Source organism: Sphingomonas arenae (genome assembly GCF_016924655.1).
Lineage (GTDB): Bacteria > Pseudomonadota > Alphaproteobacteria > Sphingomonadales > Sphingomonadaceae > Sphingomicrobium > Sphingomicrobium arenae.
The window spans coordinates 1-56,118 of sequence record NZ_JAFFJU010000003.1 but is presented as its reverse complement, the minus strand read 5'-3'; the positions used below and the strand labels follow the sequence as shown (position 1 = coordinate 56,118).

At 66.2% G+C, this 56,118-nt stretch carries 51 protein-coding genes, 2 tRNA genes and 2 pseudogenes (1 of these 55 only partly in view); 19 read left to right on the top strand and 36 right to left on the bottom strand.

Going from position 1 to position 56,118, the window contains the following annotated elements; all coding sequences use genetic code 11:
* Positions 1-584, top strand: the end of a protein-coding gene (locus JT720_RS11685) for an N-succinylarginine dihydrolase (protein WP_205481482.1). The gene continues 670 nt to the left of window position 1, outside the view; 584 of the gene's 1,254 nt are visible here — the last part of the coding sequence; its start codon lies off the left edge, out of view; it ends in the stop codon at positions 582-584.
* A gap of 398 nt (positions 585-982) precedes the next feature.
* Here JT720_RS11685 and JT720_RS11680 read toward each other — a convergent pair whose 3' ends face one another.
* Both JT720_RS11680 and JT720_RS11675 read right to left on the bottom strand, forming a co-directional pair.
* Positions 983-1,315: a hypothetical protein gene (locus JT720_RS11680; RefSeq protein WP_205481481.1), complete on the bottom strand. Its 333-nt coding sequence runs from the start codon at positions 1,313-1,315 to the stop codon at positions 983-985.
* 49 nt (positions 1,316-1,364) lie between these two features.
* Positions 1,365-1,607 (bottom strand): hypothetical protein, encoded by a 243-nt coding sequence (locus JT720_RS11675; RefSeq protein WP_205481672.1) that lies wholly within the window; start codon positions 1,605-1,607, stop codon positions 1,365-1,367.
* A gap of 220 nt (positions 1,608-1,827) precedes the next feature.
* Between JT720_RS11675 and JT720_RS11670 the strand changes: the two genes are divergently transcribed.
* The gene (locus tag JT720_RS11670) at positions 1,828-1,974 is read left to right on the top strand and encodes a hypothetical protein (RefSeq protein ID WP_205481480.1); all 147 of its coding nucleotides are present in this window, start codon (positions 1,828-1,830) and stop codon (positions 1,972-1,974) included.
* A gap of 45 nt (positions 1,975-2,019) precedes the next feature.
* Entirely contained in the window at positions 2,020-2,445 is a 426-nt protein-coding gene (locus JT720_RS11665; protein WP_205481479.1) for an OmpA family protein, read from the top strand.
* On the opposite strand, the gene JT720_RS11660 is transcribed toward JT720_RS11665, so the two are convergent.
* The 7 genes from JT720_RS11660 to JT720_RS11630 all read right to left on the bottom strand — a co-directional run bounded on the left by JT720_RS11660 (position 2,442) and on the right by JT720_RS11630 (position 8,693).
* Entirely contained in the window at positions 2,442-3,287 is an 846-nt protein-coding gene (locus JT720_RS11660; RefSeq protein ID WP_205481478.1) for an RDD family protein, read from the bottom strand. The two genes, JT720_RS11665 and JT720_RS11660, sit on opposite strands and share 4 nt — an antisense overlap.
* Positions 3,284-4,288 (bottom strand): stage II sporulation protein M, encoded by a 1,005-nt coding sequence (locus JT720_RS11655; protein WP_205481477.1) that lies wholly within the window; start codon positions 4,286-4,288, stop codon positions 3,284-3,286. The genes JT720_RS11660 and JT720_RS11655 overlap by 4 nt, the downstream gene beginning before the upstream one ends.
* Positions 4,285-5,595, bottom strand: a complete 1,311-nt coding sequence (locus tag JT720_RS11650; protein WP_205481476.1) for a DUF58 domain-containing protein — start codon at positions 5,593-5,595, stop codon at positions 4,285-4,287. The genes JT720_RS11655 and JT720_RS11650 overlap by 4 nt, the downstream gene beginning before the upstream one ends.
* Positions 5,592-6,548, bottom strand: coding sequence for an AAA family ATPase (locus tag JT720_RS11645; RefSeq protein ID WP_205481475.1), 957 nt, complete (start codon positions 6,546-6,548; stop codon positions 5,592-5,594). The genes JT720_RS11650 and JT720_RS11645 overlap by 4 nt, the downstream gene beginning before the upstream one ends.
* Entirely contained in the window at positions 6,545-7,762 is a 1,218-nt protein-coding gene (locus tag JT720_RS11640) for a DUF4350 domain-containing protein (RefSeq protein WP_205481474.1), read from the bottom strand. The genes JT720_RS11645 and JT720_RS11640 overlap by 4 nt, the downstream gene beginning before the upstream one ends.
* On the bottom strand, positions 7,759-8,292 hold the full coding sequence (locus JT720_RS11635) for a DUF4129 domain-containing protein (RefSeq protein WP_237220050.1): 534 nt from the start codon (positions 8,290-8,292) through the stop codon (positions 7,759-7,761). Before JT720_RS11635 ends, JT720_RS11640 begins: the two co-directional genes overlap by 4 nt.
* Positions 8,293-8,616: 324 nt before the next feature.
* Positions 8,617-8,693 (bottom strand) — tRNA-Arg (locus JT720_RS11630).
* A 167-nt stretch (positions 8,694-8,860) separates the two neighbouring features.
* Between JT720_RS11630 and JT720_RS11625 the strand changes: the two genes are divergently transcribed.
* Positions 8,861-9,295, top strand: a complete 435-nt coding sequence (locus JT720_RS11625; protein WP_205481473.1) for a hypothetical protein — start codon at positions 8,861-8,863, stop codon at positions 9,293-9,295.
* Here the strand turns inward: JT720_RS11625 and JT720_RS11620 are convergent.
* From JT720_RS11620 to hemB, 3 genes are read right to left on the bottom strand one after another with little or no spacing between them, the layout of a single operon-like run.
* Positions 9,292-9,873, bottom strand: a complete 582-nt coding sequence (locus tag JT720_RS11620) for a GNAT family N-acetyltransferase (RefSeq protein WP_205481472.1) — start codon at positions 9,871-9,873, stop codon at positions 9,292-9,294. The genes JT720_RS11625 and JT720_RS11620 overlap by 4 nt on opposite strands.
* Positions 9,870-12,092: a spermidine synthase gene (locus JT720_RS11615; protein WP_237219954.1), complete on the bottom strand. Its 2,223-nt coding sequence runs from the start codon at positions 12,090-12,092 to the stop codon at positions 9,870-9,872. Before JT720_RS11615 ends, JT720_RS11620 begins: the two co-directional genes overlap by 4 nt.
* A 59-nt stretch (positions 12,093-12,151) precedes the next feature.
* On the bottom strand, positions 12,152-13,150 hold the full coding sequence (gene hemB, locus JT720_RS11610) for a porphobilinogen synthase (RefSeq protein ID WP_205481471.1): 999 nt from the start codon (positions 13,148-13,150) through the stop codon (positions 12,152-12,154).
* Between the two features lie 136 nt (positions 13,151-13,286).
* Here hemB and JT720_RS11605 point away from each other — a divergent pair, with 136 nt between their 5' ends.
* On the top strand, positions 13,287-14,186 hold the full coding sequence (locus JT720_RS11605; protein ID WP_205481470.1) for a diacylglycerol/lipid kinase family protein: 900 nt from the start codon (positions 13,287-13,289) through the stop codon (positions 14,184-14,186).
* Here the strand turns inward: JT720_RS11605 and JT720_RS11600 are convergent.
* The 6 genes from JT720_RS11600 to JT720_RS11575 form a co-directional block, all read right to left on the bottom strand.
* Positions 14,171-15,640 (bottom strand): MATE family efflux transporter, encoded by a 1,470-nt coding sequence (locus JT720_RS11600; RefSeq protein ID WP_205481469.1) that lies wholly within the window; start codon positions 15,638-15,640, stop codon positions 14,171-14,173. The genes JT720_RS11605 and JT720_RS11600 overlap by 16 nt on opposite strands.
* Positions 15,641-15,679: 39 nt before the next feature.
* Positions 15,680-18,376: a valine--tRNA ligase gene (locus JT720_RS11595; RefSeq protein ID WP_205481468.1), complete on the bottom strand. Its 2,697-nt coding sequence runs from the start codon at positions 18,374-18,376 to the stop codon at positions 15,680-15,682.
* A gap of 149 nt (positions 18,377-18,525) precedes the next feature.
* Positions 18,526-20,577, bottom strand: coding sequence for a S9 family peptidase (locus tag JT720_RS11590; protein ID WP_205481467.1), 2,052 nt, complete (start codon positions 20,575-20,577; stop codon positions 18,526-18,528).
* Positions 20,578-20,801: 224 nt separating this feature from the next.
* Positions 20,802-21,215, bottom strand: coding sequence for a DUF2497 domain-containing protein (locus JT720_RS11585; RefSeq protein WP_237219953.1), 414 nt, complete (start codon positions 21,213-21,215; stop codon positions 20,802-20,804).
* Between the two features lie 40 nt (positions 21,216-21,255).
* Positions 21,256-22,707 carry a TolC family outer membrane protein gene (locus tag JT720_RS11580; RefSeq protein ID WP_336512004.1) on the bottom strand — a complete coding sequence of 484 codons (1,452 nt, stop codon included), beginning with the start codon at positions 22,705-22,707 and terminating at the stop codon, positions 21,256-21,258.
* Positions 22,708-22,720: 13 nt separating this feature from the next.
* The gene (locus tag JT720_RS11575; RefSeq protein WP_205481464.1) at positions 22,721-23,353 is read right to left on the bottom strand and encodes a protein-L-isoaspartate O-methyltransferase family protein; all 633 of its coding nucleotides are present in this window, start codon (positions 23,351-23,353) and stop codon (positions 22,721-22,723) included.
* A gap of 230 nt (positions 23,354-23,583) precedes the next feature.
* Between JT720_RS11575 and JT720_RS11570 the strand changes: the two genes are divergently transcribed.
* The gene (locus JT720_RS11570; RefSeq protein ID WP_205481463.1) at positions 23,584-26,448 is read left to right on the top strand and encodes a M16 family metallopeptidase; all 2,865 of its coding nucleotides are present in this window, start codon (positions 23,584-23,586) and stop codon (positions 26,446-26,448) included.
* Positions 26,449-26,505: 57 nt separating this feature from the next.
* Positions 26,506-26,877: a YidH family protein gene (locus tag JT720_RS11565; RefSeq protein ID WP_205481462.1), complete on the top strand. Its 372-nt coding sequence runs from the start codon at positions 26,506-26,508 to the stop codon at positions 26,875-26,877.
* On the opposite strand, the gene JT720_RS11560 is transcribed toward JT720_RS11565, so the two are convergent.
* On the bottom strand, positions 26,874-27,671 hold the full coding sequence (locus tag JT720_RS11560; protein ID WP_205481461.1) for a hypothetical protein: 798 nt from the start codon (positions 27,669-27,671) through the stop codon (positions 26,874-26,876). The two genes, JT720_RS11565 and JT720_RS11560, sit on opposite strands and share 4 nt — an antisense overlap.
* Before the next feature lie 111 nt (positions 27,672-27,782).
* Between JT720_RS11560 and JT720_RS11555 the strand changes: the two genes are divergently transcribed.
* Both JT720_RS11555 and JT720_RS11550 read left to right on the top strand, forming a co-directional pair.
* On the top strand, positions 27,783-29,090 hold the full coding sequence (locus JT720_RS11555) for an SLC13 family permease (RefSeq protein ID WP_205481460.1): 1,308 nt from the start codon (positions 27,783-27,785) through the stop codon (positions 29,088-29,090).
* A 60-nt stretch (positions 29,091-29,150) separates the two neighbouring features.
* Positions 29,151-29,224 (top strand) — tRNA-Cys (locus tag JT720_RS11550).
* 315 nt (positions 29,225-29,539) lie between these two features.
* Here JT720_RS11550 and JT720_RS11545 read toward each other — a convergent pair.
* The 6 genes from JT720_RS11545 to JT720_RS14075 form a co-directional block, all read right to left on the bottom strand.
* Positions 29,540-29,713 carry a hypothetical protein gene (locus tag JT720_RS11545; RefSeq protein ID WP_205481459.1) on the bottom strand — a complete coding sequence of 58 codons (174 nt, stop codon included), beginning with the start codon at positions 29,711-29,713 and terminating at the stop codon, positions 29,540-29,542.
* Between the two features lie 145 nt (positions 29,714-29,858).
* A complete protein-coding gene (locus tag JT720_RS11540) occupies positions 29,859-30,680 on the bottom strand; it encodes a cyanophycinase (protein WP_205481458.1) in 822 nt (273 codons plus the stop codon).
* Positions 30,673-31,572: an isoaspartyl peptidase/L-asparaginase family protein gene (locus tag JT720_RS11535; protein WP_205481457.1), complete on the bottom strand. Its 900-nt coding sequence runs from the start codon at positions 31,570-31,572 to the stop codon at positions 30,673-30,675. Before JT720_RS11535 ends, JT720_RS11540 begins: the two co-directional genes overlap by 8 nt.
* A 7-nt stretch (positions 31,573-31,579) precedes the next feature.
* Positions 31,580-34,372 carry a cyanophycin synthetase gene (gene cphA / locus JT720_RS11530; RefSeq protein ID WP_237219952.1) on the bottom strand — a complete coding sequence of 931 codons (2,793 nt, stop codon included), beginning with the start codon at positions 34,370-34,372 and terminating at the stop codon, positions 31,580-31,582.
* Positions 34,373-34,519: 147 nt separating this feature from the next.
* Positions 34,520-35,200, bottom strand: coding sequence for a sensor histidine kinase (locus JT720_RS11525; protein WP_205481456.1), 681 nt, complete (start codon positions 35,198-35,200; stop codon positions 34,520-34,522).
* Positions 35,190-35,942, bottom strand: coding sequence for a helix-turn-helix domain-containing protein (locus JT720_RS14075; protein WP_205481455.1), 753 nt, complete (start codon positions 35,940-35,942; stop codon positions 35,190-35,192). Before JT720_RS14075 ends, JT720_RS11525 begins: the two co-directional genes overlap by 11 nt.
* 155 nt (positions 35,943-36,097) lie before the next feature.
* Here JT720_RS14075 and JT720_RS11515 point away from each other — a divergent pair, with 155 nt between their 5' ends.
* The 3 genes from JT720_RS11515 to JT720_RS11505 are packed head-to-tail and all read left to right on the top strand — an operon-like array spanning position 36,098 to position 37,884.
* Entirely contained in the window at positions 36,098-37,096 is a 999-nt protein-coding gene (locus tag JT720_RS11515) for an HWE histidine kinase domain-containing protein (protein ID WP_205481454.1), read from the top strand.
* 9 nt (positions 37,097-37,105) lie between these two features.
* Positions 37,106-37,462: a response regulator gene (locus tag JT720_RS11510; RefSeq protein ID WP_205481453.1), complete on the top strand. Its 357-nt coding sequence runs from the start codon at positions 37,106-37,108 to the stop codon at positions 37,460-37,462.
* On the top strand, positions 37,459-37,884 hold the full coding sequence (locus JT720_RS11505) for a response regulator (RefSeq protein WP_205481452.1): 426 nt from the start codon (positions 37,459-37,461) through the stop codon (positions 37,882-37,884). Before JT720_RS11510 ends, JT720_RS11505 begins: the two co-directional genes overlap by 4 nt.
* Positions 37,885-37,911: 27 nt before the next feature.
* Here the strand turns inward: JT720_RS11505 and JT720_RS11500 are convergent, their stop codons facing one another.
* Genes JT720_RS11500 through JT720_RS11475 form a run of 6 tightly spaced genes read right to left on the bottom strand, consistent with a single transcriptional unit; the run spans position 37,912 to position 43,759 of the window.
* A complete protein-coding gene (locus JT720_RS11500; protein WP_205481451.1) occupies positions 37,912-38,367 on the bottom strand; it encodes a tRNA (cytidine(34)-2'-O)-methyltransferase in 456 nt (151 codons plus the stop codon).
* A gap of 31 nt (positions 38,368-38,398) precedes the next feature.
* A complete protein-coding gene (locus tag JT720_RS11495) occupies positions 38,399-39,763 on the bottom strand; it encodes a transaminase (RefSeq protein WP_205481450.1) in 1,365 nt (454 codons plus the stop codon).
* Positions 39,760-40,866 carry an ABC transporter ATP-binding protein gene (locus JT720_RS11490; RefSeq protein ID WP_205481449.1) on the bottom strand — a complete coding sequence of 369 codons (1,107 nt, stop codon included), beginning with the start codon at positions 40,864-40,866 and terminating at the stop codon, positions 39,760-39,762. Before JT720_RS11490 ends, JT720_RS11495 begins: the two co-directional genes overlap by 4 nt.
* Positions 40,866-41,705: an ABC transporter permease gene (locus tag JT720_RS11485; protein ID WP_205481448.1), complete on the bottom strand. Its 840-nt coding sequence runs from the start codon at positions 41,703-41,705 to the stop codon at positions 40,866-40,868. Before JT720_RS11485 ends, JT720_RS11490 begins: the two co-directional genes overlap by 1 nt.
* Complete coding sequence (locus tag JT720_RS11480) at positions 41,702-42,601, bottom strand: ABC transporter permease (RefSeq protein ID WP_205481447.1); 900 nt, start codon at positions 42,599-42,601, stop codon at positions 41,702-41,704. Before JT720_RS11480 ends, JT720_RS11485 begins: the two co-directional genes overlap by 4 nt.
* A 6-nt stretch (positions 42,602-42,607) precedes the next feature.
* A complete protein-coding gene (locus JT720_RS11475; RefSeq protein WP_237219951.1) occupies positions 42,608-43,759 on the bottom strand; it encodes an ABC transporter substrate-binding protein in 1,152 nt (383 codons plus the stop codon).
* Positions 43,760-43,942: 183 nt separating this feature from the next.
* Between JT720_RS11475 and JT720_RS11470 the strand changes: the two genes are divergently transcribed.
* From JT720_RS11470 to JT720_RS11465, 3 genes are all read left to right on the top strand, one after another.
* Complete coding sequence (locus JT720_RS11470) at positions 43,943-44,845, top strand: LysR family transcriptional regulator (protein ID WP_205481446.1); 903 nt, start codon at positions 43,943-43,945, stop codon at positions 44,843-44,845.
* Between the two features lie 237 nt (positions 44,846-45,082).
* Entirely contained in the window at positions 45,083-45,340 is a 258-nt protein-coding gene (locus JT720_RS14260) for a DUF6894 family protein (RefSeq protein WP_419555406.1), read from the top strand.
* Between the two features lie 577 nt (positions 45,341-45,917).
* Complete coding sequence (locus tag JT720_RS11465) at positions 45,918-47,096, top strand: GAF domain-containing protein (protein WP_205481445.1); 1,179 nt, start codon at positions 45,918-45,920, stop codon at positions 47,094-47,096.
* A gap of 26 nt (positions 47,097-47,122) precedes the next feature.
* Here the strand turns inward: JT720_RS11465 and JT720_RS11460 are convergent, their stop codons facing one another.
* On the bottom strand, positions 47,123-47,503 hold the full coding sequence (locus tag JT720_RS11460; protein WP_205481444.1) for a response regulator: 381 nt from the start codon (positions 47,501-47,503) through the stop codon (positions 47,123-47,125).
* 577 nt (positions 47,504-48,080) lie between these two features.
* On the opposite strand from JT720_RS11460, the gene JT720_RS11455 reads away from it, so the two are divergent.
* Both JT720_RS11455 and JT720_RS14255 read left to right on the top strand, forming a co-directional pair.
* Positions 48,081-48,611 carry a hypothetical protein gene (locus tag JT720_RS11455; protein ID WP_205481443.1) on the top strand — a complete coding sequence of 177 codons (531 nt, stop codon included), beginning with the start codon at positions 48,081-48,083 and terminating at the stop codon, positions 48,609-48,611.
* A 776-nt stretch (positions 48,612-49,387) separates the two neighbouring features.
* Positions 49,388-49,498, top strand: a pseudogene (locus JT720_RS14255) (PEPxxWA-CTERM sorting domain-containing protein); the annotation flags it as partial.
* Positions 49,499-49,557: 59 nt separating this feature from the next.
* On the opposite strand, the gene JT720_RS11445 reads toward JT720_RS14255, so the two are convergent.
* The 4 genes from JT720_RS11445 to JT720_RS11430 are packed head-to-tail and all read right to left on the bottom strand — an operon-like array spanning position 49,558 to position 54,400.
* Positions 49,558-50,937, bottom strand: a complete 1,380-nt coding sequence (locus JT720_RS11445; RefSeq protein WP_205481442.1) for a glutamine synthetase family protein — start codon at positions 50,935-50,937, stop codon at positions 49,558-49,560.
* Positions 50,934-52,202, bottom strand: coding sequence for an NAD(P)/FAD-dependent oxidoreductase (locus JT720_RS11440; RefSeq protein WP_205481441.1), 1,269 nt, complete (start codon positions 52,200-52,202; stop codon positions 50,934-50,936). Before JT720_RS11440 ends, JT720_RS11445 begins: the two co-directional genes overlap by 4 nt.
* 3 nt (positions 52,203-52,205) lie before the next feature.
* Complete coding sequence (locus tag JT720_RS11435; protein ID WP_205481661.1) at positions 52,206-53,555, bottom strand: glutamine synthetase family protein; 1,350 nt, start codon at positions 53,553-53,555, stop codon at positions 52,206-52,208.
* Between the two features lie 47 nt (positions 53,556-53,602).
* Positions 53,603-54,400: a TorF family putative porin gene (locus JT720_RS11430; RefSeq protein ID WP_205481440.1), complete on the bottom strand. Its 798-nt coding sequence runs from the start codon at positions 54,398-54,400 to the stop codon at positions 53,603-53,605.
* A 203-nt stretch (positions 54,401-54,603) separates the two neighbouring features.
* On the opposite strand from JT720_RS11430, the gene aptA reads away from it, so the two are divergent.
* Both aptA and JT720_RS11420 read left to right on the top strand, forming a co-directional pair.
* On the top strand, positions 54,604-55,917 hold the full coding sequence (aptA, locus tag JT720_RS11425; protein ID WP_237219949.1) for an omega-aminotransferase AptA: 1,314 nt from the start codon (positions 54,604-54,606) through the stop codon (positions 55,915-55,917).
* A 2-nt stretch (positions 55,918-55,919) separates the two neighbouring features.
* Positions 55,920-56,118, top strand: a pseudogene (locus JT720_RS11420) (alanine dehydrogenase); the annotation flags it as partial.

Here is a 56,118-nt window from a genome sequence, read left to right as displayed (position 1 = left end):
CGATCGCCGCCGGCGCGTTCCACAACGACGTGGTCGCGGTGGCGAACGAGCGCGTCCTCTTCGCGCACGAACGGGCCTTTGAGGACAAGGGCGGCTTCCTGGGGGAGCTGTCCTCCCGGTTCCCGTCTCTCGAATATGTCGAAGTCGCCGCGGCGGAGGTGAGCCTCGATGATGCCATCCGCTCCTATCTGTTCAACGCGCAGCTCGTGACACCGCCCGACGGACGGACGACCTTGATTGTGCCGGAAGAAGCGCGCGAGACCCCTTCGGTATGGGCCTGGCTGCAACGGCACCTCGCGGGGAACGGCGCAATCCGCCGGGTCGAAGTCGTGGACGTGCGCCAGTCCATGGCGAACGGGGGCGGCCCGGCGTGCTTGCGCCTCCGGGTCGTCGCCGACCCCGCAACCGTCGATCCGCGCTTCCTCGTGGATGAAGTCAAGCTCGACCGCCTCAAGGACGTCATCAGCCGCGAGTGGCCGGAAAGCATCCATCCGGACGAACTCGCCGACCCGCGGCTCGTTTCGCAAATTGAAGCCGCCCGTACGGCCCTGCTCGGAGCTCTGGATCTCTCCGAGCTTCGCTGAACGCACTTCATAACCCAAGCAGCAGCTCAGCGCGTTTACGCCTGTCGAGTTAATTGACATTTAACCGCCATCGTTAACACGAAAATGGCGGAACTTCGCGGTTGGCACGTGCATTGCTTAACCAATGGCGATGCATACACCGCGTTTTATCCGCAAACTGGGGCGGCTGTTCACGATCAAGACGCGCTGGGAGGCGTGGCTGGTCATCTGGGCCATCGCCTTGGGCGCCGTCGAGCGCGGCAAGTACTACCTGGAGGTCTATCCCGGCACAGTGGGTTGGCTGTTCTTCGCCCTCTGCACAGGCGTGGTGTTCATCGCAGGAGCAAAGCTACTCGACTCCGTGTCGAAGCGACCGGTTGCCGCAAGGCTCGCGCTCGCGTCAGCGCCTGCACGTCGGTTCAGTCGTAGTCGACCCAGGTCGTTCCGTCGGCCCGCCGGTTCAGCGTCACGGCGCTGGTCTCACAAAGGTTGACGCCCGAGTAGACCAGTTCCTTCCCGCTCGAGAGACGGGCACGGATATCGAAGGCGCATTGCGCATCGGTCGACACGTCGATCGAAACACGTGCGCCGTCGGCCTGCGCTCCTGCGAGCGGCTGCCATCCCGCCTTGCCGTCGGTCGGCCGGATGGAGGTTCCGGCAATCGCTTCACCCGTCCGGTTGACCAGCCCCAGAGACGCTGCCCATGCAGGTACTGCAAGCGACAGCGCGGCGACGAACAGGAGTCGTTTCATGCGCGTGACTATAGGCCATTCCGCCCGTAGTCAGAATAAGGGCTGTTCCCTAAGCGGCGCGGGAAACGATTGCCGGACGGCCGCGATGGACGGAGCCGGCACCACGGAAATAGCCATCGCTGAGCGGCAGAGCCGTCCCACAGAAACCGCACTCGGCGAGCATCCGGCCAATCAGCCAGTGGGTCCGGCCGCAGCCCGGGCAGTGGTTCACGGCATCCTCGCGGTACACCGCATGATAGCCCCGAACGGCGGGATCGAACGCTTTGCGGCCAGTCGTGTTCGACGTCAGCATGTTCAGTTCCTTCAACCCGGTTGAAGTGGAGAACGGGCGATGAGTCGTTAGGTTTCAACGATGATCTGATTTGAGCCAGCTGTCACTTCGAAACCTCACTCCTGTGCCGCCTCGGGACAGGGTCGAACAGGGATGTGGATATTAACCATTCTGCAAGGTTCGCTGGAGAGAGTAGCGTCTGGACCTGTGGACCTGGGGAGGTGCGCCCGTGGAGTCGAACATGCGTTACTACCATCGCCGTGCTGCCGAAGAACGGATGGCCGCGCAGCGGGCGATTACGGAGAACGCGCGGGAGTGGCACGCCAAGCTGGCGCAGCAATTCGCAGCTCGCGCCGCCGAATATGAAGGTCGCGCAGCCGTCGTCTGACGGCCTCTGGCGCCTCGGCGCACTGGGCGATAAGGCCCGCGCCCTATGTCCCTCCTCCTCGCCGCGCTGATCGCGCAGGCTCCTCCAATTGCTCCCGGATCTTGTGCCGGCGGACTGATCGCGGTCGCCGCCGGAGAGCCCTGTCCGACGCTTCTCTTTTTCGACAGCAGCAAGGCGGCAATCACACGTGATTCCGCCGCGGCTCTCGAACAGGTGATCTCCGGGTGGAAAACCGGCGCGTTTCGACGCGTGATCCTATCGGGACACGCGGACCTGTCCGGACCTTCCTCGGCCAATCTGCGCGCTTCTCGCCTGCGGTCCATGGCCGTGGGTGACTGGCTGTCGAGCCACGGCATTCCGTCCACGGCCATCACCGTCCAGGCACTCGGCGAGAGCCGCCCGCTCATTCCGACGGCAGACGGGGTTCGCGAACCGCAGAACCGCCGGGTGGAGATCCGCCTGATGCGCTAGGCGACCGGGTCGAACTTGGTTTCCCGCCGACGGCCCACCAGCAGATTCGCCTCCAGTCGAGCGCACAGTGCGGCGTAATAGTCGGTCAGGAACCCGTGGTCGTCGCCATCATCCGGGATGTCCGCCTTGCTGCGGATCATGTTCGCGACGTTGGAAAGCGTAGCCGGATTCTCCTCCCGCAGAACCTGTTCCAGCGTCTGCAATTCGTAGATGCCGTACAGATTAAGCGCGGCATCGCCGAAGGTCCGCCGTTGGGCTGGGGCGGCGCCCACCAGGTCGTAGGACAGGCGGGCCCTGCCGGTCACCACCACCCAGGTCCCCGCCACCAGATCGCCGACCCGCAACCGGTCGCGGTTGAACAACGGGAAGAACAGGAAGATGCCGCTCCACCCCAGGCTGGCAATGGTCAGGGCGGCGTCGGCGGTCCCTTCCACGGTCCTCGACACAAGGAAGGACAGCGGCAGGAACACCTCGATCTCCCGCATGGCGTTGCGGGCCACCACGGCCGCGCCCGTCAGCCGGGCTCCATCTCGGGCGACAACACGCAGCTTCATCAGGCGCTTGCCGGGCGTCGCGCCCCGGCTGCCCATTTCGAACAGCGTGAACCAGCCGTTGCGAAGGACGAAGAAGCCGATCAGCCAGAGCATCATCACGAACTCGCCTGCCGACGCGAACGCCAGCATGAGCGCTCCGATCGTCAGCAGCACCAGCACGACCAGGATCAGGATCGCGTCTATCAGGAAGGCGCCCGCGCGGGCGCCCGCCGACCCGAGCTCCAGCCGAAGGTCGATGCCTTCCGGGGTGACGAACGTCCGGCGAAGGCTGCGCGGGTGGCGGCTCATGCCATCCGCTTCCGTCCGCCGAGGACATAAAGATACAGCACCCAGAAAGTCAGCATCGACCAGCCGATGAGGAAGCGAAACACGTCGCTCGTGATGGTCTGGCGCCCGATCCCCTCCAGCAGTCCGGCGGCGGCGAGCATCACGACCACGCCGATCATCGCCGTCGCAGCCGACCGGCCGGCCTTGACCAGCAAGGCGGCGCGAGTCAGCCGCCCGGGAAAGGCCACGGCTGTGCCGATCCTGAGGCCGGCGGCCCCGGCAATGGCAATGGCCAGCAGCTCGGTAGTCCCGTGGATCATCAGCCATCCGGCAAGGTTCGGCCCCAGTCCCTTCGCCGCGAACACGGCATAGATCGCCCCCAGCATCAGGCCGTTGTAGAGCATCAGGAGGACGGTCGGCACGGCAAAGGCAAAGCCAAGCGCGAACGACAGGATGGCGACCTGGCTGTTGTGAGTGAACAGATAGGTCGCGAAGGTCGTGAGCAGGCTCTCCTGGCTGTCGTAGAGGGTGCCCCGGAGGAACTCCGCCGATGCCGCCGGATCACGGCCGCCCGCTAGCTCGGCGGGGATGATGCTGTAGAACCAGCCCGGATCGCCGCTGACCAGCAGGTATCCGATCACCGCGGACAGGACCATCAGCGCCGAACAGACCAAGGTCTCCTTCCACAGGTCCCGCGCCGCGACGGGCCAACCTGTCCGAAAGAAGTCCGCCACCTGCCGTCGGGCCGGGGTCTGAACCCCATAGATCTGGAAATAGGCGCGCGTGCACAGTTGCTCGAGGTAGGTCACCAGCGCCCGATCCAGCGACGTATCCCGGGCGATCGACAGCGACGACAGCGTCGTCCGATACAGCGCCGGAAGCGCGAGCAGGTCGTCGTCGTCGAGGTGTCCGAGCGACTTCTTCTCCAGCCGGGTGACCAGTTCCTCCAGCCGCTCCCAATCGCCCTGATGGGCAAGCCGGAAGCGGGTCGCATTGACCAGCGGTGCCGCCTGGACGTTCACAGCAGGTTCCTCCGCTTCAGGTCGAGATAGCCATGCACCAGGCTTTCCCCGACCTTGTCGTGCTCACTCTCGATCACGTGCACACCCAGGTGCTGGAGCCGGCCGATCGCGATCCGTCGCTCCTTCAGCAGGTCCGCCGCCGTGATGGTGCGAGTGATGTCGTCCGCCTCGTCCGGCTCGCGCTCCACGATGCTCTCCAGCTCCTCGTCGCGCAGCACCACGACCAGCAGCAAGTGCGTCTGCACCAGCCGGCGCGCGGCCCGGACCATGAAGTCCGCCGAGATGCTGTCCGTGAATTCCGTGAACAGGACGATCATCGAGCGGCGGGTCAGCCGGCTCGCCAGCCCCGTCAGCGCGAAGGTGTAGTTCGTCTCCTCCCCGCTGTAATCGATGCCGGCCGCCATCTGCTGCAATTCGGCGAACGCGCCCATGCCCGAGACGAGCCCGCTCCCCACCCGCGGCCGCGAGTCGAAGCTGTGAAGGGCGATCCGGTCGCCCATCTTCAGCGCGACCCAGGCGGTCAGCAGCATGGCGGAAACCGCCCGATCCACCCGAGGTAGGCCGGCAATCGGCTCCGACATCTGCCGCCCGCTATCGATGGCAAAGACGATCTGGTTGTTGCGCTCGCTGCGATACTGCCGGGCGAGTAGCTTGCTATGCCGGGCCGACTGCTTCCAGTCGATCGCCCGCCGGTCCATGCCCTGCTGATACTCGACCAGCGCATCGAGGTCGGATCCGTCGCCGCGCTCGAGTTGCGCCACCAGCCCCTGCAGCGCATGACGCTGGAAGATCGCAGCGCCGTGCCGATGCACCGGCCGCAGGTCCGGGAGCACCGGAAACCCGGCATCGAGCGCGACTTTCTCCTGGTGCCACATCAGACCGAGCGGCCCTTTCCAGCGCAGCCACAGCGACGCGAACCGGGCGATCCCGCGCCGAACCAGCTCCAGCTCCAAGCGACCGCTCCCCTGCTCCGCCGCGATCCCGATCAGCATTCGGCCGTCATCCTCGGCATGGACGATCGGCGGCAGGTCCAGCGCAACCTCCACCAGCCGCGGGGACGGTCCTTTCGTCACCCCCACACGCACGATCGCTTCGCTCGCATGGCCGACATAAGCCGATCGCGGCAGTTCCAGCCGGGCTGACAGGCGCCGAGCACCCGTCGCTGCATCGACGAGGCAGAGCAGCAGAACGGCCGCGGGCCACGCCAGGCCGACGTACCAGTAGGCCGGCGCCACCGCGTCCACCAGCAAGGTGGCGAGAGCGCCAGCCGCTGCGATCAGGACAGCCGCGCGTGTCGGATAGATCAACGCGGCGCCTCGACCGCTTCGATGATCGACTGCACCACCTCCTCGACCCGCCGGCCGTTGATCTCGGCGGATGGCGACAGGATCAATCGGTGGCGGAGCAGCGCCGGCGCCAGCCGCTTCACGTCGTCCGGCACGACGAAGTCTCGGCCGTCCAGTGCCGCCCTCGCCCGCGCCGCCGCCGCGAGCATGGCCCCGGCGCGCGGCGATGCGCCCGCCTCCAGGTCGCTGACCGTGCGGGTCTGCCGGATCAGCGCGGTGACATAGTCCACGATCTCGTCGACCAGGCGAACTGCCGCCACCGTCTCGAGCGCGGCTCCGATGCTGGCGCCATCGGCTCTTGCCTCGACACCCCAGCCCGCGGGCTCCATCACCTCCCGCCGGGCGCCATGCTCGGCGATAATCCGCCGCTCTTCATCGGCGCTTGGATAATCCACCAGCTGCTTGAACAGGAAGCGGTCGAGCTGCGCTTCGGGCAGGGGATAGACACCCTGCTGCTCGATCGGGTTCTGGGTCGCGACGACCATGAACCGGTCGCCGAGCGCCATGCTCTTGCCGTCCACCGTGACCTGGCGTTCCTGCATGGCCTCCAGCAGCGCAGCTTGGGTCTTGGGCGGGGTCCGGTTGATCTCGTCCGCCAGCAGCAGGTCGGTGAAGATCGGCCCCCGCGTGAGCGTGAAGCGGGAGGTCTGGAAGTCGAACAGATTGGCGCCGATGATGTCTGCCGGCATCAGGTCTGGCGTGAACTGGATCCGGCCGAACTGCAGCCCGAGCGTCGCGGCGAAGCTGTGCGCTAGCAGCGTCTTGGCGGTGCCCGGCGGACCTTCCAGCAGGATGTGCCCGCCCGAAAAGAGCGCAACCAGCATCAGGTCGACGGTCTCCTCCTGCCCCACGACGGCCTTGGCGATCTCTTGCCGGATCGCATTCCCCAGCGACTGAACTTCTTCAACACTCACGCTTCAAGCTCCTTCAGCCACTGGTGCAGCCCTCTGGCCGCGATGGTCAGTTCTTCCCGGGTCGACGCCCGCTCCGTGCGCGTCGCAAGCTCGCTGAACGGGGCGCCCGAGGTGCGCACCTGATCCAGCCGCGCGTCGAGCTCGCCTTCGGGCAGCGATGGCGGCAGCCGCAACAGCGTTGCCGCCCGGCGCCGCGCCACCTGCGCGTAACGATACCCAAGCTGCACCTCCCGGCGAGCACGGCGAACCAGCGCCGCGGTATTGTCCACCAGCGCCGCCTTGCCGAAGCGGATCGCGCGTTCCGGGCGGCGCGGCGCCCCGAACCGGGTCAGCGCCTGCACGCCCGCCAGCAAAAGGGCCGCCGCGATGGCCAAGGTCACCGACAGGAACGGCGGCTCGAATAGCAGCTTCAAGGGGCTGCGCGCGGCGCCTAGGCCGTTGCTGGTGACGTCGAACAGGATGCCATCCGCGTCGGTGCTGTTGAGGAAGTCCAGCATCGCCAGCGCGGCGCGCGCCTGCCCCTCATCGCGCATGCCGCGGTTGTTCAGGAGATCCGGGTCCGCGAGGATGTAGAGCTGCCGGGCCCCCACCTGCGCCAGGACGATCCTGCCGGCGCTGTCGGTGACAACGGGGCGCAGGTCCTTACCGCTGACAGTCTGCAGCGCGAGGGGCGAGCGAAAACGCATCTCCGAAGGCGCATGGTCCGGCACGGTCCGTAGCGGCCCGCCGCTTCGGGTGACCCGAACCTTTAGCGGGTAAGCCGGCGCCAGCACCCGCTCCGTATCGTCTGTCGGCCGCACGCCGGCGACCCGTACCCACCCGGTGCGCTTCGGATCGCCTTGCGTCCACCATTTCGGCAGCACGAACAGGGTTGTCCGGCTGCTGCGCCATTCCAGGATGTCCGTGAGGTCCACGTCGCCCCGTTCCGGCGTGATGACGGCCAGATCCTCGCTTTCGAGCTGATCCAGGCTCCGCACCACCTGCGGGTTGCGGCCAGTCGCCTCCGCCAGCCGGACCACACCGCTGAACCCGGTCACGGCGTTCGACAGCGCATGCGCGCCGCCGTTCCTGCCGGAGCGGAAATCAGGAGCGTAGGCGCCCAGCACCAGCATGGCCAGGAAGGCCAGCACGCCCACCCCGACGATCACCAGCGCCGCCTTGCGCGTGAAGCTCAGCTCAGTGGCGCTGGGACCGCCGATCGCGACTTCGCTCATGCCTGCCAGGCCCTTGGCACAGCGAAGTCGGCATAAGAGCTCCGGGCCTCAGTCCACTCCGCCTGCCCGACCGGACGGCTGGCGAACAGACTCCGCTCCACCAGCCGGGCGATGCCGGAAAACAGATTGCGCGCCCCACTGGGGATCGCCGTTGCGGCCGCCAGTTCGCGGCTGGTGACCGATGGCTTCACCAATGCGGGCTTGCGCCGCGCGATGTCCTCTACGGAACGGATCAGCAGATGGTGGATCGCCTCCGCATAGCGCCCCTGCGCGGCGAGCGCGTCCGCCTCTTCCAGCCAGCGGTGGGCGGGCGCCTGCTCGGGAACCCACTCCTCCTCGTCCAGCGGCTCCGCCGCCGCGGCCGGCACCCGACGCCATTGCCACACGCCGTGACGCACCCGCTGGTAGATCAGCCAGGCGAAGGCCGCCGCCAGGATCGCCAGCACCGCCCACAGCAGGATGCGCGCATAAGGCGCGTCCGGAAGGAAGCTGCTGATCCAGGAGAAGAAATCTCCGACCGGCTTCATCACGCGGCCAAGCCACTCGAAGAAGTCCCGCAGCCACGTCGGGGGCGTGGGTGGAGGATCGGGAGCCGTCAGGTCGAACTGAACCGACCCATCTTCCCGCAGCGATCGATACGCGGAGGCAAAGCGGTCGCCCGCAACACTTGCCCCTTTTGACCCGGCCGAGATGCCGACCTCCCCCTTTGAACGCGGCGCAGCTTAACGACGAGCCGCCCACGCGCAACCAGCGGGCGACGCTGAACCGCGCTCGACCCCGACGCCTAAGGCTCGGAAGTTAATGAACGGTGGTCGGCGCCTGATGAACCGGCTGAACGGACGATTGGGGGAGAATGGCGCGCCCGGAACGATTCGAACGTCCGACCCTCAGATTCGTAGTCTGATGCTCTATCCAGCTGAGCTACGGGCGCGCGGCAGGGGGGTCCATAGGCGGCGGAATGGACCCGCGCAACCCTGTTGAGCATGCGATGGCGCAATTGCCACCCCCCTCCCGCTTGCTTACACGGACCGCGTGAAACGCGCCGCGCTCCTCCTTCCGACGTTGCTCCTGTCCGCATGCGCCGGGCCATCCCCGTCAGTGCCCTCCCTTGCTCCGCGCCCGGCAGAGTCCATCGATCCGCGGCTGCCTGTTCCCGACCGATCGGGGGAGATCCCGCTCGACGCGACACTGGCGGCAGGGCTTCAGGCGCTCGTCGCGCAGGCGCGTGCAACCGAGACCCCGTTCGAGGCAGCGATCGCGCCCGCCGAACAGGCAGCGGCAGCAGCAGGCGCTCGGGACAGTGAGAGCTGGATCACTGCCCAGCAGGCGCTTTCCGGAGCGATCGCCGCCAGGTATCCAACCACCCGAGCACTCGGCGACCTGGATGCGCTAAGCGCCGCACGCCTCAAGGAGCGCGGCTTCATCGCTCCACGGGATCTCGCCGCAATCCGGGAGGCGGCAGAGGCGATCGCAGCGATCGACAGCCGACAGGCGGCCCGAGTGGACGCGGTGCAGGCGCGCCTCGGCGGCTAGGACAGCGCTGCGGCCCGCGCATCGGGCCATTCAGCCGCATCGATCCGATGGACCACCGTCGGGTTGAGCTCGCCAGGATTGGCAAAGCGGGTATCCACGAAGTCCAGATCCTCGCGGCGCCGCATGCCCAACCGTCGCATGAGCCCTTGGCTCGCCTCGTTGCCGGGCACAGTCAGCGCGACCACGCTGGGCGCTCCGAAGCGGTCGAACGCCAGGTCCAGCGAGGCAATGGCAGCTTCCTTGGCAATGCCCTGCCCCCAGGCGTCTTCCCGCAAGCGCCAGCCGATCTCGAACTCGCCGTGCAGATGCTCGCCGCCCGGCGCGTTTACGCGCTTCAGCCCACAGAAGCCGAGCAGCGCCCCGTCCAACTTGCGCTCCACGATCCAGAAGGTGTGGCCGAAGTCCCGCTGGAAGCCGTCGATCCGGTCCAGCGCGGCATGGGCGGTCGCTTCGTCCTGCACTCCGCCAAGCCATCGCATGACCGTCGGCGTGTTGAGACGCCGCAGGAACTCCTCGGGATCACCAGGTCGCCAGCCGCGCAAGCGCAGGCGCGCGGTCTCGGCAACCTCCTCGCTCATCGCTTGATGATGGGCAGGATCGAACCGTAGTCGTCGGTCCAGCCCGCGAAGTCGGCATATGGGGGCAGCGGCTCCCAGAAGTCGGCCCTGGTCGCGGAACGGAGCTCGCCAAGTTTCCGGCCCGAAGCCGACAAGGCGATCCAGCGGCTGGGTGCCGCCCCCAGCACGACCTCCCGCGGCAACGGATCGTAGACGCCGAGCATCGCTTGGAACTGCCCACGGGCCGAGGCCGCGACCACCGGCTGCAGGTCGAGGTGACGGTTCGAGATGTGCACCATTAATATGCCTTCCGGCTGGAGAACCCGGCGATAGAGGGCAAACGCTTCACGGGTCAGGAGGTGCATGGGCACGGCATCGGACGAGAAGGCGTCGATGATCAGCACGTCCGCGCTACCCGGCGCCTGCCCAGCCAGGCTCAGCCGCGCGTCACCCAGCACGATCGGCACCTTGGGAAGGCATTTGGACAGGAAGGTGAAACGCTTCGGATCGCGCGCGATGTCGACCACCGCGGGGTCGATCTCGTAGAAGGTCCAGCGCTCGTTCGCCCGTGCGTAGCAGGACAGTGTCCCGGTGCCGAGCCCGACGGCTCCGATGCGAGCCTGCGGCCCATACAGAGCTGGTGCGATGTTGAGGAGCCGCCCGACGGCGGACTGCGGGGCGTAATAGCTGGTGGGCAGCCGTTCCCGCTCCGGCGATCCGCGCAGCTGCAGTCCGTGCATGGTCGTGCCGTGCAGCAGGTAGCGCAGGCTGTCGTCCTCCTGGATCGAATAAACGCCGAAGTAACTGCGGGTCATCCGGCCGGGCTCGGACGTGAGGGCGAGCTTCTGGACCCCGCCCATGCCCAGCATCAACAGCGCCAGGATGATGGTGAACAGCAGCGGGCGCCCGATCGCGAACAGTCCGATCGCCATCAGCACGCCCAGAACCGCGAGGCGGACCCACTCCGCATCATCCCCCAGCACCGACCGAGCGATCAGGGTGAGCAGCACAAGCAGGATGATGACCATCAGGACTCGTCGCTCGAGCGTGGGGGAGCGCCACAGCTGCTCGAACCGCCGGAACGGGTGCACCCCGGCGACGAGTGCGCCCGCCGCGAGCAGCAGCAGGGGATGCTCGTATGTCCAGTCGAATACCAGCGGCGCGATCAGGGCGCAGAACAGGCCACCCAAGGCTCCACCCACGGACATGGCAAGATAGAAGCCGGTGAGCTGCGATGGCGCGGGACGATCGTCGAACAGCTTGGCGTGCAGCGCCACGGCCACCATGAACAGGTTGAGCAGCGAGACGATCATCACCGGCAGCAGCAACGCGCCTTGCGCCCGGAACAGGCCCACGCAGACCAGTAGCACGGTGAAGGGCGCTACCCGCGCGCACAGCTGCGCCAGGCCCCGCCGCTCCGAGAAGGCCACGGTGAAGCTGAGCAGGTAGATGGCGAGAGGAACCACCCACAGCAGCGGCATGGCCGCTATGTCCGTGGTCAGGTGGAGCGTGGTCGAGAGCATGAGGCCCGACGGCACCGCGGCCAGCACGATCCAGCCCGCGATGCGCTTCTTGTCCAGCGGGCGTTCGACCGCCTCCTGGCTCACGATCGCGGTCGTCGTTGCCGAGCCCTGGAGCGACAACATGCACCAGGCGACGAGCAGTGCCATGACCGCATAGCCGATGCTCCACCACCAGCTCTGGTGACCGACGCCGATCAGCGGCTCCAGCAGCAAGGGATAGGTGAGCAGACCAAGCAGGCTCCCCAGGTTCGATGCTGCGTACAGCGGGTAGGGATCGCCTCCCCCGCTCATGGCGAACCAGCGCTGCAGCAATGGCGCCTGCGCCGAGATCACGAAGAACAAAGGTCCGACCGACAGCAGCAGGAGCCACGGCACCCACAGGAAGCTGTTGTCCCCCGCGTCCGGCACGGCGGCGCTGAGCCCGAGCGGCAAGGTCAGTGCGGCCAGCGCCAGCAGTGTCAGGTGAATGCCGGCCTGCGCACGTCCCGGCAGTCGTGCGATCGCGTGAGCGTAGGCGTATCCGCCCAGCAGCAGCGCCTGGTACACCAGCATCGCGGAGTTCCAGACTGCCGGCGCTCCGCCAAGCCGCGGCAGGGCCATGCGGGCGAGCAGCGGTTGAACCAGGAACAGCAGAAAGGACCCGGCAAAGATCGCCAGCGTGTATCGCAGGCGGAGCCTGCCCGCCGGACGGCTCTCCTCGATCGCCATGGTCGCCATTAATCCCCCCAGTGCCCAACCCAGCGTAGCGGGCGGAGGCCAACTTGCAACGGGGTGGGTTAAGACCGGGTGATCAGCCTTGCCGCGTCCATCGCATGATACGTCAGGACGCCGGTCGCGCCGGCCCGCTTGAAGGCCAGCAGGGTCTCGAGGATCAGCGCGTCCCGGTCACCAGCCCCAGCCGCCGCGGCATGCTCGATCATCGCATATTCGCCGCTCACCTGGTAGGCGAAGACCGGCACCCGGAACGCCTCGCGGACACTGCGCACGATGTCGAGGTACGGCAGACCGGGCTTCACCATGACCATGTCCGCGCCCTCGGCGACGTCCAGAGCGACCTCCCGTAATGCCTCGTCGGCATTGGCGGGGTCCATCTGGTAGCCGCGCTTGTCGCCTTTCAGCAGCCCGCGCGACCCGACCGCGTCCCGGAACGGCCCGTAGAAGGCGGACGCATATTTCGCGGTATAAGCCATGATCGCGGTGTCGCACCGGCCCTCCCGCTCCAGCGCCTGGCGGATCGCACCGACCCGGCCATCCATCATGTCGGACGGAGCAACGATGTCCGCCCCAGCCTCGGCCTGCACCAGTGCCTGTTCCACCAGGACCGCGGTGGTCTCGTCGTTCAGCACGCAGCCGCGATCGTCCACCAGCCCGTCATGGCCATGCGCCGTGTAAGGATCGAGCGCGACGTCCGTCAGCACGCCGATCTCCGGGCAGGCGTCCTTCACCGCCCTGACGGCACGGCAGATCAGATTGTCCGGGTTCAGCGCTTCTTCGGCCAGCTCGGTCCGGAGTCCTGCCGGCGTGTTGGGGAACAGCGCGACGCACGGAATGCCGAGCGCCGCGGCGGCCTTGGCCTGCGCGCCAATCCGGTCCACAGTCCACCGGCTCACCCCAGGTAGCGCGGGGATCGGCTCCTCGCAGCCTTCACCCGCGCAGATGAACAGCGGCAGGATCAGGTCGCTGGGATGAAGCCGATGCTCGGCCAGCATGGCGCGCATCCATGAAGACGAGCGGCCGCGGCGCATGCGAAGCGCGGGAAAGGAAGCGAAGGTCATGGGATGCCCTTAGCGTCATTCCCGCGAACGCGGGAATCCATCTCCTGCACTTCGTGCCGCGCCAAACATCAGGAGCGGAATGCCCGCCTGTGCGAAGATGAAGGATACCCAGACCATCCCAAGCATTGGGTCTTCCATGAACGATTCGCTCCCGAAACAGGCCGTGCTCGTCGTGAATGCCCTCAGCCGCAGCGGGTCGGACGCCTTCGAGCAGGCCCGCACCCTGCTGGAGGAGCGCGGCATCACGCTCATTGCCGCTCACGCGATCACCGATCCCGACAAGATGCGCCCGACAGTCCAGCAAGCACTGAAAGACAAGGCGCCGATGATCATCGTCGGCGGCGGGGATGGCTCGCTGTCCTCCACCATCGACGATTTCCTCGGCAGCGACACCGTATTCGCCCTGCTGCCGCTCGGCACCGCCAACAGTTTCGCGCGCACCCTCGGCATCGGCACCGACCTGCAATCCGCGGTGGACACGATCGCCAACGGACGGAAGATCCGCATCGACCTCGGCGCCATCGACGGGGACTATTTTGCGAACGCCGCCGCCATGGGCCTCTCGCCCTTGATCGCGGAAACCGTTCCCCACAAGCTCAAGCGCTACCTCGGGCTCATCGGCTACATGCTCTGGGCGGTCAGGGTCGCGTTCAGATTCAGCCCGTTCCGGCTCCACGTCGACGACGGCAAGGTCCTCCACAAGGCGTGGGCGACTGAAGTGCGCATCTTCAACGGCCGCTATCATGGCGGCGTGGAGCTCAGCGACGACGCCAGCGTGCAAAGCGGTGAGATCATGGTCCAGGCGGTCACCGGCCGCAGCCTGTTCGGCCTGGCCTGGAGCTGGTTCGCCACGCTGTTCAAGCTTCGTGCCCGCAAGCAGACCGTGACCGAATATCGCGGGCGCAAGCTGCAGATCGTCACTCGACCCAGACAGAAGATCAGCATCGACGGTGAACTGAGCGGAGAAACCCCCGCCACGGTCACAGTGGCCCGCGCCGCCGTATGGGTCGCGGCACCGCGTCAGCCGGAAGGCTGAAGCGCTCCGCCCGGCTCGCGCACGCCCTGAGCCTGCTCCATGCACTCCTCGCAGTCCGGTCGGGCCTCGGGAGCCATCCGAGCCTTCTTCCACCCCCCATGGAGGTAGAAAGCGGCCGCCAGCACAAGGTTCACGAAAGAACTGACCGGAAAACTCAGCCAGATCGCGTCCGCACCCAGCCACGAATAAGTGCCCAGCACCCAGCCGAAACGGACTGGCACCAGTCCGATCGCCAGGATCACCAGCGGACCCCACACGGCGCCGTTCGCACGCACGGTGCCGAACAGGACCATCGTCACGCCGAATAGCAGGAAGTTCCAGGTCGCCAGCATATGAATGTGCCGGGCGATTGGCAGCGAAGGGCTGTCCGACCCCATGAACAAAGCGAGCACCGCCCGATCTGCCATCGTCAGCAGGACGATCAGACCGGCAGTGATGAGCAATGTGTAGATCACTCCTGAGCGGGTGATGCTGCTTACGCGGTCCCACTTGCCCGCGCCGATGTTCTGGGCAGCCATTGCGCTGACCGCGGCACCGAGGGCCATGGCGGGCATCTGCACGTAGGTCCACAACTGCATCGCGACTCCGAAAGCTGCCGTTGTCGCCACGCCTTCCCGGTTGACGAGCCCCACCAGCGCGAGGGCCGACATGGAGATGACGACCATCTGAATTCCCATTGGAAGTCCCTTGAGTACGATCGTCTTCAGCATGGCGGGATTGGGCAGAAGGTAGCGCAGCTCCTTTCCGCGCAGCCGCAACGGCAGATCCCGCGCATATATGTAGATCAGCAGTCCAATCAGGCTGACGTAGTTGCCGACCAGCGTGGAGAGGGCTGAACCGGCAATACCCAACTCCGGAAACGGCCCGAGCCCGAGAATGAAGACTGGGTTCAGCCCGCTGTCGAGCACCACCGCCACGATCATGAACCACAGGGGCGTCAAACTGTCCCCCGCCCCGCGCAGCGCCATCATCAGCAGCGTCAGCAACAGCAGCGCCGGCATGGCGAGGAAAATGACCCGAAGATATTCCAGGGCGAGCGGCGCCGAAGGTCCGGGCGTTCCCAGCAGTCGCAGGATGGCGGGCGAGAGGAACCATCCGGCAATCGCGACGAGGATAGTAACCAGGAAGAAGCCGCCACCCGCGCTCCCGAAGACGCGGCGGGCACCATCCACGTCCTTCCTGCCCCACGATTGCCCGATCAGGATGGTCGATGCCATGCCGAAGCCGAATACGAAAGCTGTCAGCAGGAACATGACCATGTTGGCGTTGGACGTCGCGGCAAGCGCGTCCTCGCCCAAAAAGCGCCCTACCCAGATGGCGTTGATCGTGCCGTTCAGCGACTGGAGAATGGACGAGGCAAGCGTTGGCAGCGCGAAGGCCAACAGGGTCGGCCCGATCGAGCCTTGCGTCAGGTCCCGGCTCCTGCCGCGAACGGTCTGAGTACCTTCAGCCATCCCCGCTAGACGCACCAGTCGGCGGACGGCTCCGGCCGGTTAGCCAAGGCGAGCAAGCGCCGCAGACAGCCGCTCCGCCTCAGCCGCACGCGCGGCGTGGTCGGCCCGAGCCTTCTCCACCGCCTCCGCCTTCGCGCGTTCCGTAAAGCTCGGGTTCCCAAGCCGCGCGGCCAGGCTGTCGCGGTCCTTCTCGACGGCGGCGATCGCCTTAAGCAGGCGCGCACGCTCGGCGTCGAGGTCGATGACACCTTCGAGGGGGAAGGCGATGGTGGCGCCAGCCACGACGACCTGAGCGGAGTTCGGCGGCACCTCGTCTGCTTGCTCCGGTGAATTGAGCTTGGCCAACCGTTCGAAGGCCGCATCCTCCTCGAGCAACTCCATAAGGTCCGGTCGCCACTCACCGACAATCACCGGCGTGAGCTTCATCGTCCAAGAAATGTTAAGTTCCGTACGAATGGCCCGGACGCTCTTGATGATCTCAATCGTGGTCTCCACGAACCACTTCATCGCAACATCCAAGTGGCGCTCGCCAAAGGCATGATCGGGAGCCACTTCGGCCATCGCTTCGTTAAACTCTGCCTGTTGCGGATGCGGTCTGATGTCCGGCTCCGGCCACTTCGCGACGATCAGATCGTAAGGCCGCTCGCCCATCGCATGCCACAGCTCCTCAGTGACGAACGGCATGAACGGGTGGAGCATGACGAGGATCTGGTCGAACGCCCAGGCTGCGACCGCCTTGGTCTCCTCGTCGAAGGCGCCCTTCACCAGTTCCACATACCAGTCGCAGAAGGTGCCCCAGGTGAAGTGGTAGATGGCGTCCGCCATGCCGTCGAAGCGGAGTTCGTCGAAGGCGCGGTTGAGCTTGGCGAGGGTCTCGACGACCTCGCCGATCATCCAGCGATTGACCGGCAGCGTGGCTTGCGGCGCCTCGATTGAGGTGCTCGCGCCGACGCCATTCATCTGCAGGAAGCGCGCCGCATTCCACAGCTTGGTGGCAAAGTTGCGGTAGCCCTCGACCCGCTTCTCATCGAGCTTGATGTCCCGCCCCTGGCTCTCCATTGCCGCCAGCGTAAAGCGGAGCGCATCGGCGCCATACTTGTCGATGAGGCCCAGCGGATCGACCGTGTTGCCCTTCGACTTCGACATCTTCTGGCCCTGCGCATCGCGCACCAGCCCGTGCAGGTAGAGCGTGCGCCACGGCACCTCGCCCATGAACTCCAGCCCCTGCATCGCCATCCGCGCGTCCCAGAAGAACAGGATGTCGAAGCCGGAAATGAGCACGTCGTTCGGGTAGTGGCGCTTCAGGTCCTCGGTCTGCTCAGGCCAGCCGAGCGTGGCAAAGGGCCACAGGGCGGACGAGAACCAGGTGTCGAGGACATCCTCGTCCTGGCGCAGCTCCCGGCCCCCAGCCTGCTCTCGCGCCTCGGCCTCCGTCTCAGCGACGAACACGTTTCCGTCCTCGTCGAACCACGCCGGGATCCGGTGCCCCCACCACAGCTGCCGGCTCACGCACCACGGCTGGATGCCTTCCAGCCAGTTGAACCACGTCTTGGACCAGGTTTCCGGCACGATCTTGATCGCGCCCGAGCGGGTCGCCTCCATCGCCCGCTCGGCAAGCGGCTGGACGTCCACATACCATTGGTCGGTCAGCCGCGGCTCGATCACCACGCCGGACCGGTCCCCATAGGGCGTCGCGATGGTGCGGTCCTCGACCTTGACCAGCGCGCCCTCGGCCTCGAGCAACTCTACCACCCGCCGCCGCGCGTCGAACCGCTCGCGGCCGAGCAGTTCTTCCGGCACCAGCCCATCCGCCGTCTGGCAAATGCGCGCCGAGGCATCGAGCATGTTGAGCATGTCGGCCGGCTTGATCCCGGCGCGCTTGCCCACCTCGAAGTCGTTGAAATCATGTCCCGGCGTGATCTTCACCGCCCCCGAGCCAAGCTCCGGGTCGGCGTGTTCGTCGGTGATGATGGGGATCAGCCGCCCGGTGATCGGCAGCCGCACCTGTTTGCCGACGAGGTCGCGATAGCGTTCGTCCTCCGGATGCACCGCAACGGCCATATCGGCCAGCATCGTCTCCGGGCGGGTCGTCGCCACCTCGACATGGCCGGAGCCATCGCTAAGCGGATAACGCAGCGTCCAGAACTTGCCCGCGACCTCGTTGGTCTCGACCTCCAGGTCGGAGATTGCGGTCTGGAACTTGGGGTCCCAGTTCACCAGACGCTTGTCGCGGTACAGCAGCCCCCGCTTTTGCAGCTCCACGAACACCTTCGTCACCGCGGCGGAGAAGCCCGGGTCCATGGTGAAGCGCTCGTTTTCCCAGTCGCACGAGGCGCCCAGCCGACGGAGCTGACGCGTGATCTGCCCGCCGCTCTCTTCCTTCCACTCCCAGACCTTGGCCACGAACTCGTCACGGCTGAAGTCCGTGCGCTTCTGCTGCTTCTCGTTCAGCTGGCGCTCGACCACCATCTGCGTGGCAATGCCGGCGTGGTCCGTGCCGACCACCCACAGCGCGTCCTTGCCCTGCATCCGGGCACGGCGCGTCAGGATGTCCTGCAGCGTGTTGTCCAGCGCATGGCCGATGTGGAGGCTGCCGGTGACGTTCGGCGGCGGCATGACGATGGTGAAGGGCTCGGCATCCTTCCGCTCGGGGCGGAACAGGCCTTGGCCTTCCCAATGGTCATACCAGCGGGCCTCGATCGGACCCGGTTCAAACGTCTTCGGCAGCTCGGTCATGGGTGGGCGGTTAGCGGACCGCTGCATGCAGAACAACACGCACGCTCGTCCTGAGCGGAGAGCCGAAGGCTCGTAGTCGAAGGGCGCTTGCCAAGACCGACGCCCTTCGACTTCGCTACGCTCCGCTCAGGACGAGCGGAGCAGTCGCCTTAGTTCGCCGGCGCCTTCAGCCACCGCGCCATCCAGTCCTGCACCACATCATACCACTGGATGGAGTTTTGCGGCTTCAGGATCCAGTGGTTCTCGTCCGGGAACCGCAGCAGCCGGCTCGGCACATCCCGCCGCTGAAGCGCGGTGAAAGCACCCAGTCCCTGCGTGTAGGGCACGCGGTAATCGCGATCCCCGATGACCACGAGGGTCGGGGTCTTCCAGTTCTGCACCTGGTTGATCGGGTTCCACCGCTCATATTCCTGCGGCTGCTCGAACGGCGATCCGCCATTCTCCCACTCCGTGAACCACAGCTCTTCCGTCATGTAGCCCATGGCCCGGGTGTCGAACACGCCGTTGTGGCTGACCAGGCAGTCGAAGCCCTCGGGCCAGCGCCCGGCGATCCAGTACATCATGTACCCGCCGTAGCTTCCGCCCAGGGCGCAGGCCCGGTCGCCGTCGAGCTGCGCATCGCGGCTGACCGCAAAGGCGAGGCCCTTCTGCAGGTCCTCAAGCGGCTTGCCGCCCCAGTCCTTGTTGATCGCGTCGGTGAAGGCCTGGCCGTAGCCAGTGGAGCCGTGGAAATCGACGCTGACAACCGCATAGCCCGGCGAGGCGAACACGCGCGGGTTCCAGCGATAGGACCAGCTGTTATTGAAGCTGCCCTGCGGACCCCCGTGAACGATGAAGGCGATCGGCAGCTTGCCGGACACGTTGGTCGGCTTCAGCGTGTAGCCCCAGACGGTATCGTTGTTCGCGCCAGCGAAACTCCACTTGCTGAACGTCACCGGATCGAGGTCCGCCAGCCGATCCTTGTTGACGGCGGTCAGCTGGGTGATCCGCCCCCGGCTGTCCACCCGATGCAGGTCGTCGGGCTTGTGCACGCTGTTGAGCGCGAAAACGACCGACCCGTCCTTCAGCGGGCGGGCATTGTGCGCAGTCCCCTCCCGCGTGAGGCGCGTGACCTTGCCGCTCGCCACGTCGACGCGGAACAGCGGGTTCTCCAGCGTGTCGCTCGCTTCCACGATCAGCGAGCGGCCGTCTGCGCTCCACGCCAGCGATCCGACGCTGCGATCCCATGCTTCGGTCAACGCGCGGGTGCGGCCGCTCGCGAGATCCCGCAGCTGGATGACCTGCCGGTCCGCTTCGTAGCCGGGGCGCTTCATCGCGACGTAGGCCAACGTGCGGCCGTCAGGAGAAACCGCCGGCAGGTTGTCGAGCGCGTCGTTTGCGTCGGTGAGGTTGGTCGGCGCCGCGGACCCGTCCGCCGGCACCGCGAAGATGTCGAGGTTCGTCGAGGTCGGCTCGATCCGCCCGGCTTCTCGAAGGGCGAAGTAGACGGTCTTCCCGTCGGCGGAGAACGCGATCTCTTCCCCGCCGCCGTAGGGCTTGGAAGGTGTATCGCCGACCAGTTCGCCCGTCAGGCGAACGCCCATACCGGTCGCCTGACCATTCTCGATCGGAAAGCTGTACAGCCGCGAGCGGGTCCCCGGCTCGATCCACGTGTCCCAGTGACGCACGAACAGGCCGTCATAGACCTGGCCGCTGCCTGGGCCCTTGGCCGGGAAGGTTGTCGCGGCGCAGGCGAGATCCGGACAGTCCTTCTGCTCCGCCCAGACCACGACGCGATCGCCCGTGGGGGACAGCTTGAACCCGGACACGTCCGCGCCGAAATCGCTCATCTTCTGCGGAGTGCCGCCGAGCGCCATCCGGTGCAGCTGGTCGCGCTCGCCCACCTTCATCAGGAAGTAGATGGCTCCGTCCGGCCCCCACACCGCGCTGTTCGCATTGGTATTGGCAAGGGCGGCAATCGGCTTCGGCGCCGCACCGCGCTTCGTCAGGTCCAGAAGGTACAGCGGATTGTTGCGCTTGTTCGCCTTGAGGTCGGTGGTCGAAATGCTGAACAGCGCATAGCGGCCGTCCGGCGAAATCTCCGGCGCGCCAAGGCGGTGCATCAGCTGCATGTCCTCGGCCGTCATCGGGCGGGCCTGAGCGAGGGTGGGAAGGGCGAGGGCGGCCACGGCCGCGGCGAGAAGCAGGCAAGGCTTGTTCATGCCGGAGGCGTAAGGGGGTGATCGGGCGAGCGCAAGTCAGGCCGAATGGGAACGAACTACTCCGTTAGCGGCACAGGCTATCGAAGCGCTCACGCTGAGCCTGTCGAAGCGTCATTGGCGGGCATCCCGCGCGCTCCCGCTGAGCCTGTCGAAGCGCCGACCGGCATCCGGAGCGCTCATGCTGAGCCTGTCTCAGGGTGAGCGCAGGCAAACCATCTCAGAAGTTACAACTTCTGCCCGGTGATCCGGCTGATCTCGCGCCGGACATGCTCGTCGACGATCGCGGGCAGATGCTGGTCCAGCCAATCCTTGAGGATCGGTTTCAGCATATCCCGCACGACCTGCTCCAGGGCGTTCGCCTGCGGCGGTGCCGGAGCGGTGGCCGCAACCTGTTGCAGGGCGGCCAGTTTGCGGCGGCTCGCCTCTGCCGCATCGTCGGACACGAGCGGCGCACCGAGTTCCGCTTCGGGCAGCCGCATTTCCTCGACCACGGCCTGGTCGAGCTCCAGCACTTCTTCGGACGCAGGCTCTTCCCGGATGGAGGTCACCGTTCGCGCCGGCACCGCGGGCACGCCCGAGGCGCGAAGCTCCTTCTCCTCCGCGATCACTTTCTTGATCGAGGCGAGGATGTCTTCCATCGACGGTTCTTGCCGGTCCTGCATGGGGGACAGGCTAGCCCTAACGCGTGGGCCCTGTCACCCCTTGAGCGGGAGCCTGCGCCGGCGGCTGCTCGGCCGGCGTGACGGTACGGGTCGAACGGACCGTATGACGACCCTCCCCGGCCCAGTCGTTCCACTCGCCCGCGACCCGCCGATAGTTGCCCATTGGATCATAGAGCGGGCCACCTTCCAGCCCCAGGTCGTCGGCCTCGGCCTGCCCCATTGCGTTCAACAGCTGGAAGCCCGCCACGTAATTGTCTCGACGAGCGGTCACCAGCGCCACCTGCGACTGCAGCAGTTCCTGCTCCGCGTTCAGCACTTCCAGCACGGTCCGCGTCCCAACGGTTCGCTCCGCCCGTGCACCCTCGAGCGCCAGCTCATTGGCCTGTACCGCGATCTGGTTGGACTGGATCGCCCGCTGCGACGCGTCATAAGCCGCGAACGCAGACCGGGTGTTCGCCACCACGGCGCGCTCGGTTCCGATCACCTGCTCCAGCGCCTGGCCCTCGAATGCCTGCGCCTGGCGAATCCGGGCAGCCGGAAGTCCACCCTGGTAGAGCGGAATGCGGGTATTGACGCCGATGCTGGTCTGGGTGCCGGTGTTCGGCCCAATCGTGTTCCCACCGACCGAGTTCACGTAATCGCCGGCCAGCACGCCGGATACGGTCGGCAGGCGGTCGGCGCGGGCAGTCCGTACGTCCAGTCCCGCGGCCTGCGCCTGACGAACGACGGCGATCACATCCGGATTGTTCACCAGCGCGATCCTCACCGCCTCCTCGGCGTTCGTCGGCAGCGGCGGAAGCGGCGGCGGCGGCGCCAGCGTGTCCGGCCGACGGCCGACCACCCGTCTATAATTCTCCTCGCTGCGCGCCAGCGTTGCTTGCGCCGTGGCGAGGTTGGAGCGGGCGAGGCTCAGGCGCGCCTCCGACTGGGCGACGTCGGTGCGGGTCACGTCGCCGATCTCGAACCGATCGCGCGTCGCTTCGAGGTTGGTGGTGAGAACCCGGATCTGGTTCTCGTTGAGCTCGACGATGGAGCGGTCGCGGATCACGTCCATGTAGGCTGCCACCGACTCGGTGAAGACGTCGCCTTCGACCGCGCGAAGGGTCGCCTGCCCTGCCTCGACCCGGGTGCGAGCCGCGGCGATGGAATTGCGCACACGGCCACCCTGGAACAGCGGCACCGACAGGTCCACGCCGCCAGAGATCACCGGCCCCTTGCTTCCCGGCTGCACCAGGATGCCACTGCGGGTGAGGTCGCGGTTGACGCCGACGGTACCGATCACCTGCGGCCGGCCCGCCGCTCGGGCGATCGCGACATTGGCATCCGTCGCCCGCAGGCTCTCCCGCTGGGCGTTGATGGTAGGGTTCGTCTGGTACGTCGAGACCAGCGCCTCGCGAAGGGTGTCGGCCGAAGCGGTGCCCGCAAGCAGCAGAACGCCAAGGGCCGAAAGGCCAAGGTGACGGATCACGTGAGGCTGACTCCTAGAATGTGAAGACCCGCGGACGAGAGAAGGCGGGCAGCGCCGGGGACGCCGCATCCGCAAAGGACTTGGTCCCGAAGCCATGCTGTGTCCGCCGGCCGATGACCAGCCGCTGAACTCCGCCCTCGAACAGGCATGTGCCCAGCCGCCCGCCCGGCGCCAGTTGCTCGACGATGGCTTCCGGGATCATCTCGACCGCCCCGTCGATGACGATGACCTCGTAGGGTGCCCCCGCGGGAACCCCGTCCACCAGCTCGCCCCGCTCGGCGCGGATCCCCGGAACGGCGGACAGCTGCCCGAACAAGGCACCGTCGCTTTCCAGCGCGGTCACCTCCAGCCCCATCTCCGCCAGCACGGCGGCCGTGTAGCCGGTCAGCGCACCCACCACGAGCGCCCGTTCGCCCGGCCTGGGAGCGAGTTCGGTGAGCATCCTTCCGGTGGTTGCAGGCGGGCTCATCGCGCGCCCCCCGCCCAGCGGCAGGTTGCGGTCGATATAGGCCAGCGAGCGGCTCTCGGCCGCCACGAACTGCTCGCGCGGGACGCTCGCCATGGCGGCGATCACCAGCGGGTCCGTCACAGCCTGCGGGCGAAGCTGGCTATCGATCATCGCGCGACGCGCGGCGGCAAAGTCCATCGTGTTCCTCGTCTCGTGCGGCTGTCTTATGCCAATAACACAGTAGGTGCGCAACTGTCCTTTAGACGGCTGCGCCCGTTCCCGCCAAGCGAGCAGTCGGCTGTTTGTCGAACGGAACGGCCGCATGTCGAGTTGGCCATTCGACGAGGCTTGCGCAAAGCCCGCAATTCCGGTCTTTCTTCGCCGTCTCGGTCCTGCCATCCAAATCGTTCAAACCTCGGGGAAATCTCATGCGCCGACCTGCCGCTTCGTCTCTCGCCCTCGCTTGCGCCCTTGCTCTGGCCGGTCCATCGCTCGCTCGGCCGCCCGCGGTCCTCCCGGGCAGCACAGCCGCGGCTGCCACGCAGGCGACGGCGTGGCAGGTCGGAGCGGGCCTCCAGGCCGACCCCAGCGTCCGCTTCGGCGTTCTTCCCAATGGCATGCGCTATGCCATCCGCAAGAATGCCACCCCGCCGGGAGAAGCATCCCTGCGCCTGCTGATCGACGCCGGCTCCCTGAACGAGGCCGAGAACCAGCGCGGTCTCGCTCACTTCCTCGAGCATATGGTCTTGAACGGAACCGAGAACGTGCCGGAGGGCGAGTTCGTGAAGCGGCTGGAGCGGCACGGCCTGAAGTTCGGCCCCGACACCAACGCCAGCACCGGCTTCGACAACACCGTCTACATGCTCGACCTGCCCGAGACGGACGCGGACACCGTCGACACCGCGCTGTTCCTGCTGCGTGAGGTCGCCGACCGGGCGACGCTCGACCCCAAGGCGATCGACGCCGAGCGCGGCATCGTCCTCGCCGAGGAGCGCACCCGCGCGACCCCGCAGTTGCGCCAGATCATCGACGAATTCGCGTTCATGTATCCGGATCAACTGCTGCCCAATCGCCTGCCGATCGGCTCGACGGAGGTCATCAGGACCGCTCCCCGGGAGCGCTTCGTCGAGTTCTACAACGCCTATTACCGGCCGGAGAACGCCACCCTGGTCGCCATCGGCGACTTCGACGTCGCGCAGATGGAAACCAAGATTCGCCAGCTGTTCGGCGACTGGAAGGGTCAGGGCAAGGCCGGTGCCGCCGCGGACCAGGGCAAGCCGCGCCAGCGCGGCATGGAGGCCAACACCTTCATCGATCCGGCAGCTCCCACCCAGGTCTCGATCGCCTGGGTCCGCCCGGCCGACCTCACCCCCGACAGCCGCGCCCGGCGCACCCGCGACATGGTGGAGAGCCTCGGCCTCTCGGTCCTCAACCGCCGCCTGGAACGGATCGCCTCCACCCAGAAGCCCGCTCCCTTCATCTTCGCACAGGGCGTGGAGTCGCAGATCGCCGACACAGCCGACTTCACGCAGGTCTTCGCCGTCGCCCAGCCCGGCGGGTGGCAGAAGGCGCTCGAATCGATCGATCAGGAGCAGCGGCGCCTGCTGCAGCATGGCGTGACCCAGCCCGAGCTCGACCGCGAGATCGCACAGCAGCGCACCGCCCTTGTTCAGACCGTCGCCGGCGCCAACACCCGCCCCTCCCCACAGCTCGCGCAAGGGATCGTCAACGCCGTGGTCGAAGACCGCACGGTGCTCAGCCCCGAAGCCCGGCTCGCCCTGTTCGACGAAGTCACGAAAGGACTAACGGCCGCCCGGGTCAACGCGGCGATCAAGCCGCTGTTCACCGGCTCTGGCCCGCTGGTCAGCGTGTCGTCGCCGACCCCGGTCCAGGGCGACACCCAGGCTGTGCTCGCGGCCTATCAGGGGTCCACCCGGGTTGCCGTCACCCCTCCGGCCACGCAGCAAGCGGTCGCCTGGCCCTACACCAGCTTCGGCACCCCGGGCCGGGTCACCGAGCGGCGTGAGATTCCGGAGGTCGGCGCCACGGCCGTGACCTTCGCCAACGGCGTTCGTCTCACGGTCAAGCCGACGAACTTCGCCAAGGATGAGATCCGCGTCGCGGTCCGGGTCGGCGACGGCCGGCTCGACCTCTCTTCCCCTCAGGCACCGCTGGTGGGGCTGCTCGGCCAAGGCGCCTTCACGCTCGGTGGCCTCAAGAAGATCAGCGCCGAGGACATGAGCCAGGCGCTGACCGGCAAGACCTATGGCGCGGGCTTCGGCGTCGACGACGACTCGTTCGTGCTTGCCGGCCAGACCCGCCCCGAGGACTTCGCCACTCAGATGCAGGTCCTCGGCGCCTATCTGGCCGAACCCGGCTGGCAGCCGACGGGCTACGATCGCCTCAAGGGCGTCTTCCCCTCGATCCTCAGCCAGCTGGACTCCACACCCGGCGGGGTGTTTGCCCGCGACAGCGAAGCCCTGCTCCGGTCCGGCGACGCGCGATGGAAGACTCCGACCGCCGAGCAGGTTGCCGCCAGCACCATCCAGGACGCACGCGGCCTGGTCGAGGCTCCGCTCTCCCGCGACCCCATCGAAGTCACCGTCGTCGGCGACACCACGGTGGACGAGGCCATTCGCCAGACCGCGGCGACCTTCGGGACCCTGCCGAGCCGTTTGGCGCCGGCCGCAAAGCCCGGCGCGCTCGCCTTCCCCAAGCCGACGAAGGAGCCCGTTGTCCTCACACACAAGGGCCGCGCCGACCAGGGGCTGGCGTTCGTCGCCTGGCCGACCCGGGACTTCTACTCGGACACCGTGCAGGCGAGGCACCTGAACGCGCTCGCGGCGGTATTCCAGCTGCGGCTGACCGAGAAGATCCGCGAAGAAGAAGGCGTCAGCTACTCGCCCTCTTCGGCCCACAGCGCCTCCGACGTCTTCCCCGGCTACGGCTACTTCTTCGGGGTGGTCGAGGCTCCGCCCGAGGCGCTGGCCAAGTTCCTCAAGGACGCACAGGCCATCGCCGACGATCTTCGCACCAAGCCGGTCTCCACAGATGAACTCCAGCGCGCGATGAAGCCGACGGTGGAGAAGATCCAGCGTGACCGGACAACGAACGCCTGGTGGCTCAACCAGCTCGGCAACATCCAGACCGACCCACGCGTGCTCGCCGCGACCCAGACCCAGCTGCGCGACTACCAGTCCGTCACTCCGGCCGATCTCCAGCAGGTGGCGCGCAAGTATCTGTCGGCCGACACCGCCTACCGGATCACCGTCGTGCCGGAGGCCAAGCGCTAGGAGCCAGCCCATCGCGTCCGAACCGATCCACGCCCCCGGCGTTGTCGGTCCGGACCGATGAGCGACGAGCACCCGAACCGCGAAGATCTGGCGGAGGATCGAACGATCCTCGCGAACGAGCGGACCTTTGCCAGCTGGATGCGGACCAGCCTCGGCTGCGTCGCGATCGGCGTGGGCTTCCAGGGCCTGTTCCCCGCCATGCAGCCGGCGTGGGTGCCGCGAGCGATCGCCACCGGCTTTCTGCTGGTGGCGGTGCTGGTGATCGTACTTGCCGAACGGCGGGCCGCCGCGGTGCTGAGCCGCCTCAGTTCGCACGTGGTGGTCACCGCCAGGACCATGAACCTGCGCCTGTTCACGTTGCTGATCACGCTCGGCGCGCTGGCTCTCACCGCAGCGATCTGGATCGTGCCGATCCGGGCGGCGCCCTAGCCTTCGCTCCACTCGCCGAGCAGTTCGCCCGCCTGGTTTTCCAGCCGCACCCGGTCGATCAGTGCCGACACGATGCAGGTGGGCGCCCGGTCCACAGGCGCCGCCTCGCAGCGGATCACCTTGCGCCCGGGATCGCCCTTCAGCCGGCCCTGCAGGACCAGGTCGACCGGGCCGGGCACTGTGCCCTCCGGCAGCGTCTTCGTGATCTCGTAAGCCCGCTCGCCCCGCTGGACAGACCGCGCCCCGGGCTCACCGACTGCGTGAGCGATCCCCACTCGGCCACCGGCCTGCGCAGGCTCTTCCGGCGCCGACGAAGGCTGTTCTTGGACCGGCAAAGGAGCATTGCCTATCGGACAACCGGGCTCCAGCAGCCACGGTCGCGGCACCCAGAAGCCCTCCACCGTCGGCGATTCTTCGCGCGCTGAAGCTTGTGACGGCGCGACCTCGGCAGCGCGGGCCAGGTCCGGCCGGACCTTCACCCGCAGCACGCGGGTGTCCGGATCGAAGGAAGACCTCAGGCTCCCGCCGGAACGTTCGCATAGGCGGATGCGGAACGAGAACGGCTTGCCGTCCAGCTCCCGCTGCCGCGCCGCATCGTCGCGGCCCAGGCTGAAGTCGCTGGCGGCCTCGGCAACGGCCAGCAGGATGTCACGGCGGTTCAGCGGTTGCGCGATCGTCGGCAACACAGGGGGCGCACCGACCTCTGCCGCCGCATTCTCCGTCGAATCTTGCGCGGGCGGCGCGCTCGACTGCCTGCTGCAGGCGACCAGCAGCGCCACAAGGCTGACCGCCATGATGTGCCGCTCAGGTGTCATGGTCTACGAACGCCATAGCCTCGCAAGTGGGTCCGACCCGCCTTAGCGAGCGTTGGCCCGACGCTACGGAGGTGGAGCGATGGGCACAAGATGACGGCCAGCCAGATCCTCACTCTCCTTGTGCTCGGAGGGGTGGTCGCCGCCCTGATATGGGATCGGGCAAGATCGGACGTGGTTGCCCTCACCGGAGCCGCGCTGCTGCTGATCACCGGCGTCGTTCGGCCGATCGAGGTGCAGAGCGCCTTTGCCAGCCCGGCCATCATTGCGCTCGCCTCCCTGTTCGTGATCGCCTACGCAATGGAGCTGTCCGGGCTGCTGGACGCGGCCATCGAGCGGTTGAAGCGGCTCTGTCAGCGGATCGGCCGGGCCGGCCTCTGGGTCATGATCGGTCTGTGCGGCGCCGCCTCCGCCTTTCTCAACAACACGCCCATCGTGGTCCTCGCCGCCCCCGTCGTGCGCGACGTCGCGGACTCGCTCGGCATGTCGGCCAAGCGCTTCCTCATTCCCCTGTCCTACGCGGCGGTCCTGGGCGGATGCTGCACGCTGATCGGCACTTCGACCAACCTGCTCGTCAACGACATGGCGTCCGTCGCCGGCCAACCCCGCTTCACGTTGTTCGAGATCACCCCGGTCGGCGTCCTCGTCGCGCTGGCCGGCGGGCTCTACCTCCTGCTCTTCAGCCGCTATCTCGTCCGGGGCGAAGCCAGCCTGGGCGCGCCGGCCGACAAGTCCGATGACCAGGAGCCGGGGCTTGCCGGCGGCCAGATCGGGACCGCGCTTGCCTTCGCGAAGGAAAAGCCGCTGCGCCCCGTCAAGGCGGTCGCCTCGCTGCTGGTGTTCGTCTCCGTCGTGGCCGCGGCCGCCTGGGGCGTGGCCCCCATCGCCGCCACCGCATTCGCCGGCGCCGTGCTGCTCATCGTCCTGCGGGTCATCACCGCGGACGAGGCGTATCAGGGCCTCCGCCCCGACGTGCTGATGCTCATCGCGGGCATGGTCGTCCTCGGCATTGCCCTCGAGGAGACCGGCCTCGCCAAGGCGGCGACCGACCTGCTCATCGGCTCTCTGGACGGTGTGAACCCGCTCATCGCCCTGATCGTCATCTACGGCGCAACACTCTTCGCGACCGAGATCCTGTCCAATGCCACGGTGGCGGTGCTCTTCACGCCCATCGCCGTCTCGTTCGCCGAGGCGCTCAGCGTCAGTCCCCGCCCATTCCTCGTCGCCGTGATGATTGCCGGAAGCGCAGCCTTCGCCACTCCGTTCGGCTACCAGACCAACGTGATTGTCTACCGCATGGGCCGGTACAACTACATGGACTTCGTTCGGGTCGGCATTCCCCTGAACCTCGTGACCTGGGTCGTGGCGGTGTTCGCCATCCAGGCCTTCTTCCCGTTCTGATCCGAAAAAGTGCGCGGCGCGGTTGACACCATCCCCCAACCCGCACAAATCCGCCGCCTCGGCCCGATGGCGGAGTGGTTACGCAGAGGACTGCAAATCCTTGCACGCCGGTTCGATTCCGGCTCGGGCCTCCACTCCCTTCTGAAAAACCAGTCTTTCCGCCATGTTCAGCCGCGAAAATGGCTGACCACTGCCGCGCCTAACCGAGCTTCCCGCTCGCTTCCCTGATCGCTGCCGCCAGGAGGGCATAGCGGCTCGCCAGCTCCAGATGCGCCGTTCGGCTTTGTGGGCAGCTGGCATGCTCGGCGGCGGCATTCTCTTCCCGTGAGCGCCGACTGAAGTAATCCCCATCCGGTTCAAAGGGATCATGCCGGGCGTGGTGCTGCTGTGTCGCGCTGGGCGTTGGTCGACTTTCCAAGGCCGGTCTTCCTGCGTCGGTCCGTCGCTGCTCAATCGAGCGTCGACGACTTGATGTTGATCCTGCCGCTCGTGATCCGCCGGATCTCGCCTTCATAAAGGGCGGCCAGCCGCTCGTGTGCGGCGCGTGCGTTGGGATGGGTCGCGGCAGCGATCGAGCTCCGCTCCTGCTGCTGTCGTTGAAAGAGATAGTTGAGATCCGTCACGCAAACTCTCCGTCAACTCGGGCCGGCACCGCCAATCTGGCGAGTGCCGCCTTGCTGATTCGAGTTTTACCATTCAGCCGCTGGTCGCCCCATCAACTAGGTTATCGGGCGCTCGAGTCCCGCGCCCCCAAGAAGCGGAAAGTCGTTATTCTTTCGTAGCCTGGCATGGGAAAGGCCGGCGGATTCGCAGGTCGAAACCGTCGCCGCCCGCCAGCACGTGCACGGTCACGTCGTGCATGGACAGCGTGTCCTCCGACCGTGCTTCTGCAAGGTTGGAGTATGACACGGTGGAGCCGTCCACCACATACACTGCTCCCGCGCCGATGACGCTCAGCCGGTCGCCTTCCACGATCGCCGCCGTGTTCTCGTCGATGCCGAGGCCCAGCACGCGCGGATTGTGGGCAACGGCACCGATCAGCCGACCGAAGCGTCCACGCTCGGCGAAGTGCTGGTCGATGATGACGTCACGGATGAGCCCCAGGCCGGGCGACATGTGGAGGTCGCCGATCCGGTGCGTTTCCTTGCTGGTGCCCTTCACCAGCATGGTCTCGCTCATGACCGACGCGCCCGCCGAGGTCCCGGCGATCACCCCGCCCCGCTCGAACAGGGCTCGCACCTTGGCTTCGATGCCGCTGTCTCCGATCTGGCTGGTGATCCGCAGCTGGTCGCCACCCGAGAAGAACACGCCCGACGCGTCGTCCAGCACCTTCAGCTTCTCGATGTCGCCCGCCTCGGAACGGTTCTCGACGTAAAGCTCGACCAACTCACCGACTTCGAGGTCGCGGAACGCGCGTTCATATTCGTCGAAATAGCCTTCGGGCCGGTGGCTTGCGACCGTGGCCAGGACCAGCTTGCCGCCCTTCACCCGTCCGGCAACCTCACGCAGGATCGCGCGGTCGGACGACGGGCTGCGCTCCTCATGGCCGCCGATGATGATCAGGGTGCCGCGACGCCGTTCCTCAGTCATGCTGGTCCTTGTCTTTCGTCTTTCGCAGCCATGCGCGCGGCCCGTTCATGCTGCTGTCGATCAGGGCCACCGCAAAATCGGGACTGTTGTGGTGCCAGCCGATCCGGCCATCGTGCGTGATCGCGATTGCACCCGCGTCGGCATCGGCGCCGCCGACCTCCGGCAGCTCGGCAACGGCGGCCGCGATGGCAGCATCCGGCTGCTCGCCAGCCTCCAGGCGGCCCATGATCGCCGAGGCGATCGTCAGGCGCGTGATGGTCTCACCGTCGCCAGACAGCGCGACTCCGCCAATGCGATCGTCGGCGTAATAACCGCAGCCAGGAAGCGGACTGTCGCCCACCCGACCCGCCTTCGTTCCGTCGAGCCCGCCGGTCGACGTCCCCGCGGCAATCCGCCCCAGCTGGTCGATCGCCACTGCGCCGACGGTGTCATGCTCCTGCTCGGACCCGTAAGGCTCTTCCGCCTTGAGCTGCTCGTCGGAAGCGAGCTCAACGCCGCGTTCTTGCGCAAACATCCGCGCGCCCTCACCGGCCAGCAGAACCTCGCGCTCGGGCAGCAGCAGCCGTGCCACCTCGATCGGGTGCCGCACGTCCCGGAGCGCCGCGACGGCGCCGACACTTCGATCGCCTCCATCCATGATTCCGGAACACATCTCGACCCATCCGACGGCATTCAGCACGGACCCGCGCCCGGCGTTGAACACCGGCAGGTCCTCCAGCACCTTGATCGCGGCCTCCACCGCCTCGACCGCTGAACCGCCATTGGCCAGTACGGACCGGCCGGCCTCCGCCGCCTGGATCACACCCTCCCGGTTCGCCTGCTCCTCGCCCGGTTCGATCTTTTTCGCGCCGCCGTGGACGATCAGCGCCCAGCGGCCTTCCGCGTCAGCCATGGTCATTTCACTCCGCAGCGATCACGTGGCCGTTCGGCGCACTGGCGGTCTCCACCTTGCGGAAACTGCGCACCTGCTCCCAACAGCCGAATACGTCGGTGGGAGTGATGACCACCAGCTCGCCTGGCTGTGCCAGGGTCAGCGCAGCGGCCGCCGCCTCCGCCTCCCCGGCGATCAGGTGCATGTGGTCGGGCGTGGCCCCGGCCCTGACCGCGCCTTCCTGCAGCAGTCCCATGACCTCGCCCCGCGGCCGTCCGCGGGTGGCTGGATCCTCGCGGAACACCAGCTCGTCGAACATGCCCGCCGCGATCTGCCCGACCTCGATGATGTCCTCGTCTCGCCGATCGCCCGGAATGGTGACAGCGCCGATGGTTCGCCTGTAGCGATGGCGCAAGCCGTTGATGACGTCGCCGAGCGCTCGCAGTCCGGCAGCATTGTGCGCATAGTCCATGATCACCCGAAAGCCGTGCGCGTCGTGGACGTTCAGCCGCCCCGGGTTCTGTTCGAAGTTCGACTGGAACATCGACAGCGCGGAGCGGATGGTCAGCAGCGGGACGTCGTGCGCCACCGCCATCGCAATGCAGGCGAGCGCGTTGGCGATGTTGAACGTCGCCATTCCGTGCAGCGTCGCGGGGATGTCCCCGGCCTTCATGACGATCTGCCGCTGGCCGGCCTGGTGCAGCACGATCGTCCCGCCTTCCGGGCCGGGCTCGCGCACCACGGCCATCCCGCCATGCTCGACGTGCCGCCGCAGTACGGGCGGCATGTCGTCGCCACCATGAAGCGAGAACCACGCCAGGCGCCCGCCAGCCCGCCGAGCCATCCGCACGCATTGCGGGTCGTCCGCGTTGAGCACGGAGGTCCCCCGACGGCTCACGGTCTCCACCACCAGCGACTTGACCCAGGCTAGGTCCTCCAGCGTCTCGATCCCCTTGAGCCCGAGGTGATCGGCCGAGATGTTCAGCACCGCGCCGATGTCCGCCCGGTCGTAGCCCAGACCCTCGCGCAGGATGCCGCCCCGTGCCGTCTCCAGCACGGCGACGTCGACTGTAGGATCCCGCAGGACCATGCGCGCGCTGCGAGGACCGGTGGCGTCGCCCTGCATGACCAGCACGTCGTCGACGTACACTCCGGTGGTCGACGTCAGTCCGATGCTGCACCCGGTGTAGCGCAGCACATGCTTGAGCATCCGCGCGGTCGTCGACTTGCCGTTGGTCCCGGTGATCGAAATGATCGGGACCCGGCTCTGCCGCCCACGAGGATAGAGCATCTCCAGTACCGGCCGCGCGACGTCCCGCGGTGGTCCTTCGGAGGGCTCCAGGTGCATCCGGAAACCGGGAGCGGCATTCACCTCGATGACGCCGCCGCCGGTCTCCCGCACCGACCGGGTGATGTCCGGGCAGACGAAGTCGATACCCGCGATATCCAGGCCGATGATCAATGCGGCGCGGCGGGCGATCTCCGCATTGTCGAAGTGGATCTCGTTGGTCCGGTCCACCGCCGTGCCACCCGTCGACAGGTTGGCCGTGGCACGCAGCATGATGATGTCCCCGGCGGCAGGGACGCTGTCCACAGTCAGGCCGGACCGGGCGAGATACTCGGTGACGTGCGCATCAACCTTGATGCGCGTCATCACCTTCTCGTGCCCGTCGCCGCGACGCGGGTCCTCGTTCACCTGCTCGATAAGCCGCGCGATCGACTTGGTGCCGTCCCCGATCACATGGGCCGGCACGCGTTCCGCCACGGCCACCAGCTTGCCGCCGATCACCAGGATGCGATGGTCGCGCCCGGCGAAGAACGGCTCCACGATGACGCTCCGGCTATGCCCCCGGGCGTGCTCGAAGCCGAAGCGAAGCTGCTCCTCGCTCTGGATACCGATGGTGATCCCGCGCCCGTGATTGCCGTCCAGCGGCTTCGTCACCAGGGGAAAGCCGAGGCGCCGCGCTTCCCTCAGCGCCTCGTCAACGTTGCGCACGACAACACCGCGCGGCACCGGAATGCCGCTTTCGTCCAGCAGCTTCTTCGTCAGGTGCTTGTTGCCGGCAAGGTCCGCCGCGACCAGGGGTGTGTCACCGCTGATGCTGGCCCGGATGCGCTTCTGGTACCGCCCATGGCCGAGCTGAACCAGGCTCGCCTCGTCCAGGCGCATCACCGGGATCCCTCGTCGTTTCGCCTCGTCGACGAGCGACTGCGTGGTCGGCCCGAAGGACGCCCTCGACGTCGCTGCGCGCAGCTGCTGCAGGCGCCGCTCGAACTCGAACGCGCCGTCTGCCTCGGCAATCCGCTCGAGCCGTTCCATGCCGGCAAGCTCCGCCGGCAGCAGAGAGTTGACGATCTCCAAGGCCAGCCTGCCCGCGAGCAGTCCCGCCTCCTCGTGGGCGTAGGCGAACATGACGTTGTACACGCCCGGCCGCCCCGGCACCGACCGCGTCTTCCCGCGCGTGACCCGCGGTCCGACCATGGACTGCAGTTCCAGCGCGACATGCTCGACCACATGGCCGAGCCAGGTGCCGTCGCGCAGCCGCTCGACGAACCCGCCGCGGCGGCGCAGGCTGCAACCGTGGCGATGGAGGCCGGGCAGCAACTCGATCAGCCGGTCCGTGAACCCGGCGATCCGGTTGGAAGGCCAATCCTCCATCCGCCCGAGATCGAGCATTACCCGGATCATCGGTGTCAGGCTGAAATAGTGCGCTCCCCGGTAGACGCCCTTCTCGAGCACCGTGACCGGCCGCGTCAGCATCCGCGTCCCCGGGTCCTCACTTTTCCCGAAGAACACCGGCCTTCCGTTGTCTTGCTTCATTTTCGTCCCAGGCAATGAGGTTTCGCCCGCGATAACCTATGTTAACGCTCTGAAATCATTGGATTAGAACGTGCAACGGAGCAATGAAGAGGACGTTCCACTCCGGGGAAACGGAGTAGCTTGCCGACTCATTTCTCGGCTGAAGGATCACCCCTCGGAGAGCGACCCGACCCGCTCGGTGAACGGCAGGCTCATCGCGAAGGACACGCCGTCCGGTCCTTTCTCCAGATGGGTCGTCGCGCCCAGCTCGTATTGCAGCATTCGCGTCAGCACATACGTGCCAAAGCCTCCATGCTCCCCTTGCCGGAGTCCCTTCTCCAGCTCCTCGCGCCAGCGGAAGGTCAGGACCGGGCCCTCGCTGCCCTCCGCAATTCCCCACTCCGCCTCGATCTGTCCGCCTGCTGCAAGCGCACCATGTTCGATGCTGTTCACCGCCAGTTCGTGGACGGCCAGCGCGAACAGCTGCCCCGCTCGCGGCTGAAGGCAGATGGCAGGCCCCGACAGGGTCAGTCCGTCCCCTTCATGGGATCCATATTGCAGCAATTCGTCCGCGATCAGCTTGTGAAGGTCAATCGCCCCACGCTCGTCGGCCTCCGCCTGGGCACGCGCGATCGCGTCGAGGCGACCCTCCACATGATCGGCAAAGTCGTCGGGGTTTCGCGGGGTCCTCGCAGACTGGCGGATGATGGCGCGAAGCAAGGACACGGTACTGCGCAGCCGGTGCCGAAGCTCGCCGGGAGCATCCCGCTGGTCGAGCAATCGGCGCAGCCGGCGGTTGTCCGCTTCCAGTTCCGCGATCCGCGCCGTGGCACGGTCCTCAGGCGTCATCGATCGTCTCGCTCAGACTGTGCGGCCATCCTTCCGGACTGGTCTGCGCATAGTTCACATGAAGGTAGCACGGATCGAAGTCGGACAAGTCTCGCAACTCCTGGTGCTCGCGAATGATCAGGCGCCGGTTCTCCAGCGAGATCAATCCGGCCTTGCGCAGGTCCTGCAGCGAACGGTTGACGTGCACTGGCGTCAGTCCGAGCAGGTCGGCCAACTCGACCTGCGTCAGCGGCATGTCGCAGCCGCTTTCCGTCGGAATGCCCGCCATTCGCAGGCGCAGTTCGATCTCGCAGAACAGGTGCCCCAGCCGCTCCGCCGCGGACCGTCGTCCCAGGCTGACGATCTGCGCTCGCTCGATGTTCGTGGCGACCAGCAGGTCCCACCACAGCGCCTGCTTGCAGGTCGGGCTTCGCTCAACCCAAGTGCGCAGCACATCCTGGCTCAGGGTGGAAAAGGAAACCGGCGTCAGCGCCGCGATGTTGTCGTCGATGAAGTGCGGCAGCAGGCCGAATGGCTCGCACATGTCACCGGGCAGGTAGAGCATGACGATCTGCCGCTTGCCGTTCGCCAGCACCTGGTACCGGCAGGCCCAGCCGCGCAGGATCACCGGCAGGCTCCGGGAACTGTCCCCCGGCACCGCAATGTCGCGGCCCTTCTCAGCCCGCCGGACGGACCGGGTCAGGTCGAGCAGAACGGTCTTGTCGGCCTCGGTCAGCGGTGCCCCGCGGCAGAGCTTGTTCACGAATGCATTCACGGAAGGCGGGGCCTCGGTACAAGGAACTCAGCGTGCTCCTTGAGCCGACATAGAACGCGCGGCGGTGCTTTATCCTAACATAGGATTGCAAAGCGCACGTCCGCCGATTGCCTTTACCGTCGGCCGAAGGCAGTGATCTTCGGATGAACATGGAAGAACTCTACCGGATCCTGCGCACCGGCCATGTGCAGACGCAGGGCATTGTCGATACCATCGCCGACCCAATGGTGGTGCTGGACTCCAGCCTGTGCGTGCAGAACGCCAGCCGATCCTTCTTCGAAACATTCCAGGTCTTCCGGGACGAGACGATCGGCCAACGGCTGACGGACCTCGGCAACGGTCAGTGGAACATCCCGGAATTGCAGCGTCTGCTGGGCGACGTGATCCCGAAGTCAACGGCCGTCATCAACTACGAAGTCACGCATGACTTTCCCAGCATTGGCCGTCGGACGATGTTGCTGACCGCGCGCACCCTGTTCCATCCGGACGGGGCCAGCCATTCGCTCCTGCTTGTCTTCAGCGACGCCACGGACCGCATGGCCCGCGACCGGGCCAAGGACATGCTGTTCGGCGAACTTCGCCACCGCATGAAGAACCTTTTGGGAGTGGTGCAGTCCCTTGCCCGCCAAACTCCGATTGAGGGTCGCACCGCCGAGGAATATCGCGACAGCCTGCTCGGCCGCCTCGGTGCGCTGATCGACTCCGAGGACCTCGCCTTCGCGGAGCAGGGTGAACTGGGGGTGGAACAGCTGCTGGAACGCACCTTCGCACCCTACGCAAGCGGCGGCGCCAACACGGTGATCGAGCCCGGCCCTCCGGTCCAGCTAGGCCCCCGAACCGTCATGTCGCTGAGCCTGGTGCTCCACGAACTGACCACCAACGCCGCAAAATATGGTGCGCTGTCGGACCCCGAAGGGCAGGTCCGGGTGCGCTGGCAGGTGGAAGACGGCAAGCTGCACCTGCACTGGGCGGAGAGCGGCGGTCCGGCCGTCTCGGCGCCCACGGCCACCGGCTACGGCACGCAGCTGATCCAGTCGACGGTCAGCTACAACCTCGGCGGAACGGTGGAACTGGACTATCCGCAAGGTGGTTTTCAGGCTGAGATCGTCGTTCCCCTCGGGACGGCATCCCAGTCCGAGTGAGGAGTTCCAGTGCCTCAAACGATCCTGATTGTTGAGGACGAATTCCTGATCGCCATGGACCTGCAACTCCGGTTGGAGGCGCATGGCTGGCGGGTGGTCGGGCCGGCCGCAACGATCCGGGATGCGCTGGAACTGGTGGAGCAGGAGCCGCCCGATGTCGCGCTCCTTGACGTCCACCTGGGCGACCAACTCATCACCCCTGTTGCGGAATGCCTGAAGGCTCGTGGTATCCCCTTTGCGGTCGCCAGTGCATTCGATTGGCCGGAGCGGGTCGGCGGCGATGTTCTCGCCGGCGTTCCTAATGCCGGCAAGCCGACGTCCGAACGACGCCTCCTCTCCGCCTTGAAGCAGCTCACCGGGGAATGAACGGCGACCTACCCGAAGTGACGCGGTCAGCGATTGTCCGGGGACCGGGTCTGGAGACCGTCATGGCTGGAGATGCGCTTGCCAACCAGCGGATCCTGCTGGTGGAAGACGAGTTCTTCCTGGCTGACGAGCTCGCCCGATCCCTCCAGGCCGCCGGCGCGACCATCGTGGGACCGGCCGCGAGCATTCGCAACGCCCTCAACCTCATCGCCACGGCCGGTCACCTCGATGCGGCCGTGCTGGATCTCAATCTTCGGGGCGAGACCGCTATTCCCGTCGCGGATGCGCTGCTCGAACGGAACGTCCCTTTTGTCTTCGCAACCGGCTACGGCCATGGCTTCGTTCCCGTCCGCTACCGCCACGTGAAGCGTTGCGAGAAGCCGATGAACCCGGCCAAGATCGTGCGCGCGCTGTTCGGCTAGTCACGCGGCTAAGCCGAGCGCCACACCTCATCCAATCGGCAAGCTCCCCGTCTGCCGCAGGGCCTCGCCGAGGCCGAGCGCCGCCGCCGTCGCCAGGTTCATGGAGCGCACCTCCGGCCGAATGGGAATGCGCACCCGCGCATCGCAGGCTTCTGCGACCGCCGCCGGAACGCCCGCGCTTTCCTTGCCGAACAGCAGGATGTCGTCAGGCGTGAAGACGAAATCGTAGGCCGAACGCGAAACTTTGGTGGTGAACAGGACCAGGCGCGCCTGCCCGACCGTCTGCTGGAAGGCTGCGAAGCTGGCATGCCGGGCGACTCGGACATGATCGATATAGTCCATCGCCGTGCGCCGGACCCGCCGGTCGTCCCACGCGAACCCCATCGGCTCGATCAGGTCCACCGCCGCCCCGAGGCAGGCGCCCAGCCGCAGGACGGCGCCGACGTTTCCTGCGATCTCCGGCTCGAATAGGGCAATGCGCATGCCCGCCGATTGGATCGGGCGACCGCCGAATTCAATGCGCGAGTTCGCGGACGACCTCCGCCGTAGCCGCGACCATCGCGTCGCAGTCCCGCTCACTGGTGGCGGGGGAGACCAGCATCATGTTGTGGAACGGCGCGATCAGGACGCCGCGGTTGAGCAGTCCGATGTGCAGCGCCTGCTCCACCTCCGTCAGGTGCGCCGCTGCCGCTTCCGTTCCATTGCGCAACGGTCGCTGCGCCAGCACGAACTCGATCCGCGCGCCGACCCGTGCGATGTGCCACGGCAGCCCCGCCTGCTCCAGGATGCCGCTCAATCCGCCCGCCAGCCGCTCCGCCAGTCCTCCCATGTGCGCGTAATTGGCCGGGGTCAGCACCTCCTCCAGGTTGGCCCGCAGCGCCGCCAGGCTCAGCGCATTGCCGGCCAGCGTCGTCCCCATGCCGGAATGGCCCGGCCCCTTCCGCGCCAGCGCCTCCGCGAAGCGCTCGGCCACCAGCCGCGTCATCCCCCAGACCGCCGTCGGCACCCCGCCCGCGATCGCCTTCCCGCACACCCAGATGTCGGGCTCAAGCCCATGCACCCGCGTGTAGCCGCCGTAGCCGGACGAGAGCGTATGCGTCTCGTCGATCAGCAGCAGTGTCCCCGCCTCCCGCGTCAGGCGCCGCAAGCCGTCGTGGAACCCCGGCTCCGGCAGCACCATGGCGCTGTTGGTCAGCACCGGCTCCGTAATCACGCAGGCGATATCGCCCCGCGCCAGCTCCCGCTCCAGGGCATCGAGGTCGTTGAACTCGACCACGGAGGCGTCCTGCGTGATGTCCCGGAACTGCCCCAGCATCCCGGACCGCGTCCGCTGCTGTCCGTCCGCCAGCTGGACGAACGCCTCCTCCACCGTGCCGTGATAACAGCCATTGAACACCAGGATGCGCGGGCGGCACGTGATCGCCCGCGCCACTCGCAGCGCAAACCGGTTCGCGTCGGTGGCGGTTAGCGCGATCTGCCACGCGTGGAGGCCGAACACCTCCCGCAGCAATCTCCCGACCACCGGCGCATCCACGGTCGGCAGCATGTGCGTGAAGCCTCGCGTCGCCTGCCCCTGCACCGCCCGCACCACCGCCGGCGCGGCGTGGCCGAACATCGCTCCCGTGTCGCCCAGGCAGAAGTCGGCATAAGCGTGCCCGTCCACGTCCGTCAGGCTCGCGCCCTCGGCATGGTCGATGAACATCGGAAATGGCAACGGCCAGTCGGTCATCCACTGCATCGGCACGCCGCCGACCAGGGTCTCCGCTGCCTCGCGCGCCAGCTCCGCGGATCGCGGCCGAGCCGCCGCATAGCGCTGCTCCTCCGCGGACCGGAAGGCGCGCAGCCGACCCGCTTCGACCCCGCCGATCCGCTCGCTCACGACAGCAGCGTCACCGGGCTGGTCGGGTGCCAGTGCAGCGAAACCGGATCGTCCCAGGTGAAGTCGTCCTGGTCGAAGCGCGACAGGTTGGTGCGAGACACTCGGATGCGCCGCCCGCTCGGCAGCTCGACCTCGTAGATGGTGATATCGCCCAGGTAGCTCATCCCGCGGATCACCCCGTCCGCATGGTTCGTGCCCTCAGGCGAGTCCTTCGGCGCCGCCTGCCCCGGCTTGCACAGGGTGATCTTCTCCGGCCGGATCGCCACCCACAGGTTGCTGCCGTGCGGGCCGGTCACGCCATGGTTGAGGTACACCCGGCCAAGCTCGGGACAGTGGATCTCCGCCCGCTCAGGCTCGTCGATCACCATCCGCCCTTCGAAGATGTTCACCGAACCGATGAAGTCCGCGACAAAGCGGTTGGCGGGATATTCGTAGATGTCCGAACAGGTCGCCAGCTGCGCGATCTGCCCCTTGTTCATGACCGCGATCCGGTCCGCCAGCGACAGCGCCTCGTCCTGGTCATGGGTCACGGTGATGAAGGTGATCCCGACCTTGCTCTGGATCTCCGCCAGCTCGAACTGCATCTGGGCGCGCAGCTTCGCGTCCAGCGCCGACAGCGGCTCGTCCAGCAGCAGCACCTTGGGCTTCATCACCAGGCTTCGCGCCAGCGCCACCCGCTGCCGCTGCCCACCCGACAGCTGGTCCGGCATGCGCTCGCCCAGGCCGCCGAGCTGGACCAGCGAGAGCGCTTCCTGCACCCGGTCGCCGATCTCGCTCTTCGGGGTCCGCGCAATCCGCAGGCCGTAGCCGACATTGTCCGCCACCGACATGTGCGGGAACACGGCATAGCTCTGGAACACCATGTTCACGGGCCGCTTGTTGGGCGGCACCATGCTCATGTTCTGCCCGTCGATCAGGATCTGCCCCTCGGTCGGCAGTTCGAACCCGGCCAGCATCCGCAACAGCGTCGTTTTGCCGCAGCCCGATGGGCCCAGGAGCACGAAGAACTCCCCCTTGTGAATCGTCAGGGAGACGTTGTCGACCGCCGCCAGGTTGCCGAAGCGTTTGATGACGTTGCGGATTTCAATGATCGGTTCGGGCATCAGCTCGCGTTCGTCTTGGAGATGTCCTGCATCTTCAGCGCCACGGCGGTGAGGATGACGGTGAGGAGGATGAGCAGGGCGGAAACGGCGTTCACTTCCGGTGTCACCGAGAAGCGAACCATCGAATAGACCTTCACCGGGAAGGTGATGGTGTTCGGCCCGCTGGTGAAGAAGGTGATCACGAAGTCGTCGAGGCTCAGGGTGAAGCTCAGCAGCGCGCCGGCGATGATCCCCGGCTTCATGTGCGGCAGCAGCACGTCCCGGAACGACTGCCACTCGCTCGCGCCAAGGTCCCGTGCCGCCTCTTCCTGCTCCCGGTTGAAGCTCGCCAGGCGCGCCCTCACCACCAGCGCCACGAACGGGAAGCAGAAGGTCACGTGGGCGATGGTGATGTTGCCCAGGCTCAGCGGCCAGATCAGGTCGTTGGGCCAGCCGACCTGCGCGAAGAACACGAGGAAGGCGACGCCGAGGCAGATCTCGGGCACCACGATCGGCAATGCCATCGTGCCCTCGATCCCCGCCCGCCCGGGAAAGCGGAAACGCCACAGCAGCACCGCCGCGAGCGTTCCCAGCACCACGCTGATCAGCGTCGCCAGGAAGGCGATGGTCAGCGAGTTGCCGAGCGCCGCCATGAGGGACTCGTTCTCGAGGACCTTGCCGTACCACTTGGTCGTGAAGCCCCGCCAGACGACGTTGCGCTTGCTGTCGTTGAAGCTGAAGATGATCAGGACCAGCAGCGGCAGGTACAGGAACAGCGCCACGCCCCCGACCCAGGACCGCAGCCATAGGCGCCGGGAATATTCCAGCGGGGCGATGGGGGTGCGCCGCATCAACCTCATTGCCGCGCCTCCTTGCGGCTGCGCAGCGCCTGCAACGCAATCAGGATGAACGTCGCATAGAGCAGCAGGAACGACAGCGCCGCGCCGAACGGCCAGTCGTTGGCGCGCTTGAACTGCCGCTCGATCACGTTGGCGATCATCTGGCTGTCCGTCCCGCCCATCAGGTCCGGCGTCAGGTACGCGCCCAGCGCCGGCACGAACGTGATCAGCAGCCCCGACAGGATCCCCGGCATCGCCATCGGGATGACGATGCGCGTGATCGTCTTCCAGTGCCCCGCTCCCAGGTCCAGGCTCGCCTCGATCAGGCTCTTGTCCAGCCGGTCCAGCGCCGCATACAGCGGCAGCACCATGAAGGGCAGGTGCACGTAGACCAGCCCCAGGATCAGCGCGAAGTTGTTATAAAGCAGCTGCACCGGCTGGTACGGGTCGAACGCCCCGAAGCCCAGCAGCTGCGACACCAGGCTGGTGCCATTGTACAGATGCTCGATCCCGCTGTTCACAAGCCCACGCCCGCCCAGCACGAAGAGCAGCGCGTAGGTCCGGATCAGGAGGTTCGTCCAGAACGGCAGCATGATCAGCAGCAGCAGCCAAGGCTTCCACTTGTCGCGCGCGAATGCGATCGCCATCGCCACTGGAAAGCCGACCACGAAGCAGATGGCGGTGGTGATCGCCGCCACCACCACCGACTTCAGCATGATCTCGAGGTACAGCGGCTCCAGCGCCTTGCCATAGTTGGCGAAGGTGCCGCTGATCTCGATCTCGGTCAGGCCGACGTTGCGCCCGAAGCTGTAGCCCCAGACGATCGCCATCGGCAGGACAAAGAACAGAAACAGCCACGCAATCGGCGCCGAGGCTACAGCCGCGAAGAACCGGCGGCTGAGTTTCCAGTCTTGCATCGGACCTTACGCTGCGCGGACCCGAGTGAAGCCTTCCTCGTAGAGCGGCTGCATGTCGGGCCGGAACTTGGCATATTCGCACTTCGCCAGCCGATCCTGCGGCGGGAAGATCACTGGATTGTTCCGGTATTCGTCCGGCATCAGGGCCTTCGCCGCATTGTTCGGCGTCGGGTAGAGGATCGTCTCCGTGATCTTCTTCCCCACTTCTCCATCCAGGATGTAGTTGATGAAGGCGTGGGCGTTCTTCGGATGCGGTGCCCCCTTGGGGATGCACAAGGTGTCGGAATTGAGCTGACTGCCCTCCGTCGGGATCACGAAGTCGATGTCGTCGTCCTCGGTCATCGCCTGGGCGATGTCGCCGTTATACTCCAGCACCAGGTCCACCTCGCCCTTCAGCAGCAGGTCCTGGCCATTGTCCTCGTGGAACACCTTCACGAACGGCTTCTGCTTGATCATCATCTGGGTGATGCGATCGATGTCCTCCTTGGTGAGGTCGTTGACCGACTTGCCGATATACTTGCCATAAAGGCGATACAGGTCGCCCGCCTCTGACAGCAGCGAGATGCGGCCAGCATATTGGTTGCTGTCGAACAGCGGCTTCCAGCTGTTCACGCCGCCCGGAACCTTGGACTTGCGATAGCCGATGCCGAGCACCAGCCAGGTGTAGGGCAGCGAATATTTGCGGCCTGGATCGTACTCGACGTTCATGAACTGCGGGTCGACGTTCTTGATGTTCGGGATCAGGCTGTGATCCAGGGGCACGATCATGCCCGCGGGGATCATGCGCTCGACGAAGTCATTCGACGGCACGATCACGTCAAAGCCCGGATTTCCCGCGCGCAGCTTGGCGAACAGCTCGTCGTTGGTCGCGAACAGGCTCATGTTCACGTCGACGCCACTCGCTTCCTTGAAGTCCGCCAGCGTGGTCTCGCCGATGTACGTGTCCCAGTTGTAGAAGTTGAGCTTCGGCTCCTCGCCGGTCGGTTGGATCTTCGCCCCGGCGCCGCCGGCCTGGGTATTGCTCTCGCCGCCACCGCTGCCGCCGCAGGATGAAAGAAGTCCGCCAAGGCTGATGCCGACCGCGGCCGCGCCGAGGCCTTGCAGGATGGACCGGCGGTTGGCCTTCAACTCGCCGAGCTTCATCTGAATGTCTTTCATCGCCCCTCCTCCCGTGCTGCTCGCTTCAAGCGAAGCATGCTGGACCGATTCCGCGAGACTCGGAAGAGGGTTTCAACGCCCTGTCCGAGGCTGCGGGTTTTGCGAGCCGAAACAAACTCCCCTCGCCAGCCAAGCGCCAGCCGATTATGCATGGCGATACCTATCTGATAAACCGATGGCCGAATGAACATCACCTTTCGCCAGATGCGCTACTTCATCGCGGTGGCGGAAAGCCGCTCCATCTCCCGCGGCGCGGCCAGCGTCGGCATCTCCCAGAGCGCCGTCACCGAAGCCATCCGCTTCATCGAGGCCGACGTCGGGGCGGAGCTGTTCGCGCGCCACGCCAAGGGCGTGATCCTGACCCGCGAAGGCCAGCAGTTCCTCCGCCACGCCCGCAACATCCTCGACGCGGTCAACGGCATCCGCGACGGCCTTGGACAGAACACGCACGACGTCGAAGGGCGGCTGATGCTCGGCGCAACGCCGATCGTCACCGGCTACTTCCTGACCGACCTCATGGCCCGCTACCGCCAGGCCTTTCCGGCCGTGGAGATCCGCGTCGTCGAGGAACGCAGCGACTATATCGAGCACATGCTCGTCAACGGCGAGCTCGACCTCGGCATCCTGATCGTCCCCGGCCTGACCCGCCCCGAAGCGCTTGACCACGACGTCCTGCTGCGCAGCGACATGCGGGTCTGGATGGCGCCCCGCCACCGCCTGGCCGACCAGGACAAGGTCAGCATCGCCGAGCTTGCCGACGAGCCCCTCATCGACATCGCGCGCGAAGAACTCCAGGCCGTCAGCGAAGCCGTCTGGAAGACCCAGCCCAACCACCGCAAGCCCGCCTACCGCAGCGCCTCCATCGAGGCGATCCGCGGCCTGGTCGGCACCAACGCCGGCCTCGCCATCCTTCCCGACCTCCTCTACCGCCCGTGGAGCCTCGACGGCGATCGCATCGTCGCCAAGCGCACGCGCGAGCCCCTCCCCACCGTGGACATCGGCCTGGTCTGGCGCCGCCTCACCCGCCAGGGCGAAGCCGTCACCGCCTTCATGGAAACCGCGCGGGGCAAGCGGCCGGAGCGGTAATCGAGGGTCCGCTTACGACCCATTTTGGACGTTAGCCAGAACCGCTACAGGTGCGAGATGAACTGGAAGGTTGGCTGGCTCTTCACCGTTGCGGTCATCATCTTGCTCTTCGTGGTGATGTTTAACTCCGGCATGTTCATGCACGGAGATTGATGTCGGTTCTCGACCCATTCCGGACATTCGGCCTCACCTGAGTTAGCGCTTGGAACGACCAGGGCCGGTCTGCGCTCTTGGACAATGCCCCGTTTTTACTTTCATCTGCATAACGACCCCGACGTGCCGGATCTTGAAGGCCGAGAGTTCCCGGACTTGCCGGCTGCTCACGCAGAAGCAATGAGAGAAGCAAGGGTGTTGATTGGAGATGGTCAAGACCGACGCCAGGCTTGTGCTCAGTCACCGGATCGATGTCGAGGACGAGCACGGAGCTGTGCTGACAAGCGTCTACTTCCGAGACGTGGTTCTAATCGAAGCCTAGCGCAGGCTCGCGCCGAGTAGCTTCTTCAACGTCTTCTGAAGAGTCTTGCTTGCAAGATGCTCGTCGACTTGGCTGTAACCCTCGCGGCGCAGCTTGGCTCGAACAGCGTCCAAGCCGACACACTCTGGCGCGAGTTCGAAGGCGCGTCTCACCGTGTCCACAGACCTACAGCCGGATCCCGTGACCTACGGCAACACGCTCAGCATTCAGCTCAACTGATGCGCGACGGCCCGTAACGCAGTCGCTCCCTCTGACGTTCGTGCCACTCTGGCTAGGCGCAGGCACGATGCCGCCTGTTCGAGGAGCTGCTCGGCAGCGTCGCTTCTTTGTGCCTGTGTCGGGAATAGAACGCTCAGTGTCATGGAAGTTCTCCCTGGTAAGCGGGAGCACTGCGTCTCTCAGCCGCCCATGGCTTACGACCATGGGTCAAGCGCGATGGTCCGCTTCTAACACGACCGAGGGCGTAAACCTACCGGAGACTTGAGTTTCCACCCGTTTCGAACACTGCGGCTTGCGCTTGCCCTCGACCCATCTTGGACGTTGCCTGCATCCGATCTGTGCCGACAGCGTTTGCTGGCAGGACCATGGAGAGAACGAGTGCCGCGAAGGATCAATAAAGCCGGTTACACCGAAGTTGATAAGCTCCGTCAGCACCAGCGCATCATTATCGATTTGGGTTTGCTGGCATCACAAACGATGCCTTTGGAGCAGTTCCTCCGCCATGCAGTCTCTCAAGTGGCGCTCGCACTTGAGGTGAGCAACACGAAGATACTTCGTTACCGTCCCGTGGAAGGCGACTTACTGCTGATCGCCGGGATCGGCTGGCGCAAAGGTGTCGTTGGTCAGACGACCTTTCCGATCAACTTGAGATCGGCTCCTGGTCGAGCGTTCCAAACGGCAGAGCCAGTTGTCGTTGTTGACATTAGGGCGAGCGAAGAGTTCAGACCCTCTCGCAGCCTGCTGGAACACGGCATTGTCTCGCTGGTGAACGTGCCGATTGTGACGGACAAGGCTTCATGGGGCGTATTGGAGGTCGACCACAACGAACAGCGGGACTTCCGAGAGGACACAGTCGATTTCCTGCTTGCAGTTTCGCGCCTCATCGCCAGCGTTATCCAGCGTCACCAAGCTGAAGAGGCGCACCGGGATGCTCTCGCTGCAGCCGCCCTTGAGAAGCAGGAGCGGGACCTCTTCCTCGCGGAGATGCAGCACCGCGTGAAGAACTACTTTCAGATGATCCTGTCGATGATCTCGCTGGAGCAGCCAAAGCTGCCGACGCAGCAGGGACGGGACATTATGAGCAAAGTTGCCGAACGGATCATGGCCGTTTCACTGGGCAACGATCAGCTTTCTCCCACACGCTCCGATCAAAAGATCGCGATGCCAGCGTACTTGCGGGCAATCTGCACCGGTCTCGCTAGCCAACGAGAGGAGGTCAGTGTGACCGTCAGAGCGGACGACATCTCCCTTCCCGCTGAACGGGCCGTGCCCGTTGGCCTCATTGTCAACGAGCTTGTCACGAACAGCCTGAAGTATGCCTTTCAGGATCGCTCGGCAGGCAGCGTAATCGTGGAGCTATCCGCCGGTGCCGGTGGAGGCCGAGCTATGCTCCAGGTGAAAGATGACGGCTCCGGCATCCCCAAGGACGCGAGTTGCGGCACCGGAACCCGCTTGCTGCAATCTTTGGTCCGTCAAGTTGCCGGTGAGTTCGAGCAGCACAGTTCACCGGAAGGAACCACAACTACGATCATCTTCATTGACGGCGAGGATACCTAGTTTCCGCCTCCCAATCGGCTACCGGCTCAGAAGTGGTCACCGTCAAGCTTTTCCTCAACGATGTTGATCAGCTGCTCGGTTGGGTACGGCTTTGGCAAGAAGGTGCCGTTATCCGGCAAATCCTCGTCAGTGAGCCTCACCGCACCGGAAGTCACGATTAGACCAACGTCAGGCCTTTTCACACTGACTTCGTGAGCCAGGTGAAGCCCGTTCATCTCACCCGGCATGTTCACGTCTGTGAACAACAGCCCAATGCGCGGATGCTGCTCGAGCACCTCGAGGGCCTCACCTGCGTCGGCAGCCTCCCATGCCATGATGCCCCGATCAGTGAGTGCATCGGCTGCGACCATCCTGACGAGCGGCTCGTCTTCGACGACCAGAACTTCTTTGGGGAGCGTGTTGATCATTCTCACCGAACAGAGCCCCACGGCGAACGTTCCCGCCGTTTCGCCCCCGAACAGGAGGTCAGGGATGCCCTTGATCGGCGCTGCAAGCTAACGTCCGCTTGCCACCCACAGCGGACATTCAGTGCTGCATCGCTTACTGGTTCGGCGGCCGCGCGTTGTCGTCGAGCTGGTGCTTACCAGTAGCACGGCCAGCTTTCTTGTTGTCGTCGGTCGAATTGTGGCCGCGTCCGTGAAGTGGGCCGCCACGTGTGCTGTCGTTGCTGTCGCGCCGAGGTCCGCTCATCGCCTATCTCCTGATCCACGTCCGCCAACAAACAGGCGACGAGGTGCGTGGTTGCGCGTGAAAGCCAGAGTGCCGCCAAGCCGTTGCAGCGAAACGGTGAGACAGCACCTAGCCCGCCCGAGCTTGCCGCTGAGCCATCTTAGCCAGCATGGCCCATCGGACAGGACCGACCGGATCCACTCCCCGGTGGGCATTCGGCTTCCGTTTGCCTCAGCTGACGAGTCATTGCGGACGCGGTCAGGGCCTGCCATCACTGTCCCGAGAACGGGGGTTCTCGAGTACTCAGGGGGTAAGATGACCTTTCTCGCGTTCCTAGCTGCAGCCGCGGCTCAGGCGCCAACCACGCCGCCTTCCGCGATCCTCAGCTTCAAGGAGGCGGGCCGGATCATGGTCGCGGCCGAAAAGAAGCAGGCCGATACACGGCGACGTATCCGCGACCTGTCGGACGAACAGCTGACTTCCGAACTTCGGGCGGCTCTCAGCGGCAAAACCAAGATGGTCTACCAGCTCGGCCACGGCGTCTATGTCGAATATACCGATCCTTCCGGCGAGTTGCGCATGTGGTACCCGAGGAACCAGAACGTCGTGAAGGGCAGCTGGGGCACGCGGGAGGTCCGCGGCAAGGTGCGGGCCTGCTTCCACTACAAGGAGGCCGTCAACCCCGTCACCCACGTCTATGAGCCGACGGAATGCGTCGCCCCGGAACAGACGCTCAGCGCGGCGGAGGTGCTCCAGTCCTGGGACGGCGACGTGTTCAGGCTGATGGAGAACCGCGTCCCTTATGCCAAGGATCTCATGGACATGCCCTCACCGCAAGGTGGCTGATCTTGCGTTTTTGTGCACTGCAGCATATATGGTCTCGGCCGCATGTTGCGGCGCACCTAAACATCCATCGAGATTACCCATGCGTGCCCTTGCGCTCCTGTCGCTGTTCAACCTCCTGTTCGTGAAGCCTGCGCCCGCCCGCCGCTGAGCGGCGCCCTCCCTACAGTCCGATCCTGCATCGCGCGTCGGGGTGAGACAGCACCTTGCATCTCAGCATATGGTTAAGGGACATTAACCTCGATTAGTTTCTCTGCTATGCTCCTGCGCTACGAGTCGAATGGGGCGGGGGCTGGCTCGTGCATGGCAGGGAGACCCCGATGAGAATATTGGCAAGTACCGCGTTGGCCGCGATTGCGATGACGCTTGCGTCCCCGGCATCCGCTGCCCTGGTGACCGTCGGCGCCTGTGACGCCACCCTTCCCGATCCCAATGCAACCGCTTGTGCGGGCATCTACGAGGGCAACCTCAACAACAACGCCCGGATCGACGACCTGAACGCCGCCATCGATGCGCTGGTCGGCAGCGACTACACCGACGTCGCCTGGTCCGCGCTCGACCCGACCAAGAGCTTCTTCAGCTCGACCGGCACCGTCCTCAACTTCGCCGAGACCCTGTTCGGAGAGCAGATCATCAGCCTGCACTTCGGCAATGCCGGTTCGGGCAACGGCAACAACACCGTGCTCTACCTGTTCGACTTCGGCACGACTGGCGCGAACAGCGTGAACCTGAACCAGCAGGGCTGGTCCAACGCGGTGCTCATCCCGGGCGGCACGCCGCCGGTTCCCGAGCCGGGCACCTGGGCCATGATGCTGCTGGGCTTCGGCGCCATCGGCTTCGCGATGCGCCGCCGCCGGCTTCGCCGGGCCGCGCCGCTCCAGGTCGCCTGAACCACTCACCTGCATCGGGGGCGGGCCGCATGCCGGGAGGCGTGCGGCCCTGCCGCCTGTCAGGCCGTGCGCAGGTACCAGCCGTAGTCGAGCTGCGGCACTTCCGCGAAGTAGCGATCCTGCTCGCTCCGCTTGACGGTCGAGAACACCTCCACGAACCGGCTGCCGAGATAGTCCTTCAGCACCGCGGACCCGGCGAAGCGGTCCACCGCCGCGAACCAGTTGGCCGGCATGGGCGCGGCACTTGTGGCGCCCGCCTGTTCATAGCCGTTGCCGACGATCGCCGGCCCGGGATCGAGCTTGTTGACGATCCCGTGGTGCATCGCAGCCAGCACCGCCGCCACCGCCAGATAAGGGTTGGCGTCCGCCCCGCACACGCGATGCTCCACGTGCCGGGTCTTGGGTGCACCCGCCGGCACCCGGAAGGACACGGTGCGGTTGTTCACGCCCCAGGTCGGCGCCACCGGCGCATAGCTGTTCGCCCGAAAGCGGCGATAGCTGTTCGCATTGGGCGCAAACAACGCGAAGCTGTCGGCCAGCAGCGCCTGCATCCCCCCGATCGCATGGCGCAGCAACGGTGAGCCTTCCGGATCCTCTGCCGCGAACGCATTCTCCCCGGCCTCGTTCACCAGGCTCATGTGCAGGTGCATGCCGTTGCCAGCGCTGTCGGCGAACGGCTTGGCCATGAACGTCGCCTCCAGCCCGTGCAGCCGCGCCGCTTCCTTCACGATCCGCTTGTACATGACCGCCTCGTCACAGGCGCGGATCGCGTCCGGCTTGTGCTCCAGCGTCAGCTCGAACTGCCCTGCCGCATATTCGGAGATGGCGCTTTCCAGCGGGATGTTCTGCGCATCGGCAAAGGCATAGAGGTCGTCCAGGAACGGCCGCTGGTCCTCCAGCTCCGTGAGGCCGTAGACCTGGATATCGTTGCGATGCTGCCCACCTGCTCGCGCCGGCACCGGCTTGCCGTCGGCTGCCGGCTCGCGCTCCAGCAGGTAGAACTCCAGCTCCACCGCAATGTCCGGCGTCAGCCCGACCTCCTTCAGCCGCGCGATCACATTCGCCAGCACCGCCCGTGGGTCGAGGTCGTGCGGTCGACGGTCGAGCTCGTGAAAGCTGGTGACGAACTGCGCGGCCGCCGCCCCACCCCAGGGCGCCGGCACCAAGGTCCCCGGCACCGGCAGGCACAGGCAATCCGCGTCGCCCGTCTCCCACAATAGCCCGGTCTCCTCCACGTCCCGGCCCGTGATGTCGGCGAAAGTCACGCTGATCGGCAGGAACCGGCCGTTCTCGTAGACCGCCAGCGCCTCGTGCTGCCGCAGCCTCTTGCCGCGCGGCACGCCGCACATGTTGGTGAAGATCATGTCGACCGCATCCACCTCCGGATGGGCGTCGAAGAAGGCGCGGGCCTCGGCCAGGGCGTTGTCACGGTCGGTCATAAGCGGTCTTTCATGGCGTAGTAGAGAAGCCCCAGGGTGGCCAGCGGCCGTGCCAGCAGCCGCCCTCCCGGGAAGGGCCGGTGCGGCAGCCCCGCCAGCAGGTCGAACCCCCGGCTCGAGCGGTGCAGCTGCTCCGCGCACAGTTCGCCCGCCAGCGTCGTCAGCAAAGCGCCGTGCCCTGAAAAGCCGTGTGCGAACAGGATCGCTCCATCCCGCCCGAGGTGCGGCAGCCGGTTCGCGGTCACGCTCACCACCCCGCCCCACCCATGGTCGATCGCCACCCCGCTCAGGTCGGGAAAGAGTCCCTCCATGTACGGCCGCACGAACCCGCCAATGTCACGCGGCGGCGTGGTCCGGTATCGCTCTCCACCACCGAAGATCAGGCGCTTGTCGGCGCTCAGCCGGAAGTAGTTGAGCACGAACCGGCTGTCCGCCACCGCGGCGTCGCTCGGCAGGATGGTCTGTGCGAGATCCCCAAGCGGCGCCGTCGCTACATTGTAGTTCATCAACGGCACCGTGAACCGGCCAAGCCGTGGCTTCAGGTCACCGGTCCATGCATCGGTCGCCAGGATGGCCTGCTCGGCGACGACGGTTCCGCCCGCCGTCTCCACCCGCACCGCGCCGTTCTGGGTGATCCGCCTTGCCCGGCTCCCCTCGTGCAGCACTACGCCCACGCGCTGCGCCGCCGCAGCCAGCCCGAGCACATAGTTGAGCGGGTGAAAGTGCCCCCCCTCCGCATCGAACAGCCCGCCATGGTAGGCGTCAGTCCCCACGTGCCGTGCCATGTCCGCCCGCTCCACCACCTCCAGCCCGGTCCGTCCGAAGTCCCGCACCAGCGTGTCCGCCTCGCGCCGGATCTCGGCGAAATGCGCGGGCTTCCACGCCGCTTCCAGATGCCCAGGCTTGAGGTCGCAGGCGATGCCGTGTTTCGCCACCCGCGCCTTCACGCGCTCCACGGCCTGCAGCGCCACGTCATGCACCGCACGCGCCCGCTCCAGCCCGAACTCACGCTTCAGGTGCGACGCCGACCAGCGCAGCCCGGGGATCAGCTGCCCTCCGTTTCGCCCCGACGCTCCAAAGCCGATCGTCTCGGCCTCCAGCAGCACCACGCTGGCTCCCGCCTCCGCCGCCGCCAGCGCCGCCGCGGTTCCGGTGAACCCGCCGCCCACCACCACCACGTCGCACCGGACCTCGCCGGACAGCGGCGGCTGCCGCTCGAACGGGTGCGCGGTCGCGAGGTAGTAATTGCCCGGGCCGCCCTCCATTCGTCAGACGCGGAGCAGCAGGTGCTCGCGCTCCCAGCTGCTGATCACCGAGTGATAGTGAAGCAGCTCCGTGTCCTTGATGGCGGCGAACAGCTCGAAGAACTCCTCGCCCAGCAGCGCCTTGACCGGTCGGCAGTGGGCGAAGCGGTCCAGCGCCACTTCCAGGCTGCGCGGCAGGGTGCGCGCGCGATGGTAGGCGTTGCCTTCCATCTGCTTGGGCGGCTGCATGCGCTCGACCATGCCGATGTAGCCTGCGACCAGCGACGATGCGATGGCCAGGTACGGGTTGGCATCCGCCCCCGGCAGCCGGTTCTCCACCCGGCGGTTGCGGGCGTTGGAGACCGGTACGCGCAGGCCGCAGCTGCGGTTGTCGGACCCCCATTGCACGTTGATCGGCGCATCGCTGTCCGGCCGCATCCGGCGAAAGCTGTTGACGTTCGGCGCGAACATCGGCGCGATCTGTGGCAGCAGCCGCACCAGCCCGCCGACGTAGCTGCGAAATGCCGCGCTGTCCCGGCCGTTCGCCATGGAAAAGATGTTCTTGCCGGTCGCTGCATCCAGCACCGACTGGTGGATGTGCATGGCGCTGCCGGGCTGGTCGCTCATCGGCTTGGCCAGGAACGTCGCGTAGACGTCATGCTCCAGCGCCACCTGGCGAACGATGCGCTTGAACAGCAACACTTCGTCGGCCAGCCGCAGCGGGTCGCCGTGCAGGAAGTTCACCTCCAGCTGCGCCGCACCGGACTCGTGGATCATCGTGTCGATATCCAGCCCCGCCTGCTCGCAATTCTCGTATAGGTGCTCGATGATCTCCTCGAACTCGGTCAGCGCCTCCAGGCCATAGGGCTGGCTCGCAGTCTCCGGCCTTCCGGAGCGCCCGGTCGGCGGCACCAGCGGGATATCGGGGTCGGTGTTACGGGACACGAGGTAGAACTCGACCTCGGGCGCGATCACCGGCTTCCACCCCTTCTCCTCGTACAGCTGCAGCACGCGCTTCAGGATCATCCGGGGCGCGATGTTCACCGGATTGCCGTCACCGGTCAGCACGTCGGCGATGACGAACGCCGTCCGGGTCTTGTATCCCGGCGCCTCGCAGATGGTCTCGGGGTCTGGCGCCATCACCAGGTCGGGATCGAACACGGGGATGATGTGCCCGACATCGGCCGGATATTCACCCGTGACGGTCACCGAAAAGACGCTGCTGGGGATGCGCAGCGTGCCGTCCTTGAACCCGGACAGGAACTTTGCCGCGGGCAGGACCTTGCCGCGCTGCACGCCGTTCATGTCGGGAACGATGCACTCAACTTCGGCGATCTGGTGCTCAGCGATCCAGCTGGCCAGCTTGTTCGACATGGTGGTCACCGGCGGGCATCCAGCACCCGCCGGTCCTTTCCCTTGGTTTAGAAGGAGGTCGTGAACGCCTTGCTGAGCGTGAACACCACGGTCGGCTTGCCCAGCGGGTCGCCCCCACTGTGGCCGGTGTCGACGTAGGCCGCACCGGCGGTGAAGCCGCTGCCGAGGTCCGCGTTCAGGCCCAACGACCAGTCCTTCTTCTTATCGTAGAAGGCATTGTCCTCGATCCCGAACGATCCGGTCAAGCTCAGCGGCGTGTTCTTGATCGGCAGCTCGCCCTGCACCGCGAAGTAGAGGCCGCGGTCCGGTACCGTGCTGCCCTGCTCGGGCGTCCAGGCGAAGGTGAAGCCGACGCTCGCGTCGCCAATGGAATGGCTGACGTTCCCGATGAACTCCCAGTATTGAAGGTTTTCGGTGCCCGGATAGGCATAATAGGTTGCGTTCACGTCGACATCGACCGGGCCAAGCGTCGTAGCGTAGCCAACGATATAATCGATCTCGACGTCCGACCCCTCGTTCTCCGCGATGGTCGAGGCCCAGACGCTCGCATACAGCCCGCTTTCGTGGCTCAGCGTGATGCTCGGCTGAAACGCCGGATCCTTGTCGCTGAGCGAGATCCCGCGGAAGCGATAGTCGCTCACCCCGGTCAGCGCGATCTCGAGTTCGAACGGTCCGCTCGCTTCCTCTTCGGCTTCGGCCTCCGCCTCGGGTCCGGGCGTCGCGACGGCCTGGCCCGACTGCGCCTGGTTCTCCGGCTGCGAAGCGCTGTCCTGCGCGCTCGCCGGCGCGGCGGAGGCCATGAGCGCCAGCGCCGCGGTGCTCACAAGGATCGGAGTCTTACGCATCAGCTTCCCCCTCATTTTCCGCGACGCCGTACGCACGCGGTCGAATGATTTGTAACGGCACCGTCATGCTGGACAGAAGACGATGCAAGCACCAGCCCAATCTTTGGGAGCATAGCTATCGGGAAAATCGATAGCTACCGCCAAAGGGAATGTGACTTGTTCGCTTTCCGGTGAAAGACGATGCCCTGCACAGGGGTTCAACCATGCTGACCAACGATCGTCTTGCGTCTTTCTGGATGCCGTTCACGGCCAACCGCGCGTTCAAGCGCGACCCGCGCCTGTTCGTCTCGGCCGAAGGGATGCACTACCGCTCGTCCGACGGCCGGCAGGTGCTCGATGGCACCGCCGGACTGTGGTGCGTGAACGCGGGCCACGGCCGGGCACCGATTACCGAAGCCATTCGCAAGACTGCCGGAGAGCTCGACTACGCCCCTACCTTCCAGCTGGGCCATCCGCTTCCTTTCGAACTCGCGACCCGTCTCGGCGAGATGATGCCCGAAGGCCTCGATCGCATCTTCTTCGCCAACAGCGGCTCCGAAGCGGTGGACAGCGCGCTCAAGATCGCCCTCGCCTACCAGCGCTCGCGCGGCTTCGGCGGCAAGACCCGGTTGATCGGGCGCGAGCGCGGCTATCATGGCACCGGTTTCGGCGGCATCTCGGTCGGCGGCATCGTCAACAATCGCCGCGCCTTCGGGACTTTGCTGACCGGCGTCGATCACCTGCCGCACACGCATAGCCTGAAGGACATGGCCTTCAGCCGCGGCCAGCCCGACTGGGGCACGCACCTCGCCGACGACCTGGAGCGCATCGTGGCCCTGCACGGCGCCGAGACCATCGCCGCCGTGATCGTCGAGCCGGTGGCGGGTTCCACCGGAGTCCTCATCCCGCCAGTCGGTTACCTCGAACGCCTGCGCGAGCTTACGCACCAGCACGACATCCTGCTGATCTTTGACGAGGTCATCACTGCCTTTGGCCGCCTCGGCACCGCCACCGCGGCCGAGCGGTTCGGCGTCGTGCCGGACATGATCACCATGGCTAAGGGCCTCAACAACGGTGCCGTGCCGATGGGCGCCGTCGCCGCCTCCCGTAAGGTCCACGACCAGATCGTCGAGAACGCACCCGAGGGCATCGAGCTGTTCCACGGCTACACCTATTCCGGCCACCCGCTCGCCGCCGCGGCCGGCCTCGCGACGCTCGACCTCTACCGCGACGAAAGCCTCTTCGCCCGCGCCGCCTCGCTGGAAAAGCACTGGGAAGACTCCCTGCACGCGCTCAAGGGCACGCGCCACGTTATCGACCTGCGCAACCTTGGCCTGGTCGCCGGGATCGAGCTGGAGCCGCGCGCCGGCGCCCCCGGCAAGCGCGGGACGGAGGTCTTCCAGCGCTGCTTCGACGCCGGTCTGCTGGTGCGCGCGACGGGCGACACGATCGCGCTGTCGCCGCCGCTGATCGTCGAGGACACACAGATCGACACCATGTTCGGCATGCTCGCCGAGCAGATCGCAAAAGTGGATTGAGAATGAAGATCGGCGTTCCGAAGGAAATCAAGAACCACGAATATCGCGTCGGCCTGACGCCAGGCTCCGTGCGCGAACTCATCGCCGCGGGTCATGAGCTGTTCGTGGAGACGAAAGCCGGCAGCGGCATCGACTGTCCGGACAGCGCCTACCAGAAGGCCGGCGCCACCATCCTCGGCAGCGCGGAGGAAGTGTTCAAGG

What these genes read in the sequence shown, in the direction of transcription:
- JT720_RS11565 (WP_205481462.1), top strand. Translation starts at nt 26,506, where the DNA reads ATGAGCGACGAGCACCCGAACCGCGAAGATCTGGCGGAGGATCGAACG.
- JT720_RS11485 (WP_205481448.1), bottom strand. Translation starts at nt 41,705, where the DNA reads ATGAGGTTGATGCGGCGCACCCCCATCGCCCCGCTGGAATATTCCCGG.
- JT720_RS11570 (WP_205481463.1), top strand. Translation starts at nt 23,584, where the DNA reads ATGCGCCGACCTGCCGCTTCGTCTCTCGCCCTCGCTTGCGCCCTTGCT.
- JT720_RS11615 (WP_237219954.1), bottom strand. Translation starts at nt 12,092, where the DNA reads ATGGCGACCATGGCGATCGAGGAGAGCCGTCCGGCGGGCAGGCTCCGC.
- JT720_RS11665 (WP_205481479.1), top strand. Translation starts at nt 2,020, where the DNA reads ATGTCCCTCCTCCTCGCCGCGCTGATCGCGCAGGCTCCTCCAATTGCT.
- JT720_RS11640 (WP_205481474.1), bottom strand. Translation starts at nt 7,762, where the DNA reads ATGAGCGAAGTCGCGATCGGCGGTCCCAGCGCCACTGAGCTGAGCTTC.
- JT720_RS11500 (WP_205481451.1), bottom strand. Translation starts at nt 38,367, where the DNA reads ATGCGCATTGCCCTATTCGAGCCGGAGATCGCAGGAAACGTCGGCGCC.
- cphA (WP_237219952.1), bottom strand. Translation starts at nt 34,372, where the DNA reads ATGAAGCAAGACAACGGAAGGCCGGTGTTCTTCGGGAAAAGTGAGGAC.
- JT720_RS11660 (WP_205481478.1), bottom strand. Translation starts at nt 3,287, where the DNA reads ATGAGCCGCCACCCGCGCAGCCTTCGCCGGACGTTCGTCACCCCGGAA.
- JT720_RS11490 (WP_205481449.1), bottom strand. Translation starts at nt 40,866, where the DNA reads ATGCCCGAACCGATCATTGAAATCCGCAACGTCATCAAACGCTTCGGC.
- JT720_RS11445 (WP_205481442.1), bottom strand. Translation starts at nt 50,937, where the DNA reads ATGACCGACCGTGACAACGCCCTGGCCGAGGCCCGCGCCTTCTTCGAC.
- hemB (WP_205481471.1), bottom strand. Translation starts at nt 13,150, where the DNA reads ATGACCTTCGCTTCCTTTCCCGCGCTTCGCATGCGCCGCGGCCGCTCG.
- JT720_RS11460 (WP_205481444.1), bottom strand. Translation starts at nt 47,503, where the DNA reads ATGATCAACACGCTCCCCAAAGAAGTTCTGGTCGTCGAAGACGAGCCG.
- JT720_RS11470 (WP_205481446.1), top strand. Translation starts at nt 43,943, where the DNA reads ATGAACATCACCTTTCGCCAGATGCGCTACTTCATCGCGGTGGCGGAA.
- JT720_RS11525 (WP_205481456.1), bottom strand. Translation starts at nt 35,200, where the DNA reads ATGACGCCTGAGGACCGTGCCACGGCGCGGATCGCGGAACTGGAAGCG.
- JT720_RS11605 (WP_205481470.1), top strand. Translation starts at nt 13,287, where the DNA reads ATGAACGATTCGCTCCCGAAACAGGCCGTGCTCGTCGTGAATGCCCTC.
- JT720_RS11540 (WP_205481458.1), bottom strand. Translation starts at nt 30,680, where the DNA reads ATGACTGAGGAACGGCGTCGCGGCACCCTGATCATCATCGGCGGCCAT.
- JT720_RS11455 (WP_205481443.1), top strand. Translation starts at nt 48,081, where the DNA reads ATGACCTTTCTCGCGTTCCTAGCTGCAGCCGCGGCTCAGGCGCCAACC.
- JT720_RS11680 (WP_205481481.1), bottom strand. Translation starts at nt 1,315, where the DNA reads ATGAAACGACTCCTGTTCGTCGCCGCGCTGTCGCTTGCAGTACCTGCA.
- JT720_RS11590 (WP_205481467.1), bottom strand. Translation starts at nt 20,577, where the DNA reads ATGAACAAGCCTTGCCTGCTTCTCGCCGCGGCCGTGGCCGCCCTCGCC.
- aptA (WP_237219949.1), top strand. Translation starts at nt 54,604, where the DNA reads ATGCTGACCAACGATCGTCTTGCGTCTTTCTGGATGCCGTTCACGGCC.
- JT720_RS14260 (WP_419555406.1), top strand. Translation starts at nt 45,083, where the DNA reads ATGCCCCGTTTTTACTTTCATCTGCATAACGACCCCGACGTGCCGGAT.
- JT720_RS11575 (WP_205481464.1), bottom strand. Translation starts at nt 23,353, where the DNA reads ATGGACTTTGCCGCCGCGCGTCGCGCGATGATCGATAGCCAGCTTCGC.
- JT720_RS11555 (WP_205481460.1), top strand. Translation starts at nt 27,783, where the DNA reads ATGACGGCCAGCCAGATCCTCACTCTCCTTGTGCTCGGAGGGGTGGTC.
- JT720_RS11430 (WP_205481440.1), bottom strand. Translation starts at nt 54,400, where the DNA reads ATGCGTAAGACTCCGATCCTTGTGAGCACCGCGGCGCTGGCGCTCATG.
- JT720_RS11535 (WP_205481457.1), bottom strand. Translation starts at nt 31,572, where the DNA reads ATGGCTGACGCGGAAGGCCGCTGGGCGCTGATCGTCCACGGCGGCGCG.
- JT720_RS11595 (WP_205481468.1), bottom strand. Translation starts at nt 18,376, where the DNA reads ATGACCGAGCTGCCGAAGACGTTTGAACCGGGTCCGATCGAGGCCCGC.
- JT720_RS11585 (WP_237219953.1), bottom strand. Translation starts at nt 21,215, where the DNA reads ATGGAAGACATCCTCGCCTCGATCAAGAAAGTGATCGCGGAGGAGAAG.
- JT720_RS11475 (WP_237219951.1), bottom strand. Translation starts at nt 43,759, where the DNA reads ATGAAAGACATTCAGATGAAGCTCGGCGAGTTGAAGGCCAACCGCCGG.
- JT720_RS11600 (WP_205481469.1), bottom strand. Translation starts at nt 15,640, where the DNA reads ATGGCTGAAGGTACTCAGACCGTTCGCGGCAGGAGCCGGGACCTGACG.
- JT720_RS11480 (WP_205481447.1), bottom strand. Translation starts at nt 42,601, where the DNA reads ATGCAAGACTGGAAACTCAGCCGCCGGTTCTTCGCGGCTGTAGCCTCG.
- JT720_RS11620 (WP_205481472.1), bottom strand. Translation starts at nt 9,873, where the DNA reads ATGAGCGAGGAGGTTGCCGAGACCGCGCGCCTGCGCTTGCGCGGCTGG.
- JT720_RS11675 (WP_205481672.1), bottom strand. Translation starts at nt 1,607, where the DNA reads ATGCTGACGTCGAACACGACTGGCCGCAAAGCGTTCGATCCCGCCGTT.
- JT720_RS11505 (WP_205481452.1), top strand. Translation starts at nt 37,459, where the DNA reads ATGAACGGCGACCTACCCGAAGTGACGCGGTCAGCGATTGTCCGGGGA.
- JT720_RS11440 (WP_205481441.1), bottom strand. Translation starts at nt 52,202, where the DNA reads ATGGAGGGCGGCCCGGGCAATTACTACCTCGCGACCGCGCACCCGTTC.
- JT720_RS11515 (WP_205481454.1), top strand. Translation starts at nt 36,098, where the DNA reads ATGAACATGGAAGAACTCTACCGGATCCTGCGCACCGGCCATGTGCAG.
- JT720_RS11560 (WP_205481461.1), bottom strand. Translation starts at nt 27,671, where the DNA reads ATGGCGGTCAGCCTTGTGGCGCTGCTGGTCGCCTGCAGCAGGCAGTCG.
- JT720_RS11435 (WP_205481661.1), bottom strand. Translation starts at nt 53,555, where the DNA reads ATGTCGAACAAGCTGGCCAGCTGGATCGCTGAGCACCAGATCGCCGAA.
- JT720_RS11670 (WP_205481480.1), top strand. Translation starts at nt 1,828, where the DNA reads ATGCGTTACTACCATCGCCGTGCTGCCGAAGAACGGATGGCCGCGCAG.